Here is a 57671-nt window from a genome sequence, read left to right on the forward strand (position 1 = left end):
CGTCAATTTATAGTATATCAGAAATACCAATAGCAATAACAGTACTAATAGTTTTAGGTTTTATAGGGAGTGTAACTAAAAACTTTAAAGCTTTTATGTATTATCATTATGTATTGATAATTGGCTGTACTTCAATTATTATTTCAACTTTATTATTTCAACAGTCATTAATTTCTCCCTTAGTATGGATGACGATTTCAGGATTAGGTTTGTATAGTTGCTATGTACCATTCAATGGAATTTTCTTTGATAGAATGATAGCCACTTTTAAAATTAAAGGTAACGTTGGCTTTTTAATATACATAGCAGATGCATTTGGTTATTTGGGTAGTATACTCATTTTACTATATAAAAACTTTGGAAAAGGCGATATTTCTTGGCTAAGCTTTTTCATAACAGCTTTATACTTTTTAGCATTTATAGGACTAATAATAACTACTTATTGTTTTCAATTTTTTAGAAAAAAACATAAAAAACCAATACAAATACAAGAATTAATTTATGAACAACAAATATGATTTAATTGTAGTGGGAGGTGGAGTTTTAGGAACTTTCCACGCATATCATGCAGCAAAAAAAGGACTATCGGTAATAATTTTAGAAAAAGATGCAAAACCGAATGGAGCTACAGTACGTAATTTTGGACAAGTAGTTCCTTCAGGAATGAATCAGAAATGGCAAAATTTTGGAAGAGAAAGTTTAGCTATTTATAAAGAAATTCAAAAAGAATTTGATATTACTATTAGGCAAAATGGAACGGTATATCTAGCTTCAAATGAAGAAGAGGTTCAGTTGATAGAAGAACTTCATGAAATTAATAAGCAAAATAACTATACATCTGAACTATTTACAAAACAGCAATGTTTAAATAAGTACGACGGTTTGAGAAGTGATTATTGTAAAGCAGGTTTATTTTTTCCTCAAGAAGTAACGGTAGAACCAAGAACAATGATTTTACAATTGCATTCTTTTTTGAAAGAGCAAGGTATTCAAGTTTGTTACAATACCACAGTAATAAATACAGAAGAAATAAATGGAGAAGTACAAGTGACATCTTCAAATGGAGAAGAGTATAAAGCATCAAAAGTTTTGATATGTAACGGATCAGATTTTAAAACCTTATACCCTTCAATTTATAATGAAAGTGATTTAGTAGTTTCTAAATTACAAATGATGCAGACAAAACCACAAGGTAGTTACAAGTTAAATGGTTCTATTTTAACAGGTTTAACTATTAGACGTTATGAAGCTTTTGAAGAATGTCCATCATGGAATTTAATCAAATCGAAAGAAGATCCAAATAGTTTTGAAAAAAAATATGGAGTGCACATATTATTTAAGCAAGCTACTGACGGATCTATAATATTAGGCGATTCACATGAATATGCAGATGCAAAGAATATTGATAGTTTAGGTTTCGATTTAAAAGAAGAAATAGACAGTTTTATGCTACAAGAAGCAAAGAAAATTATAGAGTTACCAAACTATGAAGTCCAGCATCGTTGGGCAGGATTTTATAGTCAATGTAAAACCAAAGATATTTTTGAACACACTATAGGAGATAATATACATATAGTAACAGGTATAGGAGGGAAAGGCATGACGGGTAGTGCTGGATTTTCAAAAGAAAAAATTAACGAGGTATTTAATTTAGTATATGATAAATAAAGAGATACAAATGGTTGTTTTTGATATGGCAGGAACAACAGTAAATGAACAAAATGTAGTTTATAAAACGCTACATAAAGCGTTAAATGAATATGGAGTTGATGTAGATTTACCTACAGTTTTAAAATTAGGAGCTGGGAAAGAAAAACATCAGGCAATAAAAGATGTATTGAATTTTAGAAAAACAAATCAATTAATAGAATCAGAAACCATTTTTGAAGCTTTCAAAATCTTATTAAATAAAGCTTATAAAGATTTAGAAGTAAAACCAATAAAAGGGGTACAAAGAGTTTTATTAAATCTTAGAGAAGAAGGTATAAAAGTAGTTTTAAATACAGGGTATAATAGAGAAGTAGCTACTTTATTATTGGAAAAACTACAGTGGGATGAAAAGATACATTACGATGCACTTATAACAGCAAGCGACGTAGTAAAAGGGCGTCCTCATCCTGATATGATTTTTAAAGCAATGGAGTTGTTTAATATAACAGATGCTTCTACAGTTTTAAAGGCAGGTGACTCTGCTATAGATATAGCAGAAGGAAAAAATGCAGGCTGTGGAATAACAATAGGTGTATTGTCTGGAGCACAAACTCAAGAACAACTAGAAGAAGAAAAACCAACCTATATTTTAAATTCGTTAACAGCTATTAATGAAGTTTTTTGATAGTTTAAATAATTGTAAAACATTTGTTTATGAAAATTAAAGTTAATGTTAGCTAGATTATTATAAGATTAATATTCATAAAGTAGGGTTTTAAAAGTTTACTAATAGTATATATTTAAATAATAAATTAACTAATAGTAAACTTTTTTTATGAAAACAAATTATTTTTTAAAGCTTTTGGCTTTAACTTTTACACTAACAATTACAAGTTGTCAGGAAAACGGATTGGAAGAGATAACTTCTAAACAAAAAAAATCAAGTAAAAATGTTGCATCAAAATCATCACTAAAAAAGAAGGTTTTGGTTGTAGGCTTTGATGGTATTCAGTTTGAGAAAATTTCAGAAACATCAACACCAAACTTGGATAAGTTAAATATTGTGAAAGCTTATGCTGGTGGAATTGATAATACAGCATCAGAGCAAAAAACAAGTAGTGGACCAGGTTGGACTACTATTTTAACAGGAGTTTGGGTAAACAAACATGGTGTAGCAGATAATAGTACATCAAACAAATCTAAGGTGAAGAGTGTTTTTGAGTTAATTAAAAACTCTAAACCAAATTTAAAAACAGCAAGTGTAGTTACTTGGGCTCCAATTCATGACTTTTTTAGAGATAAATTAAATTTTATCGATTATCATTCTAAGAGTGGAGGAGATGAAAACAGTGTAACAGGAGCTATTCATGCGATTAAAAATGAAGAATCAGATTTCGTTTTTGTTCATTTGGATGATGTAGATGGAGTAGGACATTCATTGGGATTTGGTAATTCATATAACAAAGCAATAACGAAAGCAGATGAGCAATTTGGGAGAATTGTAGCTGAAATTGAAAAAAGAACTGATGAAGATTGGTTAATTATGGTGGTTACCGATCATGGTAGAGGAAGTGGTGGATATAACCATGGAGGACAAACTACTCAAGAGAAAACTATATTTGTGGGAATGAATAAAGTGGGAAATGAAGAGTTTACTTCTTCAGTACCTACAATTCCAAATAAAGACTATCAAGGAATTTATGGTTATGTAGCTCAAACAGCTATAGTACCATCGGTATTAACCCATTTAGGTATTTCAATTCAAAAAGAATGGCAACTAAATAGTACTTCATTAATTGGTAATGTTGGAGTTAGAAAAGTTATGATGCATAACTTAAACACAATTTATTGGAGTTCTAATTCATCAGGGAATGTTGAAATTTATAAAAATAATTCATTCTTAAGTTCTATTTCAGCGTCACAAGGTTTGTATACAGATATTAGTTCTGATGGAAGTGTTAATTATACATTAATGTTAAACGGACAAAGTGGTTCAGTAGCTTTAAATAATTCAAAAATTATAGCGGGGTTGGATTGGAATGATATGATAAATAACAGAGCTTATTTTTTTAGAAGTGATAATAAGTATGTGCGTTACAATAAAACATTGGATAAATCAGATAGTGGATATCCAAAGGAAACAAATAATAGTTCATGGCCAGGACTTGGAGCGTATAAAGAAGCAATTAGCGCAGCTTTTAAATGGCATAATAATAAAGGGTACTTTTTTTTGAATGATGGTAGATATATACGTTATGATATGAATTCAGATTCAGTAGACTCAGGGTATCCAACTACAATTACAAATGGAAATTGGCCAGGTTTAGAACCATATAAAAATAAAATAATAGCAGCACTAAATTGGAATAATAGTAAGGCATACTTCTTTTTAAATGATGGAACCTATATTAGATATAGTATTAGTAATGATAAGGTTGATTCTGGATATCCAAAGCCAATAAATAATAGTACATGGCCAGGATTAGGAGATTATAAGACTAAAATTACTGCAGCTGTAGATTGGAACTCGACATTTTGTTATTTCTTTTTAAATAATAATACTTATATAAAGTATAGCAAAATAACAGATAGTGCAGTTTCAGGATATCCCAAGCCTGTAAATAATAGTACATGGCCAGGTTTAAATAATTAAAAATAAATTTTTAAAATAGGTAGAATTCAAATGAGTTCTGCCTATTTGTTTTCAGAATAAAAGTATAAAACCAGCATGGTACAATCTTTATCAGATTTGTTGATAGGAACATGAGGATTTCTTCCATCAAAATATAGAGAGTCTCCTTCAGAAACTAATACTTCTTCATTATTTATTAAATAAGTACATTCGCCACTAATAATAAATTTAAATTCCCAAGCATCAGTAACAACCTTTTCTCTTTTAGAATTTGGTTTAATGTTTAAAATAACAGCTTCAAAACCTATAGCAGATAAACTTTTACTAAATAAATGATGATAGGTAAAACCTTCTGCTTCTACTTCTTTTTCAATAAGTTGTTGTTGGTCTTTTGAAATGTGAATGTAATTGGCAGTTTGAGAATTTTCTATTCCTCTAAAAAAAGTACTAGCATCAATTTTTAAAGCACTAATTAATTCTAACAAAACAGGCAAAGAAGGAATAGTTCTTCCATTTTCTATTCTTGAAATCAAACCATTAGAAACACCTGCGTTTGAAGCTACTTCACTAATGGTTAATTTTTGTTCTTTTCTGATGGTTTTGATACGTTTACCAATACCTATTAAAAAATTATTCATAGAGTAATTTTGAAAATTAAATGTAAATAAAAACTACGAATATTTAGAGTACTTATTTTAAAAAGTAAAAATATTACTTCAAGCAAATAAAGCGCTAAATCTTTTCAAGAAACTTATGTGAATAAAATAATTATAATAAAATCAATAAATTAGGTTTAAATAGAAAAAATGGCAGTACCTTTGGCAAAAGTTGTAGGCACTTAAGCAAACAACACATAATTTTTTATAATGAATAAAGGTACTGTAAAATTTTTCAACGAGTCAAAAGGATTTGGATTTATCGTTGAAGAAGGAACAAACAAAGAACATTTTGTACACGTTTCTGGATTAATTGATGAAATCCGTGAAAACGACGAAGTAGAATTCGAGTTACAAGAAGGAAGAAAAGGATTAAACGCTGTTAACGTAAGAGTATTATAATATATAGATTACCAGAGTAAACTTTTTAATGAGAAAAGCCTATCATAGTTGATAGGCTTTCTTATTTTTATATTTTAATTGAATTAAATGAAAGACGGAAGAAATAGAAAAGATATAATGATTGGTTTAGAAGTTGAGGTTGTTCAAAAAAATCATCAAAGAACTGGAGAATTAACTGTAGGAATTGTAGGGAGAATATTGACGAAATCGTCAAATCATCCCCATGGAATTAAAGTGCAATTAGAATCAGGAATTGTAGGTAGAGTTAAAAATATAATCGATAATTAAAACTAAATTATTCTTCTTCGTTAATTTGTTTTAATTTTTTTACACCATCAATTAAAAACCACCCAGCAAACAATACTCTAATAAGTACAAAAATATACTTGTTTTCGGTTTTAAAATTTAAAATAACTCGGTAGCTCTCTAAATCTTGAGAAAACCTAGAAAAAGTGTTAACAAGAATAAAAATACCGATAGCTATATATATAATAGGTAATATTTTTTTCATTATTTAATAGGGATTTTAAGAGTGTATTCTTTACGACTTTTATTATTAAGTTTTGTTTCTCTTAACCATGGATTTACCAACTTTAAATCTTTATAAGTCACACCACAAGTCTTAGCAAAACTCGCAATATTTGTTATAGCAGTGTCTACTTTAATTTCATAAGTGTCAGGGAAGGTATAAAGGTCTTCTTTGTCAAATACAAAACCATATTTTTTAGGATTCGACATTACTTCTTTTAAAGCTAAAATTCTAAAAACATATCTACCAGTTTCGGTATTTAAAAGTAAATCGTAATAATCGCTTACTTGTTGTTGCTTCATACGTTGCGATATTCTTCCATTTCCAGCATTGTAAGCTGCTGCTGCAAGTGTCCAAGAACCTAATTTTTTCTTAGCCTTTTTTAAATATTCGGCAGCAACTCTTGTCGATTTTTCTAAGTTATAACGTTCATCAACATTTCTATTAACTTCCAATCCGTATTCACGTCCAGTTGCTGGCATAAAATGCCAATACCCAGCAGCTCCTTTAGAAGAAGGGATGTTAATTAAAGCACTTTCGGCAACGCATAAATATTTAAAATCGTCAGGTAAACCATATTCTTTAAGCAAAGGTTCTATAATAGGAAAAAACTTGTTGGCTCTTTTTATTAATAATAACCCGTTAGATTGCCAGTAAGTATTAACAAGTAATTCGCGGTCCATTCGCTCTTTAATATCTGCTCTTTCTAAGGGAACACGTTCTCCAGCCAATTCCATATACTTTGGAACTTTAACGGCTCTAATTTCATAGCTTTCTGCTACATTTTTAACTTCTGGTTCATTAGATTGACTAATGGTGTTCGTAAATAACACTCCTACAAAAACGACTGTAGTGAGTGATAAGAATCGTATTGATTTATTCATCCTCTTTATTTTTTTGTTGAAGTTACTTTGGTATTAAGCATTCAAAAAGCATTCCTTTTCTAATATTTTAGAAATAGTTTTTGCTTTATTAAGAATCATAATATGGGTTCCATTTTCAACCTCAATATAATTTTCTATGTGTTTTACAGGAAATACTTCATCTTTATTTCCATGAATATGAATTACATTTTTTAAAGGCTCTTCTTGTTGCCAATGTAATACATTGTAAATAGCCCATTGTAAATAGTCTTTATCTCTTATTGATAAGTATAACTTATACAATTCAGCTCTTTTCTTTAAATAATCATTAAAGAAATAATGCTCATAGCTTTCAATATTCGCTATAATGTTTGAAGGGAAAAGCTTATAAGCTCTTGTTATTTGAGCTATTTTTAAGCGTTTGGGTAGTTCTTTGTTGGTTTTTATACTAGATATAAGAATGACTTTTTTACAGTTAATGAGCTTACTCATTTCTTGTACCATAACACCTCCAAAAGATACTCCTACTAATATAGGGTTTTTATGTTGAATATTAGCACACATTCTTTGTGCATATTCTTCAATAGTTTCATTTAGTGATTTTGGTAATATCCAACTTAAATAATGAAGCTCAAAATGTTCGTCTGATAAAGAAAGATACTCAAATATTTTAATGTTTGCGGCTAAACCGGGAACAAAATACACATGAGTTTTTGCCATTAGTTAAAGAATTTTTTATCTAGTAAAATACCTTCAATGTATTCGTGTACGTTAATTAATGCATCTGGAATATCATTCCACAAACGGATTTTTATTTGTTTTCCTTTATAGGTAATAAATGTACTAGGTAAATCGGTAATACGTTCATTGTCGTATACGTCTTTAAAGCTATCAAAATCTCCCTCGTTTAGCATTTTAGTAAGTTTATTAAACTGTTCTTCCGAAAGTTTGAACTCATGTTTTCCTTTTTCATTAACATATTGAATACCGTTGTAAGTTACATTACCATCTTTGTCAATAGATAGTTCATAAACAGGGCAATCGCCAAAACAAGGAGTTTTTCTCATAGATAATAATCTATTTTCATACTCTTCTTTAATATTGTTTAGGCTAACTGTTTTATTTTTTTCAACAGATTTAAAAGAACCAGACTCTTCCAAACGTTGTATCCAAAAGTCAACTTTATCTTTAGGAACAGTAATTAAAGCAATTTTTAAATCCTTTTGATCAAAAATTAAATTGTTCCAAGTAAGTCCGCTATTGTTTACCAATGCTTTCGCATCCTTAACTTTTTGAGGGTCTTTTAGAACAAGAATTAACTCATTATTAATAATTTCAGGCTTTTTAACTTCTTCTTTTACAACGTTTTCTTTTTCTTCTACGTTACTTTTGTTATCCTTTTTTGGAGCGTTACAAGCTAATGCAAAAACTAAAAAAGATAATAGCAGGTATCTCATAATTTTATTTAAAATCAATTAATATCATTTATAGCTTAAAATTAAGCTATTTTTTATCATTAAAAATAAATAAATCAAACTTTTTATCAATTAGCCATACGGGAAGCCATATGAATAAAAGGATACAGTTTATAAGAGTCATTAGAATAGGAGTTTTACGTCGAATAAATATGTCGCATAAAAAGTCTAAAAAGCTAGAGTATGATTCTACACCGAAAAAATGTTTAATACTTTTAGGTTTTATACTTCTAATAATATCAATTCTATTTTTATAGAAAGTAACAATAAAGAAAAGTATTCCTAAGGAAAAAAAGCATTTAAAGAGAAAAGCCCAGTTTTCTAAACTCATTAAGTTTAATTAAGAACACTGTTTTCTACAAAATCGAAACGGACAATACCATCTTCATCAATTTTTGTTAGAGTAACGGTATGTAAAGTATTCACTAACTCAGGATTCCAAGGAGTTTTTACTTTTACGTAGTTTTCAGTAAAACCATGTATGTATCCTTCTTTATTTTCGCTTTCAAATAATACAGTTAACGTATTTCCAATTTGAGTTTCATAAAAAGCTCTACGTTTTTTTACAGATAAACCACGTAGCATTTTACTACGTTTTGCACGAACATTTTTAGGAACAACTCCGTCCATTTCAACAGCTTCTGTATTAGGCCTTTCAGAATATGTGAAAACGTGTAAATAAGAAATATCCATTTCACTTAAATAGTTGTATGTTTCTAAAAATAATTCATCAGTTTCACCAGGGAAACCAACAATTACATCAACACCAATACAAGCATTTGGCATTACTTCTTTAATTTTTGTAACCCTGTCAGTATATACTTTACGTAAGTACCTACGCTTCATTCTCTTTAACAAAGTATCGCTACCAGATTGTAAAGGAATATGGAAATGAGGAACAAAAGTATCTGAGTTTGCAACAAAATCTATCGTTTCATCTTTTAATAGATTTGGTTCAATAGATGAAATACGTAAACGATGAATTCCTTCAACAGTATCTAAAGCTTTAACTAACTCTAAAAAGGTGTGTTCGTGTCTTTTATTACCAAATTCACCTTTACCATAATCACCAATATTAACACCAGTTAAAACAATTTCTTTAATGCCTTTTTCAGAAATTTCTTTGGCGTTTTTCATTACGTTTTCTAAGGTGTCAGAACGAGAAATACCTCTAGCTAAAGGAATAGTACAATAAGTACATTTATAATCGCATCCATCTTGTACTTTTAAGAAAGCACGAGTACGATCGCCAATAGAATAAGCACCAACATAAGAATCAGCTTCTTCAATTTCACAAGAATGAACCTCCCCAATATCGTTTTTGGTTAAGTCATTTATATAACTAGTAACATTAAACTTTTCTGTAGCACCTAATACTAAATCAACACCATCAACAGCAGCTAATTCTTCAGGTTTCAATTGTGCATAACATCCAACACCAATAACAAAAGCATTGTCGTTTTTCTTTAAGGCAGATTTTACAATACTTTTAAAACGTTTGTCGGCATTATCGGTTACCGAACAAGTATTAATTACATACACATCTGCTTTTTCTTCAAATTCAACACGTTCAAAACCTTCATTTACAAAGTTTCTAGCAATGGTAGAAGTTTCCGAAAAATTTAATTTACAACCTAAAGTGTAAAAAGCTACTCTTTTATCTGCATTCATTCTTTTCTCAATCCTTAATAAAAAATAAAAACCTTGTATAAGTCTTTAATTTTTTAGAAGTTCGTATAGTTTATGTTATTAAAACTGTATGTATTCAGTTTTACAATTTGCAAAAATACGATATTATTCATGATTTTTGAAACCGAAAGATTAGTCATTAGAAAATTAGAATTATCTGATTTAGAAGGCTTTTTTAAATTAGAAAGTAATCCGTTAGTATTACAATATGCAACAGGGGAGGTCAAAACGCTTTCTGAATGTGAAATTGAACTTAAAGACTTGATAAAGAAGTATGATGAAGAAGGAAATGATTTTTGGATTTACACTATTGAACGAAGATCAGACAAAGAGTTTATAGGAACAGTTGCATTGGTAAAAGATGAAGAAGGAAATGATGAAATAGGATACCGATTTATACAAGAATATTGGGGGAATGGTTATGCTACAGAGATTTGTGAATCTTTAATTAACTATTGCAAATCAGTAGGAATGAAAAAACTGATAGGTTGTGTGGTAGACGAAAATATTGCTTCAGCTAAAATTTTAAAACGATTTAATTTTAAAGAAGTAGAGAAATTTGTTAGTGATGATATTGGTTTACCAGAAACAAAATATGAATTGATATTATGATAGAAGACTCGTTAACTCCACCTTATTATGCTGTGATTTTTACAACAATTCTAACAAATAATTTAGAAGGTTATAGTGAGATGGCTGAAAGAATGGAGGTTCTTGCAAAACAACAAGAAGGTTATTTAGGGATTGAGTCGGCTAGAGCAGATATAGGTATAACGGTTTCTTATTGGAAAAGCTTGGAAGCTATTACAGTATGGAAAAATAATATTGAACATACAGAAGCTAGAGAAATAGGAAGAGAAAAATGGTATAAAAAATATCAATTACGAATATGTAAAGTAGAACGAGAATATGGATTTGAAAATAAGGATTAATTAGATGTACGCAGCAATATCAAAAATTTTAAAAAAGTTTTTTAAGAAGAGTACCATATTCAAATATGGATTTAATATTTCTCCTATGTATCGTAGATCAACAGGAAAAGTATTAAGTGTGTCAGATGATTTATTAAGTGTACAAGTAAAAATACCTATAAGTTATAAAAATAGAAATTATGTAGGTTCTATTTTTGGAGGAAGTTTATTTTCAGCCACAGATCCAGTATTCATGGTACAATTGATTAATATTTTAGAAGATTCGTATGTGGTTTGGGATAAAAAAGCAGAAATAAAATTTAAGCGACCAGCCAAAGAAAATTCGTATGTAGATTTTACTTTTACTGAAGAAGAAATAGCAGAGATAAAAGAAAGAGTAAAAGAAGAAAAAGAAATAGATTTAATAAAAGAAATTAAAATAACTAATAAAGATGCTTCAACGGTTTATGCAGAAGTGTCTAAAACTATATACATTGCCGATAAAGACTATTATAAAAATAAAAGAAAGAAAAAATAACTTTCTTGTTTTAGGATTCTTTTTACTAGCTTTTTATGCTTGTTCAAAAAAAGAAAGTAAGTTTAGCGATCAACAAGTTTTTCGTTATAACGAACATTCCAATATTACATCATTAGATCCAGCTTTTGCTAAAGATCAACGAAATATTTGGGCGGTCAATCAATTGTATAATGGACTGGTTGAATTGGATGATAGTTTGCATGTAAAACCAGCAATTGCTAAGAGTTGGACAATTTCTGAAGATGGGAAAAACTACGAGTTTACCTTAAGAGATGATGTATATTTTCATAAGCATCAACTATTTGGTAAGGATTCTACGAGAACATTAAAAGCAAAAGATTTTGAATATTCATTTAATAGATTATTAGATAAAAATGTAGTTTCTCCAGGAGGCTGGGTATTGCAAAATGTTGAAAGTTTTCATGCAAAAAACGATTCTGTTTTTACCATAAATTTAAAACAGCCATTTCCACCATTTTTAGGTTTGTTAGCGATGAAATACTGTTCGGTAGTGCCAAAAGAAGCTGTTGAGTATTTTGGAAATAGGTTTAGAGCCAATCCAATAGGAACAGGACCATTTCAATTTAAATTATGGGTGGAAAATACCAAGTTGGTATTACGAAAAAATCCGTTGTATTTTGAAAAAGACACACAAGGAAAGCAATTACCGTATTTAGAAGCTGTAGCTGTTACCTTTTTACCAGATAAGCAAAGTGAGTTTTTACAGTTTATTCAAGGGAATATCGATTTTATGAAGAGTTTAGATGCTTCATATAAAGATGATATTTTAAACACAGATGGAACCTTGAAAGAGAAATATGCCGATAAAATAATCATGCAAACGGGTTCTTACTTAAATACAGAATATTTAGGAGTTTATTTAGATGGAGAAAAAAGTTTGCCAACTCAGTCTAAATTAATAAGACAAGCTATTAATTACGGGTTTGATAGAGAAAAAATGATTACCTATTTGAGAAATGGTATAGGAACACCTGCTACAAGTGGATTTATTCCTAAAGGATTACCATCGTTTAATAATCAAGAAGGATATTTATACCAACCACAAAAGGCAAAGGAATTGGTAGAAGAGTATAAAGCAATAAGTGGAAATAATACTCCACAAATTACCATAACAACTAATAGCAATTATTTAGATTTATGTGAGTTTATTCAAAGAGAGTTGCAAAAAATAGGTTTAGATACTAAGGTTGATGTAATTCCGCCTTCAACATTGCGTCAAGGAAAGGCAAGTGGTAAGTTGCCAATTTTTAGAGCAAGTTGGATAGCAGATTATCCAGATGCGGAAAATTATGTTTCGTTGTTTTATAGTAAAAATTTTACTCCAAACGGACCAAATTATACGCATTTTAAGAACGAGAAATTTGATGAGTTATATGAACAGTCTATTCAAGAGGTAAATATTGATAAACGCTATCAATTGTACCAAAAAATGGATAGTATTATTATAAAAGAAGCTCCAATTGTACCTTTGTATTATGACGAAGTGATTCGTTTTTCACAGAAAAATGTAAAAGGATTGGGGATTAATCCAATAGATTTATTGAACTTAAAAAAGGTAAGTAAGCAATAGAAAAAAGTTCAACAGTAGATTTTTAACCTGTTGAACTTTTTTATTAAATTTTAAAATAGAAGCTAGTTTATTAAAAAACTAAACTTTTAATTTTCTTCTTTATACTTGCTTTTACATCTTTAGGATAGTTTCTGTCTCCATGAAAAACATCAGCCATAGCTTCACTAAAGTGTTGTCCGTATTTAGATAACAATAAGTTTCGAATTGTTTTTTGCTCATAAAACCATTTAGCAAGCCATAAACCAGTTTTAATTTCTGGTAATAATGTATTCTCTAATTTCTCTTCATATAACTTACCAGCTAACTCAAGATTCTTATTAGTTTCAATAATAGCCTCAGCAGCTAACTTACCGCTATATATAGCATTTGAAATACCTTCAGCTGTAATTGGATCAGCAAAACCAGCAGCATCACCTATTAAGAATACATTGTTTTTTACAAAACCATCAGTACGAGGAGCTACAGGTATTTGAAAACCATGCTGAGATTCACTAACGATGTTGTTAATTCCTAAAGTCTGTAAATATTCTTTGTAAAACTTTTTTAAATTAATTTTAGTTCTTCTAGCAGAAGCTACACCTAGGGATAAGTGATTCTTCTTTGGAAAACTCCAAGCATATCCAAAAGGAATAGCATCAATATCAAAACGAACTTCTTTGGATAAACGTTCAAAATCTTCTTCCGATACTTCTACTTCATATTCTAAAGCAGGAATCAATTTACGTGTATCTTCTTTCCACCCGGCTAACTTAGCTGTAGGACTTAAAGCACCATCGGCTGCAATTACAAAATTTGCTGTTAAATTTCCTTGAGAAGTCTCAAGAGTAATCACATTATTATCAAAAGACAAGCCTTTTAGTTTGTGGTTTTCTAATAAAGTAGCACCAAATTCTTTTGCTTTTTTAGTAATTAAATTATCAAAAGAATCACGCATTACCATTGAAATGGTTGGCTTTTCTCTATGGGTTTTAAAATGAAGTTTTTTTCCTAAATAAACATCAACTATATGAAACTCTTTTTCTACTACTTCAGTAATATCAAAAGGTAAATCTTTTCTACCTCTATATACAAAACCACCTCCACAAGTTTTATAGCGAGGTAAAGTCTCTTTTTCAATAATAACTGTTGAAATGCCTTGTTTGGCTAAATGAAATGCTGTTGAAGCTCCCGACGGACCGCTACCAATTACTGCAACATCGTAATGATTCATAGAATTTATATTTGTTTATGGTATTGGTAAAAATACAGTTTTTATTAAACAAAACCATATAAATTACCAGTGTAAACGCGTCATAATAGGGTAGTGGTCAGATAGTTTTATATCGCTGTAAGTTTTATACTGATTTATAGTTGCAGCTTTATCAGTAAAAATAAAATCAATACGCATTGGATATATATAACGGAAAGATTTTCCGAGACCAATTCCAGAAGCGATAAAAGCATCTTTTTTGTTTTTAGAGAGTTTGTTGTAAACCCAAGAATAAGCAGTATTATTAAAATCACCACAAACAATTTTTTTCCCTTTCCAAGAATATTCGTGTTGTAAAATAAGCTCTGTTTGATCTACTTGTTTTTCAAAACCATTGGCTAAACGTTTAAATAAACGCTCTGAGTTTTTCTCACCAAAATTTTCTTTTTTAGGATTTATTTTTAGCGATTCTAAGTGTACATTATAAATACGTATTGTATCTTTTTTCTTAACTACATCAATAAAAATAGTATTATTGGCGCTATTTTTAAAGTTTAAAGAACCAGAGTTTACAATAGGGTATTTAGAATAAATAGCTAATCCAAACTGATTCGTTTTAGATTTTGTTTTAATGTATTTATATGGAAGTTTAATATCTAGTAATTCAGATTGATAAAACTCTTGCATTGCTATTACATCAGGACTCTCATTATTAATAAACTCGTAAATCTGTTGTTCGGTTGTAATATCATCTTCGTGTTTATAATGATTAAACAGGCGTACATTGTAACTCATTACTTTTAAATCATTATTTAAGATGATTTCTTTATTAGAAAACTTAATTAAAGGAGGAGAGGCAAACCATCCTATTAGCAGTATTAATAAGGATAATAAAGCATTTTTATGAAGTTTAAAAAGCCAGTATACAAAAAAGAAAAGATTAAGTATAACTAATAAAGGAACAAATAAACTAAACACTGCAACAGCAGGGATAGTTTTAGGAGATATAAAAGGAAGAGCATACGAGAATAACAAAACAGCCGCTAATACTGAATTGATAAAAAATAAAAGCTTATTTAAAATAGAGTATTTCTTCATTTATTTCTTTCCTTGTTTAAATAAAAATTCTTTTTCTTCTTTTGTTAAGGTATCATAACCAGACTTACTTATTTTATCAAGAATAGAATCTATCTCACGTTGATTATTTGTTTTGTTGCTTGAAAATCTAGAAGTAGAAGTTTTTTTGCCAGATTTATAAACTGTTTTTAAAGGTCTTTCTTTCTTCTTGAATATATTTCTAAAAGATTTAAAAATTTCTAATTCTTTGTTACTAGCGCTACTTACATATAAAAAACCAAAAATAGCACCACCAATATGGGCTAAGTGACCACCAGCATTTCCTGCAGGAATCTGAATAATGTCAATGGCAACCCAAATAAAAGCTAATATCCATAGTTTGACAAAGCCAATTAAAGGGAACTTTATTTCATAATTAGGCATATATGTTGCGATTCCTATAAAAATAGCAGAAATTCCTGCTGAAGCACCTAATAATACACTATTGTTTGCTACACTTTGAAGTCCAGGAAAAAAATTGTAACTACTGATAAAAACAATACCTCCGAAAACTGTACCTAAAAAGTAAAAATTAAGTAATTGTTTAGAGGTGAAATATTGTTTGAATAGGTTTCCTATAAAAAATAGGGCTATTAAGTTTAAAAGAATATGAAGAAATCTTGTATGCAGAAAACCATAAGTAACAATAGTCCAAGGTTTAGATAAAAACTCATCAAAATTTGAAGGTAAAGCAAACCATTCTATAAAGAAATTATTATTAGACTTAAATAAAAAACCAAAGGTATTACTTATAAAAACTAGTAAAAATACAGCTAGATTTACATAAATAAGTTGTTCAACTATACCAGCATTTTTAAATCGATATTTTAGGTTGTCTAATATGTTCATTTATTCTTTTTTAAAATTATAACCCCATGTGAAAACAGCCAACATGATAATTGGGACAAAAATAGAAATAGGGGTAATTAAATTTATAAAGCCCAATATAAAAATAAAAAAACCATACCAAAAAGCTAAACTTTTATAAAACTTAATTTCATTTTGAATTCCTATAGTAATTGGGATTAAGGAACAAAATGAAGAAACTGATATTAGTGAAAAATAGTGATTATTATTAAAAGAAATATTTAGAATACTAGCTATAATTGCTGTTAAAAAAATTATTAAAAAAGCACTACCAGAATTTAAATCATTTCTTTTTAATAAATTTTTTCCATAAGAATCAAATAATAAAATAGCATTGGAGATAGGAGTTATTAGCCAAGAACCTAATACAAAGGCTAAATATAAAAAAGCTAAAACAGGTAGAAGAAAAGTGAATCCAAGATTTTCTATAACTGAACTAGAAAAACGATAAATTAGATAAATTCCAATAATTAGCCCCCATTTAAATTTATCTCCTTTGTTTTGTATCCAAAAAGCATACTTTAGAAAATATCTATAAATAATATTTTTAGCTTTTAAAGATTCTATCATTCCTTCACGAGCGTAATCATCATTAGGGTTTATTTTTAAAGCTTCTTTAAAATGATCGTTAGCTTCAGAATAATTTCCGAGTTCTAATTTAGTCCATCCAGCATTTGCTTGAGTAAAATAATCTTCAGGGTTATCTGATAATGTATTTTTTAAAGTTGAAAAAGCTTCTTCTTTTTGCTTAAGTTTAGTTAAAGATTGAGTTCGTGTATTTAAACAAAATTTATTTTTGGCATCTATATTAAGTCCTTCATTAGAAGATGCTAAAGCTTCGTTGAATAGCTTTAAGTTAATTTGTATGATAGCTTTATAACCAAAATAATCAGCTTCATAAGGATTAAACTGAATAGCTTTAGTTATGTGATTTAGAGCATTTTGGTAGTTTTTTTTAGATAACGAAACTAACATTAATAAATAGTAAGATTCATCATTATCTGGAAAATCTGTTATAATTGAAGAAGATATTTTTTCAAAGGTTATAAAATCATCAATGTAATAATAACAAAGAGCTAAATAAAATTTTGAATAAAAATCATTTGGATTCAAGGACAAACTTTCATTGAAAACTTTTATAGCTTCAGGATATCTATTAAGATTGTATAATTGAATTCCTCTAGAAAAAAGTTGGTCCATTATTTTTTGATATTTAAATAAGATAATATATCATCATAGATGCCTGTTTCATTTGAATATAAAGCATAATTTTTAGCAGAACTAAACCATTCCTTTGTACTAGTTTTTTGCTTTTTAATAGCTTTAATCAAATTTTTCATTGTTAATGGCTCTAATTTGCCTGACCTTAAAGAAGATTGAAGTTTCTCCTCAATAGCAATATCTATACAAGCATTTATATCTGCCCCTGAGAATTCTTTAGAAAGATTAGCTAATTTATCATAGTCAATTTTTTCAATTGGTTTATCTTTAAGTGCTATTTCAAATATCTCTTTTCTTGCTAGGACATCTGGAGGAGTAACAAAAATAATTCTATCAAATCTTCCAGGTCTTCTAAAAGCAGAATCTATATACCATGGAGTATTTGTAGCTCCTAGTACTAAAATTCCTTCATTATTTGATTCAATACCATCCAATTCAGCTAAAAATTGATTAACAACAGTTCTGCTACCATTTTTGGATAAGTCATTTCTTTTTGCTCCTAACGCATCAATTTCATCAATAAAAACAACACAAGGTTTATTACTTCTTGCTAATTCAAATATTTCATGTAGATTTTTCTCACTGTTGCCAGTCCACATGTCCAGAATATCATTGATACCAATATTTATAAAAGTAGCATTTATTTCTCCAGCAGTAGCCCTGGCAATATGTGTTTTACCGCAACCAGGAGGGCCATATAATAAAATACCGCCTCCAATTTTTTTACCATATGCTTTGTATAGTTCTGGGTGTTGTATGGGCTGAATAATTTTTAATGAAATTTCATTCTTAATGTTTTCCATACCCCCAATATCTTTAAAAGTTATTTTGGGTGTTTCAAGAGAATCATCGTTAGTATTCAGTTGTTTTTCTTCAAATAAAGAAGATTTGTTTTTTAGCAAATTATCAAACTCACTATTATTATAATTAGGATTTATGTTTAGTATTGTTTTATATACTTCTTGTGCTGTACCAAGCTCATTTGATTTAATTAAGAGTTTACAGTGTAATTCAAGAATATCGATGTTATTGTCAAATTTATCGAGAATTTCTTCAAGAATAACTAATGAAGCATCATGTTTTCCTAAAGAAAAATATAGTTTAGCTAAGTTTAGTTTGGCATTAATATGAGTGTTATCTATTCTCAAAATTTTTAGATATTGTTCTTCTGCATTATCTAAATCAAATATAGCTTCATAACATTTTCCTAATCTTAGAATTAAAGGAATGTTATTAGGTGATAGTTTTAAAGCCTGCTCTAAATCTTTTATTAATTCGTTGTACATAAGCAATTTATTTTTTTTTGTTCCAATACCATGAAATTATAAAACCGATAAGAGCTCCTCCTACATGAGCAAATCTTCCAACATTATCATTAGGTAAACTAAATGTTCCCAAGAAAAAATCAGAAATAACTAATGAAATAACAAGAACTTTCAATGGAATTGGAATAGGTATTGGAAAGGTAAATATTTTTGAATTCGGGAAGTATACTGCGGCAGCAGCAAGAATTCCGAATAAAGCACCAGATGCACCCAATGCAACTGTATGATATATTGAGGTTATTTTGTTAAATTGATTTTGGGTAATGACTTGAGTTATTCTAATATCATTGGTTTTTCTAGCATCTAAAATATTTAAAATTTCAGCTTTATTTAATCCAGCATTTTGAAAAATCTCAAAAATACTATTGAATTGAAAATAATTTATAAATGTATGTATTAACCCTGCTCCAATTCCAGCTGATAAATACAAAAATAAAAATCGTTTAGAACCAAGAACTTGCTCAACTGAGCTACCAAATATCCATACCCCAAGCATGTTAAAAATGAGGTGTCCCCAGCTTCCATGCATAAAAATACTAGTAAGATATTGCCATATGCCAAATTTTGGATTTAATGGATAATGAAGATCAGTGATATTAGTTAAATCAATCTTTAATAATACTGGAGCAACAAACATTATAAAGTTTATTGTAATAATATGCTTAACTGTATCTGTTAATCTAGGAATCATCATATGATTTACTTATTAAAAATGGTGTCAATTTCATTTAAAGTCAATGTCTTAAATGTAGGTTTACCTAAAGGAGAGGTGTTAGGTTCTTTACATGAAAACAAATCGTTTACTAAATTTTCTTGTTCTTTAACTGATAAAATGGTTCCTGTTTTAATAGCCAATGATTTTGCAAAAGATTTAGCCATAACGTCAAAATGACTAAAACTAGTATCTGGAACTTCTAATTTTATATCATCTAATAATTGCTCTAAAATTAAGGTAATCTGACTTTCTGTTATAGAAGTCGGTATTCCAGCAATAACTACGCTATCTTTTGTGAATTCATCAAACATAAAACCAGCACTTTCTAAATCGGATTTAATAGACTGTAGCATTTCAATATCCGATGTAGAAAAAGAAATACTTACAGGGAATAATAATTGCTGACTACTTGCTTCTTTTACTGTAATGTTTTCTAAGAATTCTTCGTATAAAATACGTTGATGTGCTAAAGACTGATTGATTAAAACAACCCCCGATTTAATAGAACTCAACAAATATTTTCTTTGAATTTGAAAAGTCTTTCCTGTTTCAGTTTCTTGTTGTGATTCAAAAAGCTGTTCTTGCTTTGTAGGAGTTATCGGAGTTGTATCTGTATATAAAGCTTCCCAACTACCAGTATCTTTTTTAAAGTTAGATTGATAACTCATTGAACCACTTCCATTAGAAGGGCTGCTAGAAACACTTGGAGTAGACTTATAACTTGTTTCTGTTTTAAACGGATTAAAAGTTGGGTCTACTGTAATTGGTGGTATAGATGCAGTAGAAGTACTTTTTTTACTATAATCATATGGAGTGTCTAAAGTAGCATCTCTGTCAAAATCCAATACAGGACTCACATTATATTGTCCTAAACTATGTTTAACGGTAGCTCGTAAAATTGCATATAAAGCTTTTTCGTTGTCAAACTTAATTTCTGTTTTTGTTGGATGAATATTAATATCAATACTGTTAGCAGGTACTTCTAAGTATAAGAAATATGAAGGATGCGATCCGTGTTCTAATAAACCTTCAAAAGCGTTTACTACAGCATGATTTAAATAAGAACTTTTAATAAAACGATTGTTTACAAAAAAGAATTGTTCACCTCTTTTTTTCTTTGCAAATTCAGGTTTAGCAACAAATCCTTTGATGGTAATGATGTCCGTTTGTTCAGAAATAGGAACTAACTTTTCATTCATTTTATTTCCAAAAATAGCTACAATTCTCTTACGTAAGTTGCTCTTTTTTAAATGATATATTTCATTGTTGTTATGGTGTAATAAAAATGAAATATCAGGATGTGCTAAGGCTACCCTTTGAAATTCATCAACAATATGACGAGTTTCAATAGCATCAGATTTTAAAAAGTTTCTACGTGCTGGAATATTGTAAAATAAATTTTTAACAGCTAAACTCGTTCCTTTTGAAGTAGAAACAGCATCTTGAGAAGTTATTTTGCTTCCCTCAATTTTTATTTGTGTTCCTAATTCTTCATCTTCTTGTTTGGTTTTTAACTCTACATGAGCAATGGCAGCAATAGAAGCTAATGCCTCACCACGAAACCCTTTTGTATTTAAATTAAATAAATCTTGTGCATCTTTAATTTTAGAAGTAGCATGACGTTCAAAGCTTAAACGAGCATCGGTTGGACTCATTCCTTTCCCGTCATCAATTACTTGAATTAAAGTTTTTCCAGCATCTTTTAATAATAATTTAATAGAAGTTGCACCAGCATCGATAGAGTTTTCTATCAATTCTTTTACTACAGAAGCTGGACGTTGTACTACTTCACCTGCAGCAATTTGATTTGCAACATGATCGGGAAGTAATTGAATAATATCTGACATTAGTTGTTTTTTGATAAAAAGATTGAAAGATCAAAATCGATGATAAATAAAAATATCAATACTAAAATAATGATAATAATCACTATAGTTTTGTTTAAACCTCCATATTCTGAGTTTTTAAATTCGTCTAAAGCTTGATTAAATTTACCTTTTAAGCCTTTTCTTTTACCTACGGTAGATCGAAATTTATCAAATTTATGTTTTACTTCATATGGATTTCCATCACCTTTATAATAGCGAGGTTTGTATTCGAATTTTTTATTTTCTCTTTTAATAAATCCCATAAATAATGCTTCTTTAGAATATTTAGTGTAGCAAAAACCACACCAAATTAAGACGAAAATCAAAGTTACTGAATTAAAGAGAGGTGGTCAAAATTTATAGATAAATTAAAGTTAAAAAGAGCCAATACTTTTACTGTATTGGCTCTTCTTTGTATGGTAAGTTTTTAAAAGAAAGTGTTTTTAAAAACCTAAAGTATTTTGTTTTCTATCTAAATTTTTAATAGCTGCCATTTTAACAGCTGCTACAGCACATTCAATACCTTTGTTTCCAAGTTTTCCTCCAGAACGGTCTATAGATTGTTGTTTAGTATTGTCTGTTAAAACACAGAAAATTACAGGAACATCATATTTAATGTTTAAATCTACAATTCCTTGCGTAACACCATCACAAACAAAATCGAAATGTTTAGTTTCTCCTTGAATCACATTTCCAATAGCAATAATAGCATCGACTTTTTGAGTTTCAATCATTTTTTTACAACCGTAAACTAATTCGAAACTACCCGGTACATCCCAAGAAACAATATTTTCTTTGTCAGCTCCACAGTCTATTAAAGTTTCTATTGCACCTTTGTGCATGTTTCCTGTTATTTCAGGATTCCATTCTGAAACAACAATCCCAAATCGAAAAGATTTCGCATTTGGGATTGAAGCTTTATCGTAATAAGATAAATTTGTTGTTGCCATTATTGAGCGTATTTTGCGCTGTTAATATATTTTTCAATATCTCTACCTTGGTCAGAGTTAGCGTATCTTTCTTTAATGGTTGTATATAATTTTTCAGCTTTACTATACTCTTTTAATTCCATTGCAGTTTGTGCTGCTTTAAATAAGAATAAAGGAGATGTAAATTGGTTGTCTTTTTTATTAGCTGCTTTTTCGTAGTATTCTAAAGCATCTTTAGGTTGGTTAATATCAGCAAAAGCATCACCAATAGCACCTAAAGCAGTTGGTCCTAATAATTCGTCATCAGAACTAAAGTCACTTAAATACTCAATTGCTTTATCATATTTCTTCATTTTTAAATAAGAAATACCAGCATAATAGTTTGCTAAGTTTCCAGCTTTAGTACCGCTGTACATAGAAGCAATGTCAGTAAATCCATATTTACCATCAACACCTCCAACTAAAGATAAGTTGTATAAAGAATCAGCTTTAACACCTGCAGAAGTACTTGCTTTTTCAAATAAAGCTCTTGGATAAGCTAAGTTATTAGAAGCATCTCTTTCTGTAGGTTCAGCAATAAATTTATTGTAAGCTAAATAAACTAAGATTAAAGCTGCAACAGTTACCAATCCGTAAAATAATGGTTTGCTATTTTTTTCAATCCATTGTTCCGATTTATTCGCAGTTTCATCTAAAGTATTAAATACTTCTGCTGTAGTACTTTGCGATTCGTCAAAAACTTCTTCTACTTCTTGTACAACCTTTTCTTTCTTAGGTTTATAACCTCTTTTCTTGTATGTAGCCATAATTGCTTAAAAATTAGTGGCGACAAAAATAGTTTTTTTAATTGGATTTTAAAAGCCGATTTTTCGTAAAATTTTCAATAATTTGCGCTTTCTTTTCCGATAATAACAATCATTACATGTATTTGCAAAAAATATCTTTAGTAAATTTTAAGAATATTGAAACTCAAACTTTTGATTTTCAAAAGAAAATAAATTGTTTTGTAGGTAATAATGGTATTGGAAAAACCAATGTTTTAGATGCAATTTACTATCTCTCATTTGCAAAAAGTTACTTCAATTCTATCGCTGGCCAGAATATTAGGCATGGTCAAGACTTTTTTATGATTGAAGGAGATTATATGTTGAATGATAGAAACGAAAAAATAATTTGCTCTTTAAAAAGAGGGCAAAAAAAAGTATTAAAACGTAACGGAAAAGCATACGATAAGTTTTCTGAACATATTGGTCAATTGCCGTTGGTTATTATTTCTCCGGCTGATAGAGATTTAATTGTAGAAGGTAGTGATACACGTAGAAAATTTATAGACGGTGTAATTTCTCAGCAAGATAAAAAATACTTACAAACTTTAATTTCATACAATAAAACTATAAGTCAGCGAAATGCTTTACTAAAATATTTTGCAGCAAATAGAACCTTTGATGCTTTAAATTTAAAGGTGTATGATGAGCAATTAGTTGAGTATGGTAGCGTTATATATTCTAAGAGAAAAGCTTTTTTAGAAGAATTTGTTCCTATTTTTAATGAAAAACATAAAGTTATTTCAGGAGCCAAAGAAGAAGTGAATTTACGTTACAAAAGCCAGTTGCATGATGTAAGTTTGTCTGATTTGCTTGTTCAGAGTTTAGAGAAAGATAGAATGTTACAGTATACTTCAACGGGAATTCATAAAGACGATTTAAATTTTGAGATAGGAGATCATCCAATTAAAAAGTTTGGTTCTCAAGGACAACAGAAATCATATTTAATAGCGTTAAAATTGGCACAGTTTGAGTTTATTAAAAAGCAATCTAATGTTACACCAATTTTATTGTTAGATGATATTTTCGATAAGTTAGATGAGAATAGGGTAGCGCATATTGTGGGATTGGTAAATAACGATGAATTTGGACAAATATTTATTACCGATACGCATTTTGAACGTACAGAGAATGTGATTAAACAAAGTAATCAAGAATATCAGATTTTTAAATTATAATAAGAAAGTTAAGGAAATAACTTTTATATTAATATTTAATCTAAAATACAAAATAACAGAAGGGTAAAATGACAAAGAGAGAGAGCGATAGCTTTTCAATAAAAGATTTATTAGGTACTTACATTAAAGATAGCAAGTTGAACAAAGGATTTCAAAAAATTCATATTGAAGAAGCTTGGGAAAAATTAATGGGAGCTGGTGTTGCTTCTTATACAACTGAAGTTAAATTGCAAAATGGAACCTTAGTTGTTTGTTTATCATCTTCTGTATTGCGAGAAGAGTTAAGTTACGGAAAGGAGAAAATTGTACGTATGATTAATGAAGAAATGGGAGAGGAGTTAGTTAAAAAACTAATGTTAGTTTAGTTTTATGAATTAGAAGGTGTTAATTGAAGATTTATTTAATTAACATTTTTTTGATTAAGATTATTTGACCAAAATGATAGTAACTATGCTCAATAATTACATTTATATTTCTATGAATAGTTCCGTACTTAGGAGAAAAAAAGACTTTGTCTAGTTCATTATTAGTCAATTTTTCAACTTTTGTAGCAAACCTCTCAGCATTATTACAAAAAGTATCAATTCTATTTTTCCAATCCTTTTTATTATTTATAGGAGGAGAATTGAAGCTGTATTTGTCTCTAATTTCAAGTTTTCCAGTTTCGATGGCTTCTAAGACACCAGCGATATAATAATCTATATGAAATACTAAATCGGCAATAGTGTTTAGATTATTCACTTTTTGAGTAGCAATTTTCCAATCTAAATCAATAATTTGATTTTTAATGTTGGTACCTGTAACCCAATTACCACTGACTAATATTTCTCTTAACCTTATAGATAATTCTTCTCCAAGTTTCATTTTTAATTTTATAAATTATAGGTAAACCAATTTAGAATGAAGTAAATTAAGAATCAAATTAAATAATTAAAATAAAAAACTCGTTACGAGAAGTAACGAGTTTTAATATATTTAAAAGAATTTTCTTTCTTAGAACATTTCTCTACCAGAAAAATGGAAAGCACCTTCGATAGCTGCATTTTCATCAGAATCAGAACCGTGTACTGCATTTTCTCCAATAGAAGTAGCAAACATTTTACGGATAGTTCCTTCAGCTGCTTCAGCAGGGTTTGTAGCTCCAATTAAAGTTCTGAAGTCCTCAACTGCATTATCTTTTTCTAAGATAGCAGAGATAATTGGACCACGAGTCATAAACTCAACTAATTCACCGAAGAATGGACGCTCGCAGTGAATAGCATAAAAAGTTTCAGCATCACGCTTAGTCATTTGAGTTTTTTTCATTGCTACGATTCTAAAACCAGCAGCGTTAATTTTTTCTAAAATTGCACCAGTATGTCCGTTTTCAACAGCATCTGGTTTAATCATTGTAAAAGTTCTATTTGTTGCCATTATTATAAGTTTCTATAAATAAAGTAAATAAAATTTGTAAGTGCGAGCTTCGCACAAATCGGCGCGAAATTACATAATTTTTTTAATTTAATTGTATCTTCGCCACTTATGATTTTAAAACACTTTAAAGAACTACAAGAATTTTTATCAGAACCTAAAAATATTGTGATAATAGGTCATAGAAATCCAGATGGAGATGCAATAGGGTCTACTTTAGGATTGAAGCATTATTTTGATAAAAAAGGACATACAACGCAAGTATTAATGCCTAATGAATATCCAGACTTTTTACACTGGATTCCAGGTTCAGAAACTGTAAAACGTTTCGATCGTCAAAATACTCAAAGTGTAAAGGCTTTAGGAAAGTCAGAAATTATATTTTTACTAGATTTTAATGCATTGCATAGAGTAGGTGATGATATGAAGAATACTTTAGAAAAGTATGAAAATAACTTTGCATTAATAGATCATCATCAACAACCAGATGATTTTGAATATATGTATTCAGACACAACAATGTCATCAACCTGTCAAATGGTATATAATTTTATAGAGATGATGGGAGATGTTGATATGATAGATAAGAATATTGCAACTTGTTTGTATACAGGAATAATGACAGATACTGGTTCCTTCCGATTTAGATCTACTACTAGTACTACGCATCGTATTATAGCTGATTTGATTGATAAAGGTGCTGAAAATGATAAAATCCATAGCAATGTTCACGATGCAAATTCGTATAATAGATTATTATTATTAGGTCAGGCATTGAGTAATATGAAAGTATTGCCAGAATATAAAACGGCTTTTATAACTCTATCAGAGGAAGAAAAGAAACGTTTTAGTTATGAAAAAGGAGATACCGAAGGAGTTGTAAATTATGCTTTATCTTTGAAAGGAATTGTATTTGCTGCTATTTTTATTGAAGATAAAGAACAGGGAATTATAAAAATGTCACTTCGAAGTAAAGGAAAGTTTTCAGTAAATCAATTTGCAAGGAATTACTTTAATGGAGGAGGGCATGATAATGCAGCTGGAGGTAAGAGCCTAGAATCTATGGAAGATACTATTTCTAAGTTTACGGCGTTGTTACCTAAATATAAAAACGAATTAGAAACATCTTATGAAATTTAAAGCAATTTTTTTCCTTTTATTGACTTTAGCAATAGTTTCATGTAAGAATACTGAAGCAAGAAGACCAAAAAAGCAAGGGACAGAAAACTTTTATAAAGAGGTTATCGAAAAGAATAAAAAGTTAAATGCTTTAGAAAAAAAGTATCTTGAAAATTGGATTTCACAAGATACACTTACAAAGTATGAGATATCTCCTCAAGGATTTTGGTATACTTATAAGAAGAAAGATTCAATAAGTACAGTAACACCAGTTTTAGAAGATTTGGTTTTACTATCGTATGATGTAACCGATTTAAACGGTAATACGATATATGAAAAAGAAGAAAAAAATTATAAGGTAGATAAAGAAGATTTTATTCCTGCATTACAAGAAGGAATAAAGTTGATGAAGAAAGGAGAAACTATTACATTTGTGATTCCATCATATAGTGCTTTTGGAGTTACAGGAGATGGAAATAAGATTGCTGTTAACCAGCCAATCATAAGTACAGTAACATTAATCGAAATAAAATCAAATAAATAAAAAATGAAATTAACCAAAATTTTAGCAGTTACAGTTATAGGTTTATCAATTGTTTCTTGTAATAATACTAACAATAGTCAGTTTAAAACTAGTAAATCTTTAGCAAATGAAGTAGATTCAGTAAGTTATGCTATTGGATTAGATATGGCTAGTAAGATTAAAATGAATTTTGAAGATATGAATCAAGATTTGTTTGTACAAGGATTTAAAAATGGGATGGATTCTACTAATCTTTTAATTGAAGCAAAAAGTGTAAGCCCAATCTTAAGAACATTTTTTCAAAGAGTTCAACAAGAAAAAATGATTAAGCAACAACAAGAGTTAGCTAAAAAAGCTGAAATAGAGTTCGGTGATTATAAAAAAGAAGGTGAAAAGTTTATTGCTGAAAATAAAACAAAAGAAGGTGTAAAAACTACAGAAAGTGGTTTACAGTATATTGTTTTAAAAGAAGGAAAAGGAGAATCGCCTAAATTAAGTTCAAGAGTAAAAGTACACTACCATGGAACATTAGCTGATGGAACTGTATTTGATAGTTCTGTAGATAGAGGTCAACCAAGTGAGTTCGGAGTAGGTCAAGTAATTAAAGGATGGACTGAAGGTTTACAGTTAATGAAGCCTGGAGCTAAGTATAAGTTCTTTATACCTCAAGAATTGGCGTATGGAGCTCAACAAAGAGGTGCTAAAATAAAGCCTTTTTCTCCATTAGTTTTTGAAGTAGAGTTACTTGAAGTTAACTAATAAAAAATATAAATAAATGAAAATCAATTAGGTTAGTAGGTGATGCTAACCTAATTGATTGTTTATAAGAGAAACTTAAATTAAAATAAATGAAGTTATTTAAAATTTTAATAGTAGCTGTTTTATTGTTTTCAGCATGTAAGTCAGTAAAATATCCTGATTTAGAAAATGGATTGTATGCCGATATCCAAACAAATCGTGGAGATATTTTAGTAAAGTTACACGAGAAGGAAGTTCCAATGACAGTAGCAAATTTTGTTTCGTTGGCTGAAGGAAGTAACCCAAAAATGACAGATTCATTAAAGGGAAAACCATACTATGATGGAACTAAATTTCATAGAGTAATTAAAGATTTTATGATTCAAGGTGGTGATATTACTGGAACTGGAGCAGGAAATGCAGGGTATAAATTTGATGATGAATTCCCTTTGGATCAAGATGCTAAGTTAATATTTAAGCATGATGGTCCTGGAGTATTATCTATGGCTAATTCTGGACCAGCTTCTAATTCAAGTCAGTTTTTTATAACGCATAAAGAAACACCTTGGTTAAATGGTAAGCATACAGTGTTTGGAATAGTAAAGATTGGACAAAATATTGTAGATACCATTAAACAAAATGATTATATCAGTAAAGTTGAAATTATAAGAGTAGGAAAAGAAGCTAAGAAGTTTGATGCGCCTGTTGTTTTTGAAAGAGAAATAGCAAACATAGATATTAGGAAGGAAGAAAGAAGAAAAGCTTTAGAAGAAAAGAAAAGAAAGTTTTTAGAAGAAAAAGGTTTTTTTAAATCTAAAACTACTGATTCTGGACTTAAAATTTTAGAATTACAAAAAGGAAATGGAAAGAAGGTTAATCCAGCAATTCCAACTACAGTACATTATACATTGTATTTACAAAATGGAAAAAAAATAGATTCTAGTTTAGATAAAGGAAATCCGTTTACTTTTACAATAGATGATCCAAATTTACCATTAATTGCAGGATGGAAAGAAGGTGTGAAAGGGATGAAAGAAGGAGATAAGAAAAGGTTATTTATACCTTATTATTTAGGCTATGGAGAAAGGAGTTTAGGACCTATTCCTTCAAAATCTGATTTAATTTTTGAAATAGAAGTATTAAAAGTAGGTAAATAGTTTTGTTAGATAATATTATTCAAAAAGATAAAGAACTCCTAATTTTTTTAAATAGTTTAGGAAGTGAACAATGGGATGGATTTTGGTTATTTATTACCAATCAATTTTCTTGGATTCCTTTATTTATTGTTATACTTTTTTTAGTATTTAAATACTTGGGATTGAAGAAAGGGCTTTTTACTGTTGTATTTATAGCGTTATTAGTTACTTTTTCTGATCAAATAACCAATGTAATTAGAGGTGTTTTTGAAAGGTTAAGACCTAATAATGATCCTGAGATTAAAGATATGTTGAGAACATTAATAAGTCCTCAAAGTTATAGCTTTACATCTGGTCATGCTACCACATCAACTGTAGTTACAGTTTTTATAATTATGCTATTAAAGGAATATACAGGTTACATTAAGTATTTAGTTTTATTTCCTTTAATTTTTGCTTATAGTAGACTGTATTTAGGAGTACATTTTCCTACAGATATATTATGTGGTTTTATAAATGGTACAATAATAGGTTTATTATCATACCATTTATATCAATTTTTAAATAGAAAAATTTTCAATTAATCTTTTTTGTTATTGTAGTACAAGTATTTTGTACTATGGTAAACAGCATTCGTTAAACTATCCATTTTTTGCAACAAATTTGGATAGTTTTTTTTGATATCTACTTTAGTATTACTCTTATCATTCATATTGTATAAGTGATTGTAATCACTTAAAACAGCTTTAGAGTATAGAAGAGAATCTTTTAACACAGTTATGGCTGGTTCTCCTTTAATTTTTTGGTATAGAAAAGCAAAATTGGCACTACTATTTTTATTCAAAGCATCGCTACCCAAAGTATAATTAGTATAATCAATATTAGCTAAACCAGCAGCAGTAGGTAATAAATCAATTAAGTTAGTGTATTTTTTAATTGTTGTAGGCTTGACATATTTAGGCGCATGTATAAAAAATGGTACATTATGTAAGTTTAATTGATAATCATATAAATCTTTAAACTCATTAACATAACTCATAGAAGTATTATGGTCACCAAAAAATAGAAAAATAGTATTGTCATAATATCCGGATTCTTTTGCACGTTTTAAGAATCTATCTACATTAAAATCTAAATAACGTAATGCGTTTAAACGCTTAATTCCATCAAAACCAGCTTTTTTTAGTAAAGATGGATCTATTTCATTTTCTTTTAACGGTTTATAGCTTTCTTGTTCATCAGGAACTGTAAAAGGCATATGATTTGTAGCGGTTTGAATATAAGCTATAAAAGGTTTGTTTTCTTGATGTAATTCTCTAAGTTCAATATCTGATTCTTTAAAAAGCTCATAATCGTCAATTCCCCAAACATCAGCTCTTTTTTCTGTTCTAAAACTACCTTCTTCAAAAATCTTTAAACCATTTATATTCGATTGAAAAACTCCTCTAATATTTGCCCAGTTAGCGCTACCACCTAAAAAATATAGCTTTTCGTAGTCTTTAAATTGGTCAAAAATGATTCTTTGATTAATTATTCTTGGGTTTCTAGAGGCTGTCCTAATTCCATCTATATCAGGTAAACCAGTAATACTAGCAAATACACTAGCTGCTGTCCCTGATTTATGAATGTAAAAATTAGAAAAACTAACACTTTTGTTTATTAGACTATCCATTTTAGGAGTTGTGTTTATTGGATTCCCATAATAACTCATTGGCACAACACCTAGAGATTCTAACATAACAATTACTATATTAGGTTTACCGATGACAGTATCTTTTTTAGTGTTTATTCTTTTAAATGATAATTCTTTTTTAGGTAAGCTTAATTCTTTAGCTATTGAAGGGTAGTATTTTTTTGCTTTTTCAATATCAAAACCTTCGTTTCTAAACTTAAAACTATCGAAAAAATATAAAACTGGATTTAAAGCAAACTGATTTACAGCAGTATTTTTTGAAAAGAAAGCTTGGCTCCAACGTAAAGGATAATGTGTAAAGCTATTATAAATTCCAAAGGCAAGTAATAAAAAAGGGACAACAATGAAAAAGGCTTTTTTCTTTTTAGAACTAACCTCATCATTGGTTTTAAACATATTGTATATCCAGTTAGAGAATTTATATAGTATATAAGTAAGTATAAAAAAAGCAAATAATCCCTTAAATACAGGATAGCTTTCAAAAAGAACTTGTGTTGATATTTTTAAATTACTTAAAAATCGTAATGAAGCAGCGTCTAAACGAATGTTTAAATAATCGTAATACCCAAAATCAAATAAATGAAATAAAGTAATAATTAAGTAAGTAGTTACTATATAAATGTTACTAAAAACTTTATAAAATCGATGTTTGAAAAAACGATAATTTACAATGAAAAGTAATATTGCTAAAGGTAGAAAACTGATTGAAGCTAATTTAATATCAAATCGCAATCCTAATGAAAATGCTTTATATATTTCTGAAGTATCAGCTTTACTTAAATCTGTAAAAAAATAAAAAAAGATTACTCTAAAAGTAAAGATGTATAAAAGTAAAAAAAAAGTATTTGTGAAAAGGAACTTAATGTAATTCGGAATTCTTTTTAGCATTCTTATATTAATTTATAAACGACAAAGATATTTAAATTTAAAAGCACTTATCATAGTTATTTTAGAATAAATACTTTATGGTCAAAAAAAAAGAACTCTTAAAATCAGAATTCTTTTTGCTTTAATAATAGGTCCCAAAAATCCTATTATTAATTTTTACTCTACTATATAAATATGTAACAAATGTATTGTAGATAAATTGTTCTTAGCGTTAAAGAAAATATAAAGTTTTTAGCGATGGTTCAGTTGGTTATGAAAAAAGAAAAAAGATAGCCCTTTTATGAACTATCTTTTGAATTGATGAGAGGTAGATAATAGTTGTTTAGTTGATAAAGCTATGAATTGCTTTATAGGCATTGTTTTGATAGGTTATGTTAGTTAAATCTGGAAAAATCTCACTTTGATCTACTACCGAACCAGTAAGGACATTTTCTTTGCTAGCATAAAAAACACCATTTTTTAAATTTTCATTATTTATGCCGTCAACAAATCGTTTAGCACCTTTTTCTAAACTATGAGATAAACCTAGTAATGGCATAAAAATAGGCATTCCGATGTATTTAAATAAAATACGTTTAACAAAAGGAAGGTCATTCATCCCATCGGTTCCTCTAGTTCCTCCTGGACTCATGCTAATAAATTTAATTTCTGGGTATTTTCTTGCCATTGCCGACATCCACAAAGTTCCTCCATACTTTATCACTCCATATACTTGCATAGCATCAAAGTTGTTTCCAAAGTAAGAACCGTCAAAAACTTTAATAAACTCATCTACAGATGAAGTTGTTAAGTTAGGGCGCTTCATTCCAGTTTGTTTAATACCTCTTGCTGCTTCCGAGCTAGCATATAAGGCAACATTGTTTAGTTTGTTTTCTTCTAGTAATTCATCCAATAAAACAACATGTCCTAAAAGATTACTAGCAGTAATAGTGGTAACTCCTTCTTTGGTTAGTTTTTCTGGAGTTTTTCCTCCAATACCACCTGCATTCATGATTAGTGCATCTATAGGTTCGTTTAATTGAGAAACGGCCTTTTTAACTGAATCAGGGCTTGATACATCCATTATTAAAATTTCAAAAATAGATCTTCCAGTTATTTTTTCTAAAAATATTTTTGCAGCTTCTGCTTTTGCTTTGTTTCTACAAGCTAAGTATATTTTTTCTGTATCTTTTATTAGTGCTAATTGTCTTGCTGTATCTTTACCAATACCAGTATTGGCACCAGTAATCATTATAATTTTATTTGTTTTCATTATTCGGTATATTTTTTCTTAATTCTTTTAAAGTTTTCTTTGTTTACATTCTCGCCAGTAAGAACATGATGTTCTACTGCTAATAAATAATCTGCGATGTCTCGTTTAAATTTTCCTTTAGCAAACCATCCTAGAAAAGCGGGTTTGGTTCTTATAACCATCGTCATTTTTAATATAGAAGAGTTGTCTGTAACAGGTGTTACTTTGTAAATTCCGTAGCTATATTCGTTGTTTAAAGGAATTCCTCCTGTTTGTGATATTAGTACTTTGAAAGTGTAATTTTTAGCGTCAAAACTTATTTGTTTTTCTTCTAAGAATTTTGTCCCAGCTTCATTAAAATTGCATCTTCTCGAAGCATTTTCTCCACCAGTAATATGGCCTTGGTTATAGTTAGAGCTTACTATTTTTGGGTGAGAGTTGGCTATAGCTCCAAAGTCTTCTCCCACAATTTTCCATACTCTTTCTGCTGAAGCATTTATGTTTCTTTCTACTGAAAAAGAGATTGTTTTTTTGTCAGTTTTTTGAGCAAATACACTTTGACCAGTTATCATTACTAGTACTAGTGATAATGTTTTAAATATTGTTTTCATAAGGTTAATGTTTAATATTTTTCTCTATAAATGTTGAAAAGAATTAGACCAATAATTCCCAAAACGAATTCTAAACCAGTGGCTTTAACTAATCCATCAACAGGGAAGCCGTCTATAAGAATACTAATAGCTCTTCCAATTCCAAGAGAAAGGAATAATGTAAATGATATAAGGGTAGAGGTGAAGGTTAGTTTTCTAATAAATACACCTAGAATAGTTATTAAGGCAACTGCAAGAATTAATGCACTAGATGCTCTAACGTCATTTATTATACTTGTACTTTGAGAGATATCTATCCCTGCACTTGCTTTCATAGCTACAGGAGCAAAAAGAGTAGCTCCCCCTATAAAAGTTAATAATAATCCAGAGATGATTAAAAATAGTTTTAATACTTTCGAATTTTCCATGATATTGTTCTTTTTGTTGTTTAGAACAAAGGTCATGTAAAGGGAGAGTTTTGTTATCTCGTTTTAGTTCAAAGACATCTCATTTTAGTCCAATCGATATTCTGAGGGAGATTTACCATAAATATTGGTAAAATTTCTATTAAAAGTAGCTAAAGAATCGAAGCCAACATCATAAGCAATATCTGAAATGCGGTCATTTTTTGCTTTTAATAAAGTAGCTGCTTTTTCAATTTTCTTCTTAGCTATATATTTTTTAGGGCTATCATTAAATACTGCTTTAAACTTTCTTTTAAAAGAAGAGGTACTTAAATGACAAAGTGCAGCTAATTCATCTAAGGACAGGTTAGCATACAAATTATGATGTATAGTAGATTTAAAACTTACTTCATTAGGTTTGAATAAAGCTGCTAAAAAATCTAAATGAGAAGGGGCTTCTTGAGATTTAGATATTAATAAAATAAATTCTTTAAGCTTAGTTTTTATAATGCTTTCATCAGCCAATTCAGGATTATCTAATAAAATATTAATACTCTCTTTGTAGTTTTCTAGTAAACGATCTACTTGAATTTGTTTTACGTTAAAATCAACAGTATAATTTGAGTTTGAGATGTCAAATTCAAAAAGATCTTTGACAAGAGATGGATAAAGAAAAATACCAATAGACTCAATACCTTCATCACAATTATGAGGTTCTTTACTTGGTTCAAAGAAATAATTTAAGCATTTAGCCAACATTGAAGTTTTTTTATTCAATGTTAAATAATCTTCAGAAGACCTTACATTAACTTCCCCTTTGTTTACAAACATAAAACAAGCTTCATCTTCCATATATTCTTTTAAAGTTCTATTAAAAGAGGGCATGGATAGTTTTATAAATACAACTCTGTCTTTGTAAGTAATTATCTGTTCTTTAAATTCCATTTATAGTAGGAGGATCGTTAATTTGCTTTAAAAGAATTTGCTCAATGCTAAATTAATAAATAGAAAATAAAATTAGCTTTTGTGTGTGAAATTAATGGATAGTTTTGGCCATTGCTTACTCCATTCTTTTTTTTGAATCCTATCATTATAAATCATAAGATTAAATTTTGGAGTTGGAGTAACTATAAGGTTAAAAACATCTTCTAAGCCATGAGGTGCTATGTATTCAATTTTATTTTTTTGAGTTATCCTTATAGCTATTGAAGTAGCAGTTTCTGGCCAAAATGAAATAGCTTCTTCACAGTTCGTATATGAAGTGTGATTATTTCTAATATGCATTCTTGACTGATTTTTTACCGACCAGTTTAATTCGGGGTCTATCATTTTTAATTGATTTTCAATTAATAAATCATACTCTTTAGAAGAGTTGGTTTTATCAAAATGTATAATATCAATATCGTTCAACTTTGTTCGTTGATAGCCATGTTTTTCATCCCAAATTTTATTTCTGATAAATCCAGCACCAATCCAACAATCGTTTAAATTTAAGTCTCTAACAGTTTTTAAAATAGAAATCATCCATGCATCATTTTCTATAATTTGAATTAACTCGTTTTCTAATTTCATTTAAATATTTGTAGAGGTTGATAAAAAAGCCTCTTTTGATATGAAACAAAAGAGGCTTTAAATTTATAATTTTAACCTAAAAAGGTATTTATTTAATTAACTCGTAGCTACGCTTAATAAAGTTTGTTAATTCTTCACCGTGTAACAAGTTTTGAGATAATTTAGCTAAATCAAATGCTTGAGTAGTTAAACGCTTTTGGTCTTCTTCGCTAGCGTTTAAGATATCAGAAATTAATGGGTGATTTGTGTTAACAATTAAATTGTACATTTCTGGTAAATTACCCATTCCCATCATTCCTCCACCTCCAGAAGCTTGCATCTCTTTCATACGACGCATAAATTCTGGTACTGTAATTAAGAATGGAGAACTAGAAGAGTCCATTGATTCCAACTGAACTGTATAACTTGAATTGTTTACAGCTCCTTCGATAACTGGTTTTAATTTCTCTTTTTCTTCATCAGAAAGTTTAGAAATAACTGTATCATCTTTTTTGATTAAGTTATCAATATGATCAGCATCTACACGAGTAAATTGAACTTTTGTATCACCAGAAGTTTCTAATTTTTGCATTAAATGCGATACGATAGGAGAGTCTAATAATAAAACTTCATATCCTTTTGCTTTTGCATCTTGAATATAAGAGTGCTGAGCATCTTTATTAGCTGCATATAAAATTACATGATTTCCATCTTTATCAGTCTGAGCATCTTTTGTTTTTTCGATTAACTCATCAAAAGTGAAAAATGTATCATCTACAGTTGGGTATAAGGCAAACTTTTTAGCTTTATCGAAGAATTTCTCTTCAGATAACATTCCGTATTCGATAATCACTTTAATGTCGTTCCATTTTTTCTCAAAATCCTCACGGTCTTTTTTGAATAATGAACTTAATTTATCAGCTACCTTTTTAGTAATGTAACCAGAAATTTTCTTAACAGCACCATCAGCTTGTAAATAAGAACGAGATACGTTTAATGGAATGTCTGGAGAATCGATAACTCCTTTTAACATTTGTAAGAAATCTGGTACAATCCCCTCTACGTTATCCGTTACAAAAACTTGGTTTTGATATAATTGAATTTTATCCTTTTGCATATCTAAGTTTTGAGATAACTTAGGGAAGAATAAAATTCCAGTTAAATTAAATGGATAATCTACGTTTAAGTGAATGTGGAATAAAGACTCTTCGAATTGCATTGGATACAATTCTCTGTAGAAATTAGTATAATCTTCAGCTTCTAAATCAGCAGGCTTTTTAGTCCAAGCTGGATTTGTATTGTTGATAATGTTATCAACTTCAATTTGTTTATGTGGCTCAGTAGTTTCTTTACCTTCCGCATCAGTTGTAGTTTGAGGCGTAAAATCTGGATCGTTAACTTTCTTTGTTCCAAATTTAATTGGCACTTGGTTAAAACGGTTGTACTTGTTTAATAAACCAGAGATTTTACTTTCTTCCAAAAATTCAGTAGAATCGTCAGCAATATGTAAGATAATTTCTGTACCTCTATCTGCTTTGTCGTGTTCTACTAAAGTAAACTCAGGAGAACCATCACAAGTCCAGTGAGCAGCTGGCTCATCTTTAAAAGACTTTGTAATTAATTCAACTTTATCAGCTACCATAAAAGCTGAATAAAAACCTAAACCAAAGTGACCAATTACACCAGTTTCGTTTTTATCGTCTTTATATTTATCTAAGAACTCTTCAGCTCCTGAAAATGCAATTTGATTAATATATTTTTCAACCTCATCAGCTGTCATACCTAAACCTTGATCTTTAATAGTTAAAGTTTTGGCATCTTTATCAATACTGATTTCAATTTTAGCATCACCTAATTCAGTCTTAGCTTCACCAATTGAAATAAGGTGTTTTAATTTTGTTGTTGCGTCAGTTCCGTTAGAAATTAACTCACGTAAGAAGATTTCGTGATCAGAATACAAGAATTTTTTAATCAGTGGAAATATATTTTCTACCGATACATTAATGTTTCCTTTACTCATAATTATATATTTTGTTTGATATTATTTTCTGATAATTGATTAGTCAAAAAAAATACCAAAACTGTTCTTGTGACAAGATGACATAAAAAACGCCAACTTAAAATGTTGGCGTCTTTTAAATTTATATAATTTCTAATTTTTTAAATGTTTCGTAGCATTTCAGTTGTGTTTTTATTTTTCCATGTTCCACCTGTAAAATCTGGTACTTTAATAGATGAGCTGTTTTGTGCAACAGATAATTCAGATAGGGGAGTTATAGAACTCCATAAAACACTATCATATACGTTGATGTCTAAAGGTAATCCTTTGTTTAAACATTTAATTAGGCGATAAATCATTACAAAATCCATTCCTCCATGTCCTACAGAGTTATCAGAAATTTGAGTTTTTAGTTTATCCCATAAAGGATGATTGTATTTTTCTCGATACTCATTGTATTTCTCTTTATCAAGCCATTTATGTCCCCACCACGCTAATTCATCTTCATTAATATAAAGTTTAGAAGGATAGCCTTCGTGTACAGCTTTTGTTCCTACAACTGTGTTTAGTCTGTCATAAGGTCTACCAGAATGTACATCAAACTGTAGCATGATACTTTTACCTAACTTGGTTTTTATCATGGTAGTATTCATATCTCCACACTTAACGTTTGAAAATTTATTGATTCCAGCACGTTTTGCAGCATCGCTTAAACTTTTTTCTCGAGAACTCATAGATACTACATGGTCATAGGTGTCTCCACGACCAATATCCATATATTGACTTATAGGGCCTAAACCATGAGTGGTGTAAAAATTACCATCTTTATTTAAATGATGTTTAATTCTCCATTGGTCCTCATAATATTTTTCATCGAGTAGGTGTTTACGTAAATCATGTATATAAGCTCCTTCAGCATGTGTTAAATCGCCAAAAACTCCTTGATTAATCATGTTTAAAACCCAAAGTTCTTCTCCATTAAAACAGCAGTTTTCCATCATCATACAATGTTTCTGGGTACGTTCAGCGGTTTCAATTATTTTCCAACAATTTTCAAGAGTATAAGCTATAGGAACTTCACAAGCAACATGTTTGCCTTTTTCCATTCCATAAATAGCCATAGGAGTATGTAATTCCCACGGAGTAGCAATGATTAATAAATCAATATCATCTCTGTCTACTAATTTTTTCCACTCATTAGGATTTCCATAATAAGCTTGTGCAGTTTTATTATGTGTTTTTTGTAAATGTTCGTTTAGTTTATCGGTTTTTTCTTTTCGTAAGTCTGAAACAGCTACAATTTCTGCATCATTATTTTTTACCAACCAATCAAACATTTGTATTAAAACCTGACCTCGATTTCCACAGCCTATAATTCCAACTTTAACCTTATCTATTTTGGGAGCTGTTAAGCCAAAAGCTGTTCCTTTTGCTTTTGAATTGGATAATGAGATTGTTTTTTCTTCAATTTCGTTTTTACAAGAAATAGCTGATGATAGGCCTAAAAATACAGCAGCTTTGGTTGAAAGGGACAAAAAGTCTTTTCTATTCACAATGAGTTGATTAGTGTTAGTTGTAAAAATATCAATAAATTGCTACTTTTACAAGCTGTAAATTTGCTAACAATTTAAAAAATCAACATAAAAATTATGTATAGTTCAAAAATAACGGGGTTAGGGTATTATGTTCCAGAGAATGTAGTTACTAATGAAGATTTAAAACAATGGATGGATACTAGTGACGAGTGGATTCAGGAAAGAACAGGTATCAAAGAACGTCGTTGGATTGACCCAAAAAACTCTGATGATTCTACTTCTGTTATGGGAGCTAAGGCTGCAAAGATAGCCATAGAAAGAGCTGGATTAACAAAAGATGATATCGACTTTATTATTTTTGCTACTTTAAGCCCAGAATTATATTTTCCAGGAGGAGGGGTACAAATTCAAGATTTACTTGATATGCCTACAATTGGAGCATTAGATGTACGTAACCAATGTTCTGGTTTTATATATTCTATGTCTGTTGCAGATCAGTTTATTAAAACTGGGATGTACAAAAATATCTTAGTTATTGGTTCTGAAAACCATTCAGGAGGTTTAGAACGTTCTACACGTGGTAGAGGGGTAACTGTAATTTTTGGTGATGGGGCAGGAGCTGCTGTTCTTTCTCGTTGTGAAGAAGAAGGAAAAGGAATTTTATCTTCTCATTTACACTCTGAAGGTAAACACGCTAGAGAGTTAATGTTAGAAGGACCTTCTACTGGGCGTTGGGTACCAGAAATTTTAGAGAAAAATGATCCAGATGATGTTTCTTATTACCCATATATGAATGGTCAGTTTGTATTTAAGCATGCTGTAGTTCGTTTTTCTGAAGCAATTGTTGAAGGTTTACAAGCAAATGGATTACAAAAAGAAGATATTGATATGTTAATTCCTCACCAAGCCAATTTACGTATTGCACAGTTTATTCAAAAGAAGTTCCAGCTTTCTGATGATAAGGTATATAATAATATCATGAAATATGGTAACACTACTGCTGCTTCTGTTATTATTGCTTTAACTGAAGCTTGGGAAAAAGGTAAAATAAAAGATAATGATTTAGTCGTATTAGCAGCCTTTGGTAGTGGATTTACTTGGGGGTCTGTTGTGATCCGTTGGTAATAAGCTAATAAATATTAACAAAACAAAAAACCGAAGTTTCAAACTTCGGTTTTTTTATTTTAGGTAACATGACTTTTACATAAAGCCGCCACCACCACTTTTTTCGTTGTTATCTCTATTTCTTCTACGTTTAGCTTTGTTTTTTCCTCCACCAAATCTGTAGTTAAATCCTATATAAGTAGTTCTACTTTCCCATTTAAAACGTCCGTTTTGTACAAATGGATTAGTTGAATCAAATTTGAATCGCATAGTATTGAAAATATCATTTACTCTAAAAGTAATATTTCCTTTTCCTTTGAATACGCTATAGTTTGCACCTAAGTTAACCATTGTCATAGGGTCTACATCCCATTGAATATCTTGTCTAGGTCCTCTATACATTGCGAATAATTGTAAACGTAACTTTTTTGAAACTGTGAAACTATTACTAATTCTAGCATTAAAGATATTTGTAGTTACCTCTCTTCTTGGAGCTGTTGGGTTACTTATATCATTTGTTCCAAATTGTTTTTGAGAATAAAAATCCATACTAGCATTTGCTCTCCACCATTTTGCAATTCTATAGTTTGTAGAAAATTCAACACCATAAGCATTTGTATCGTCAAAATTAGCAAATGTTAAGATTTGTCTATTTGGATCACTTGGATCTTCATAAGTAGCTCTATTAATTACATCGTTAATATTTCTATAGAAAGTTCCAAATGTTAATGATCCTCCTTTTATTCTTCTCGTATAATTAACTTCTAAAGAGTTTGTAAACTGAGGTACTAAGTTAGGGTTACCTTGTGATGTTATCAATGGAGTACTCCATTCTCTAATCGGGTTTACTTGACCAATACCAGGTCTGTCAACTCTTCTACTATAACTTAGTTGGAATTGATTTTTCTCGCTTGGATTAAAAGTGAAAAATGCTGATGGATATACTGTAAATATTTTATCAGTAACAGTAGCTGTTGGTTGAGTTACTTGGTTGAAAACTCCTTTAATTTCATAGTTCTCTAAACGAGCACCTAACTGCATGGTAACTTTACCAAATTTATGCCCATAGTTTACATATCCAGAAAAAATATCTCTGTCATAAGTAAATGAAGAATTGTTAAATCCAACTTGAGTAGTTAAGTTCGTGTTATCAGTTTTATTAACTCTATATTCTAATCCTAATTCTAATTTACCATTTTTAGAAACTGGATTTGTATAATCTAAGTTAATTAATGTATTATTTCTTTTGTTATCGATATTATTAATGTAGTCTTGTTGAGAACCTAATAAAAAGTCATTTTCTAGTAAGTTAGGAGACTCATTTTTAGAATAAGTAGCTTCGAATTCTATATTGTGACCTTTCTTTTCAAAATCAAGTTTATAATTAATATTATAAGTTTGATTATGACTATCAGAAGTTTGTCTGTTAGGAGAGTGTACAACTAAGTTACCAGTTCCATCAAAAATTTGAGCACGTCCAGTAGCTTTACTATCAAACCAGTTTTGAGTTGTGTAAAAAGATAATGTATTCTTTTTATTTAAATAGATATCTGCTCCAAATTTAAAAAGATGAGATTGGTTATCATTTTTAAAAATAAAATCTTGATTGTTTACCCCTGGTCTGTTCACATAACCAAAGTTGTAACGATCTCCACCATTGAATCCATAGTTTCCAAAGAAGTTAACTTTCCCTGTTTTATAGTTCATATTGGTAGAAGCATTGTAACGTACGTAGTGTCCAACTTCAAGTCCAGTATTAACAGAACCATTGAATCCCATGTTAGCGTTCTTATTTAATACAATATTGATAATACCACTCATTCCTTCTGGATTATATTTGGCTGAAGGGTTGGTAATTAATTCAACACTTTTAATAGAAGTAGATGGAATTTGTTTTAATAATTGAGAAGCTGGAATATTTGTTGGTTTTCCATCAACTAATACACGTACATTTTCATTTCCACGTAAGCTAATGTTACCAGTTTGACTATCTACACTTACTGATTGCACATTGTTTAATAATTCTGAAGCAGTAGCACCTGCAGAAGTTAAATCTTTACCTACGTTAATTACTTTTCTATCTACTTTTTGAGTAACAGAAGATGTTTCAGCTCTAACCTCAACTTCTTCTAAAGTTGTAGAGTCTTCAGCTAAAGTAATAGTTCCTAAATTAATTTTTCTTCTTTTATTACTAATAACGATTGGCTTACTTATTGTTTTATATCCAATAAACTGAACTTCTACGATATTTTTACCTTCTGGAATGTTATTTATAGAAAAAGTACCATTATCGTTAGTAATTCCTCCTGTTAAAATTTTGTTGGCAGTGTCTTTGATTATTATATTTACGTAAGGAAGTGGTTCTTTAGTTGTTTGGTCGATGACTTTACCAGAAACTGAACCAGGTTTTGGTAATTTACTTTTGGGCATTTGGGCAAATAAATTTACACTAAACACCGTTAAAAGTATAAGTAATATGTTTTTCATTTTGTTTGTTTTTGAATTGTTTAGATGCCTAATAGACTGTTTACTGATTACTTTTGTTACTTCCTTTAACAGAGTTTAACGTATTATTAACAACTATGGACAAAACAACTTTAATTATTGGAGCATCATTAGACCCTAATAAGTATTCGAATATTGCACTTAAAAGGTTAGATGATAAAGAAATAAAGATACACGCTATTGGAGCTAGAGAAGGAAGGGTAAATGATGTCAATATTACAACTGAAAAAATATCGTTTGATAATATTGATACCGTTACAATGTATTTAAACCCTAAACGACAAGAAGAGTATTATGATTATGTATTAGAATTAAATCCTAGAAGGGTAATTTTTAACCCAGGTACAGAAAATTCTGAGTTTTCAAAAATATTAAAAGAAAAAGGGATTAAACCAGAAATAGCTTGTACATTGGTTTTGTTGTCAACCAATCAATATTAATTTAAAACTTCTATTGGAAATGAGTTAGTAGAGTATAGCTTACCAGCTTCTGCTAATTCTACATTTTCAAAAATAGTTTGTGCTTCTGCTTTAAAGTCTTTTAAGTTTGAGTATCTACTAGAATAGTGTCCAATAATTAGTTTTCCTGCATTTGCTTGATTCGCAATGCTAGCAGCTTGTTCGGCAGTTGAGTGTTTTGTTTTATCACACAAATCTTCCCTATCTTTTAAAAAGGTAGCTTCATGGTATAGTAAATCTACATCTTTAATAATAGGAACTATATCTGGTTTGTATGCTGTATCACTACAAAAAGCATAACTTTTTGGTTTTGGAGGATCAATTGTTAATTCAAAATTAGGAATTACTTCTCCTGTAGATAATACAAAGTCTTTACCAGCTTTTATATTGTGAAAATCACAGGTTTCTATTTCATCATATTGTTGAATGTTTTCAATATGTAATTTTCTAGGTTTTGGTTTTTCTTTGAATAAAAAACCATTAGTATACACTCTATGATCTAAAGGAATAGTTTGTACAGTTATTTTATCGTCTTCAAAAATTAATTCACTTTCGTTTGAATCTAATTCATGAAAAACAATATTGTATTTAGTCCAAGATTTTGAAATTTTTAATTGAAGAACAGTAATTTCTTTAATTCCTTTAGGTCCGTAAATATGTAAGTCTTTTTCTCTATTGAGTATTCCAAATGTAGAAATTAAGCCAATTAGTCCAAAAAAGTGATCTCCATGCAAATGAGAGATAAATATGTGATTGATTTTAGAAAAACCAACTTTATATTTTCTCATTTGTCTTTGAGTGCCTTCTCCACAATCAATTAAAAAATGACGGTTGTTTATTTCTAAATACTGAGATGTAGGGTGTGCATTAACTCTTGGGGTAGCAGAGTGGCATCCTAAAATAGTTAAATGCAAACTCATTTATTTTATTACGAAACGTTTTGAAATGATATTCTTATTACTCTGTATAGCATAAATATACATACCCGACTTTAAATCGTTGCGATAAAAAGGATATGAATTACGTCCTTTAGAAATATTTAATTCTTTTCTATATACAGTTTTACCTAATACGTTTCTAACGGTGAAAATAACGGTCTGGTCACTTTTAGCATTAAATGAAATAGTGGTATTATTGGTAAAAGGGTTAGGAGAAGCAACTAACTTATCTACCTGTTTCTCTTGGGAGAAACTAGATAAGGTTACTAAGAATAAAAATAATAAAAGTATTTTTTTTACCATACGTTATTCGATTTTAAGGGATTACTATAGGTTAAAAACCTAAATCACGCTGAATATTTTCCATTTCAATAATATCTTCAGCCTCAACTAATGTAGGGGCTATGTTTAACGATTCTGGAAAATCATCAATATTCACATCTTTTAATACAATTACAAAAGATGTGCCATTTGTTTGATGCACTTGAGCGTATTTCAAAAATAATAAAATATTTTCTTTGGAAACGTTATTTTTTTCTGAAATTTTTATGATAAGGTGTTTTTCCTTAAAGTTAAAATGCTCTTTTTCAAAATTTAATAAGAAATCTTCGAAAGAAGTATCATCAAAATGAACTAACGTATATTCTTTTTTATCTTCAATTTTCATTATTATCTTTTTATTTGTTGTGCTAACAAATATATAACAGCCATACGAGTAGCAACCCCATTTTCTACCTGATTTAAAATAATAGATTGGTCACTATCGGCAACATCACTTGTTAATTCAACACCTCTATTTATAGGTCCTGGGTGCATAATAACAATTTTCTTACCAAGGTTGTCTAGTATTTGTTTGTTAATACCAAATAACTGCGTGTATTCTCTAGTTGAAGGAAAATATTTAATATCCATTCGTTCGTGTTGTACACGTAGTACATTAGCAACATCACACCACTCTAAAGCTTTTTTCAAATTTGTTTCAACCTCAACACCTAAGCTAGTAATATATCTAGGGATTAAAGTTGTTGGACCACAAACTTTTACTTTGGCCCCTTGCAATTGTAAAGCAAAAATATTTGATAAAGCTACACGAGAATGCAAAACATCACCAACAATAACAATTTTCTTACCTTTTAGGTTACTGTTTAAAGCTTCACGCATAGAAAAACTATCTAATAAAGCTTGTGTTGGGTGTTCATGTGTACCATCACCAGCATTAATAATTTTTGCATCTACGTGTTTTGATAAGAAAATACCAGCACCTACATTGGCATGACGCATAACAACAATATCAACTTTCATTGAAAGAATATTGTTAACAGTATCAATTAAGGTTTCTCCTTTTTTTACAGAAGACTGCCCAGCAGAGAAATTAATTACGTCTGCCGATAAACGTTTTTCAGCTAATTCGAATGATAATTTAGTACGAGTACTATTTTCAAAAAATAAGTTAGCAATGGTAATATCTCGTAAAGAAGGAACTTTCTTTATAGGGCGGTTAATAACTTCTTTAAAATGAGAAGCAGTTTCAAAAATAAGCTCTAAATCGGTTTTGTTAAGGTATTTTATACCTAATAAATGTTCAACGCTTAACTGCTTCATTTTAGTTTGTTTTTATAATCATAACTAATCAAGCTTTGATGGCTTGGGTTCAAGGTAAATAGTATCTTCTTTATGAGTTTCTTCCCAGTTAACAACAACTTTTTCTTCATTTATAGCGTCAACTTGTCTTCCTCTATAATTAGGTTGAATAGGAAGGTGACGACTAAAACGGCGATCGATTAACACTAATAACTCAATGTTTTCAGGTCTTCCGTATGACTGAATTGCTGTTAAAGCACTTCGTACACTTCTACCTGAGTATAAAACATCGTCAATAATAACAACTTTTTTGCCTTCAATTAAAAAGTCAATTTGAGTTGCTGTAGCTTCTAAAGGTTCGTCTCTTCTACGAAAATCGTCTCGATAAAAAGTAATGTCTAATAAACCTAATTGAAGATTTTGTATTCCATAATCATCTGTTAACAATTTAGCTAATCGTTTTGCTAAAAAAGTTCCTCTAGGTTGAAGTCCTATTAGCACGGTATTAGAGAAGTCGTTATGGTTTTCGATTAACTGACAAGCTAATCGATGCAGAATGATTTGAATTTCTTTTGATGTAAGTAGTGTTTTTCTGCTCATTTGTTGCTATCAAATTGGTTTGATAGTTCAACGTTCAAAAATAAAGCAAAAAAAAACGTCCACAAAATTAAAGTTAATGAAACATAAAACTATATGAATAAAATTATCTTTACATTTGCCAACTTTTAGAATATACCTGTTGATATTATGATGAAATACATTAAAAGTAAGAAGATTAACATTAAAGATGACACTTTAGCGGGGATTACAGTTTCGTTAGCTATGATACCTGAAGTAGTAGCTTTTGCCTTTGTTGCTCAAATAGATCCTTTAGTTGCACTTTCAGGAGCGTTTATTATTGGTTTAATTACTGCAATTTTTGGAGGTAGACCTGGATTAATATCAGGAGCAGCTGGAGCTGTGGCGGTTATTTTTGTGCATATGATTGCTGAAGGACACAAAAAAGGGATGCTTTTTGATACTCCAATAGATAATATGGGGTATTACTATTTATTAGGAGCTGTTATTTTAATGGGGCTGATACAAGTTGGAGCAGGAGTTTTAAAATTAGGACGCTTTGTACGTTTAATACCTCATCCTGTAATGATGGGGTTTGTAAATGGTTTAGCAATTGTAATTTTTATAGCTCAAGTAAAAATGTTTTCTCATAAAGAATTAAATATTTCACCAGAAGGAGTTAAAGAATATACTAACATATTTATGCAAGGTACAGAGTTATTTACCATGATTGGGTTGGTATTATTAACAATGGCAATTATTTGGGGACTTCCAAAAATTACAAAGAAAGTACCTGCGGCTTTAACTGCAATTATTATAACTACAGCAATTGTTGTTATATCTGGAATGGATGTAAGTACAGTTGGTTCTTACATTAGAGAAGGTGGAGGAGACGGATTATCTGGAAAATTCCCTACACCAAACTTAGAATTATGGCAAAATTTACCATTTAATTTGGATACTTTATTATTTATTCTTCCATATGCTTTCTTAGCAGCATCAGTTGGTTTAATTGAGTCGTTAATGACAATGAATTTAGTTGATGAGTTAACAGATTCTAGAGGAAATGGAAATAAAGAATGTGTTGCTCAAGGAGCTGGAAATATTGTAAGTGGATTGTTTGGAGGAACAGGTGGTTGTGGTATGATTGGACAAACAGTAATTAATATCAACGCTGGCGGTAGAGGAAGATTGTCAGGTGTTATGATGGCATTAACTTTACTTACATTTATTTTATTTGCTGATAAGTATATAGAACAAGTACCTATTGCTGCTTTAGTAGGAGTAATGTTTATGATGGTAATTGAAACATTTGCATGGTCTAGTTTTAGAATTATGAATAAGATTCCAAAATCAGATGCTTTTGTTTTAATAATTGTATCTGCGGTTACTGTAATTTTCGATTTAGCTATTGCAGTATTTGTAGGAGTAATTGTTAGTGCATTAGTATTCTCATGGGAAAATGCAAAGAAAATTAGAGCTAGAAAACGTATGAAAGATGATGGTACTAAAGTTTATGAAATTTGGGGACCTTTGTTTTTTGGAAGTATTACAGCTTTCAATGAAAAGTTTGATATAAAAAACGATCCTGATAGAGTTGAGATTGACTTTGTTGAATCTAGAGTTTCTGATCACTCAGCCATCGAGGCTATTTTCGCTTTAGTTGAAAAATATCAAGCAGCAGGAAAAAAAGTTGTTTTAAAACATTTAAGTGAAGACTGTAAAGTATTATTATATAAGGCAAGTCCAATTTTCTCAGATGTGATAGAGGAAGCTATTGATGACCCTCGTTATCATTTAGCGGCAAATCCTGAAGATTTTCCAAAACCATTATCAGAGTATAAATTTTAAATAAAAAATCCCGCTACATGCGGGATTTTTTTATTTATTATCCTTTGTTTAAAGGACTAATTATTTCTACATCGCTAAAAGCTATAGCACCTCTTACAACACTATCAATAGTACTTTTTAAAGCTTCGATTAGCTGCATTTTTAATTGAGATTTATGATAAATCAAACTAACCTCTCTAGCTGGAGGTGGAGTTTCAAATTCTCTAAGGTGCTCTTTGTCTTTTTCGTTTAAATCCAAAGTATTTAAATAAGGTAATAAAGTCATACCTAATCCATCTTTAGATAATTTAATCAAAGTATCAAAGCTTCCGCTCTCTAGTTGGAAATGATTTTTAGAATTTCTTTTGTCAGTTCTACATAGGTTAATAACACTATCTTTAAAGCAATGTCCGTCTTCTAATAATAAGATATCGTCAACCTCTAAGTCGTTAACTTCAATTTTCTTTTTTTCAAATAAACGATGTTCGTGTGGTATTAACCCTACAAAAGGTTCGTAATATAAAACACGTTCTTTAATAGCTTCGTTTTCTAATGGAGTTGCAGCTAAAGCAGCATCAATATGACCATCCATTAATTTTCTAACAATTTCCTCGGTAGTTAATTCTTCTATGATTAATTGAACTTTAGGATAGTTTCTACTAAATGTTTTTAAAAACATAGGTAGTAAAGTGGGCATTATAGTAGGAATTATTCCAAGTTTGAATTCACCTCCAACATAACCTTTTTGTTGGTGTACAATGTCTAGAATACGATTGCTTTCATCGACAATAACTTTTGCTTGTTCTACTATTTTTTTACCAACTTCAGTTAACTCGATAGGTTTTTTAGAACGGTTAAATATTTTAGCGTCTAATTCTTCTTCCAATTTTTGTATTTGCATACTTAATGTTGGTTGAGTAACGAAACAATGCTCGGCAGCAATTGTAAAGTTTTTATACTCAGCAACAGATAAGGTATATTTTAGTTGTGTTATAGTCATGTATAAAAATTTTCGATAAAGATATTAAAACTATCAATAGAATTTATAGTTTTTTGAATAAAAGTTGGCCTAATTTTGACTCAGAAAAATTAGAAAAACAAAGATAAAAAATGAATACAACAGTTATAGGTTTAGATAAAAATAAAACAGAGGAATTAGTTAAAGAATTAAATAGTTTGTTAGCAAACTTTCAGGTGTATTATCAAAATGTAAGAGGTTTACATTGGAATATTAAGGGAAAAAACTTTTTTGAATTGCATGTGAAATTTGAAGAGTTTTATACTGATGCTCAAGAGAAAGTAGATTTAATAGCTGAAAGAATATTAACATTACAAGGAACACCATTACATACTTTTAGCGATTATACGGAATTGTCAAAAGTAAAAGTAGGTAAGAATATATCTAACGATGTAGAGGCAGTTACTTTAGTGGTAGATTCACTATCGGAGTTGTTAAAAATAGAAAGAACTATATTAGAATTATCTGATGAAGCTGATGATGAAGGAACAAATTCTATGATGAGTGATTTTATAGCAGAGCAAGAAAAAACTTTATGGATGATGAATGCTTGGTTAGGATAAAAAAGAAAAGCGTAACAAAAACAAACAACAAGAAAAGCAACATATTTATGTTGCTTTTTTCTTTTTAAGAAAGGAATGTAACTATTTTTTTTGACCATCGTCTAATTTTTATAAATCAAATACCTAACCTATGAGAAACATAATTAAATACGGAATTGTTGTTCTTTGTTTTATGCTTACAGGCATAATAACAGCTCAAAACTTAGAACAAAAAATAGATGATATTTTAAAGAAAGACTTTAAAAGTAGCAAAGCTGGAGTTGCTGCCCTGGTAGCTAAAGGCGGAAAAGTTATTTATAGAAAAGCATTTGGAAAAGCTAATTTAGAATTGGATGTAGATATGATTCCGGAAAATGTTTTTGAAGTGGGGTCTATAACAAAGCAATTTACTTCGGTTGCTATTTTAATGTTATTAGAAGAAGGTAAACTAAGCTTAGAGGATGATATAACTAAGTTTATTTCTGATTATCCAACTCATGGAAAAAAGATAACAATTCATCATTTATTAACACATACTTCAGGTATTAAGAGTTATACTTCAATGAAAGAGTTTGGAAAAGTAGCTACACTTCATAAAAAACCTTTAGAATTTATAGATTTCTTTAAAAATGAACCAATGAATTTTGAACCAGGGGAGAAGTATAAGTATAATAATTCAGGTTATTTTCTTTTAGGTTATATAATAGAAAAAGCTAGTGGAATGACCTATCAAAAGTTTATCAAGGAAAGAATTTTTGATAAACTAAATATGAACTCATCGTATTATGGAAGTCAAACGGAGTTAATTAAAAATAGAGCGTATGGGTATAATCGAAGAGGTGATGTATTTTCTAATGCGCAATATATAAGCTTAACTTTACCCTATGCAGCAGGATCAATTATGTCTAATGTAGATGATATGCTAAAATGGCAAACGGCTATAACAAATAATACATTGGTAAAAAAAGAGACAATAACTAAGGCTTTTAAAAATTATATTCTAAACAATGGAAAAAAGATAAATTATGGATATGGTTGGAGTTTAGATGAAATCAAAGATATTCCAACAATAGAACATGGAGGTTCTATACCAGGATATAAATCAATGGGAATTTATGTGCCAAGTAAAAACGTATATGTAATAGCATTCTCAAACTGTGGATGTATTTCACCAAGGAACAGCGCTACAGAAATAGCGGCTTTGGTAATAGGTAAACCTAAGTTTGATAAAAAGAACGTGGTTAAATTATCGAATGAAGAATTAAAAAAATGGGTTGGAGCCTATCAATTTGATAATGATGTTGTAAGATATATTACATTAAAAGATAATCAATTGTATAGTAAAAGAGAAGGTAGTAGTAAAGATTTTAAAATTTATCCAACCTCAGCAACTAATTTTTCTTTTGAAGATGGATTTATAGAATATGAATTTTCTGATAAAAGAGGGAAAAAAGAAGCACTTTTCAAGAATAGAATTAATAAAGAAAAAGGAGTATGGGTAAATAAAAAAGCTCCAAAAGAGAAAAAAGAAATAAAAGTAGCAGCTGATATTTTAAAAAAATATAAAGGAGCTTATGAGTTACAACCGAATTTTATAATTACAATAAGAACTAAAAATAACCAAATATTTGCACAAGCAACAGGACAGCCAGAGTTTGAAATATTTGCAGAGACTAATAATAAATTCTTTTTAAAAGTAGTAAAAGCAAGTATAGAATTTCATACTAATGATGAAGGAGTAGTTGATGCATTAACCTTATATCAAGGAGGAAGAGCAATGAAAGCGAAAAAGAAATAGTTAAAACAAGTATTTAAGTAAAATACGAATACTAACAAAGGCAATCAGTAAAGCGGTTGCCTTTTTTAATTGAATAGGACTAAATAGTCTGGTGCTCATTCTACTACCAATTTGACCACCAATAAAAACAGTGATTAATAAAATAGAAGTCAAATGCCAATTGATTGTAAATTCAGGATTTGTATACTGTCCAATTAATCCAGCAATAGAATTTAATAAAATAAAAAAACTAGCAGTGGCGGCAATTTTTTTAGGGCTATCCCAATTAGTTAAATGAAGTAAAGGTGCTAAGAAAATTCCACCGCCAATACCTACCATACCAGAAATAAAACCAATAATACCACCATAACTAGCATTTTTAGAAATACTTAAAGATTTCGACTCAGCTTCAGAAGAAACTATTTTTTTAGAAATCCACATGGTAATCGCAGCAAATAACAAAGTAAACCCTAGAAGTATAAAAAAGAAGGTTTTACTTATGCGTAAATAGCCTCCAATAAAAGCTAAAGGAACGCTAAATAATACTAATGGAAGTACTTTTTTCCAATTGTATTTTTTACTTTGGATGTATAAAAAAACATTTCCACTTACAACCATAATATTACACAATAAAGCCGTAGCTCTAATTTGAGAAAAAGCTAAACCAGTTAGTGCTAAAATGGCTAAATAACTTGAACCTCCACCAAAGCCTACAGATGAGTATAACACAGCAACTGTAAAGAATAACAAAACAATATGCCAGTTTTGTAAAAATGTTAGTATGAGAAAATCCATAGAAAATCGAAAATAATAAAATAGCATTTCTTAAAAGCTTTTTTAGATAAAAACTATTATAAAATTTTAAAAAATTGTAGATTAGTTCGCCAAAAAAATAGCAAATAATGAGTAACTACCATGTAAAAACCTTAGAGGAATATTTTCAAGTTTACAGAAGATCAGTACGAAACCCTGAATTATTTTGGGAAGAAATAGCAGAAGAACACTTCGTTTGGAGAAAAAAATGGGATTCTGTTTTAGAATACGATTTTTCAAAACCAGAAGTAAAATGGTTTGATGGAGCAGAATTAAATATAACAGAAAACTGTATTGACCGTCATTTACAAATTAGAGGAGATAAAACAGCGATTCTTTTTGAACCCAATGACCCCAAAGAAGCAGCTGAACATATTACCTATAAAGAATTATATAAGAGAGTATGTAAGTTTGCTAATGTTTTAAAAGAAAATGGGGTACAAAAAGGAGATAGAGTTTGTATTTATTTACCAATGATTCCAGAGTTAGCTATCTCTGTATTAGCATGTGCTAGAATAGGAGCGGTGCATTCGGTAGTATTTGCAGGTTTTTCATCAACAGCATTATCAACTAGAATAAATGATTGTGAAGCGAAAATGGTAATTACTTCTGATGGATCTTACAGAGGAGCAAAAACAATCGATTTAAAAGGAATTGTAGATGAAGCGTTGAATGATTGTGAGTGTGTTGAAACAGTATTAGTAGCAAAAAGAATTAATACTGACATTCAAATGAAAGAAGGTCGCGATAAATGGCTACAACCATTATTAGAAGAAGCGTCAGATTTTTGTGAACCAGAAATTGTAAAAGCAGAAGATCCTTTATTTATCTTATATACTTCAGGTTCAACAGGAAGCCCAAAGGGAATGTTACATACTACAGCGGGATATATGATATATTCAGCATATACTTTTAAAAATGTATTTAATTATAAAGAAAATGACGTGTATTGGTGTACTGCCGATATTGGTTGGATTACAGGACATAGTTATATAGTTTATGGTCCTTTAGCTAATGGTGCAACTACAGTAATGTTTGAAGGAGTGCCAAGCTACCCAGATTTTGGACGTTTTTGGGAAATAGTAGAAAAACATAAGGTAAATCAGTTTTATACAGCACCAACGGCTATTAGAGCTTTAGCAAAGGAAAAGTTAGAATTTGTTGATAAGTATGATTTATCTTCTCTAAAAGTTTTAGGAACTGTAGGAGAACCTATAAATGAAGAGGCATGGCATTGGTATAATGACAATGTAGGAAAAAAGAAAAGCCCTATTGTAGATACTTGGTGGCAAACAGAAACTGGCGGAATGATGATTTCTCCAATACCTTATGTGACTCCAACAAAACCAACCTATGCAACATTACCATTGCCAGGAGTGCAATTAGCGTTAATGGATGAAAATGGAAAAGAAATAGTAGGAAATCAAGTAGATGGACGCTTGTGTGTAAAATATCCATGGCCATCTATGGCAAGAACTATTTGGGGAAATCATCAGCGTTATAAAGACACCTATTTCTCTGCTTTTGAAAATAAGTATTTTACAGGAGATGGAGCCTTACGTGATGAAGTTGGTTATTATAGAATAACTGGTAGAGTAGATGATGTAATTATTGTGTCAGGACATAATTTAGGAACAGCACCAATAGAAGATGCTATCAATGAGCATCCAGCAGTAGCAGAGAGTGCTATTGTAGGATATCCACATGATGTAAAAGGAAATGCATTGTATGGTTATGTAATATTAAAAGATGTAGGAGAAGGAAGAAATCATGATAATTTACGTAAAGAAATTAATCAGATTATAACTGAGCATATTGGACCTATTGCCAAATTGAATAAAATCCAATTCACGATTGGATTGCCAAAAACACGTTCAGGTAAAATTATGCGAAGAATTTTACGTAAAATAGCGCATAACGAGTTAGATAATTTAGGAGATGTTTCTACCTTGTTGAATCCTGAAGTAGTACAAAGTATTATCGACGAACGCCTATAAAAACTTCAAATAAAATATTTATAGCTACAGTTTAATATAGTATTGAACTGTGGCTTTTTTATTGTTGAAAAAATAGAATAGAAGTTTTAAAGTAAAAGTACCTTAAAAACTAAACAGAGCATAAGTGTAGGGAAAGGGGATGACTATACTCATGGGGGACGCACTAACTTCTTTTAAATGGGTTAGTATGAGGTAGACGGGTTAAAAGTGCTTAAAAAGCTTAAATAAAGCCTTTATCTCTAGCCATTAAGATAAGATCTTTATCGTCAGAGCTATTTACACCAAACATTTGTTTGATTTGACGTTTTCTTTTTTCAATACCAGCAAAAGAAAGCGGGATGATGTCAGGTAAATCTTTCATTTTAGTACCAATAGACAATTCATATAACATTTTTCTGTCCCAATCGTCAATTAGATACTCACTGGTAACTTCGTTTCTAAGAAGTTTAGTAATGGTTTTACTATAGTAAGGAGGATCGTTTAGTACTTCTTGTATAGCAGTTACCAATTCTTGAGGAGTAATGTCATTTTTAACTAAAAAACCATCAGGATTAATGTTTTTAAAAATACTATGAACCCTATAGTTATCGTTAAAAGTAGTAGAAACAATTATCCTAGCGTCAGGCAACATTGCGTTTATTTTTAAACCTAAGTCCTCACCAGATAAAATAGTACCATCGGAAGAAGCGGGTAATCGCATATCTAAAAAAATGATATCTACCTTTTTAGAAATATCAGCATGTTGCTTTATAAGATCATAAGCGGTGTCGCAATTATGAGCAACATGTATTTCAAATGTAATGTGTTCGTTTTGTTGATCAATGTAATTAAAAGCACTTTTGTAGGCTTCAGAAATTAATGGATGATCATCAATAATTAAAGCAGTGTATTTTTTACTATTCATTATTCATTTTATAAGGGGTTGTAATTAATAGGGCAGTACCTTTATCTACTTCCGATAAAAACTGTACTGTACCGTTTAATTTTTCTACTCTCGATTTTATGTTTTTCATTCCAATACCTTTTTTACCTTTTTTGGGGTTAAAGCCAACGCCGTCGTCTTTTAAATTGATAATTAGGTTTTGGTTTTCGTTAGAGAACACTAAAGTAACGTTTTTTGCTTTTGCATGTTTTATAATATTTTGCAAAGCTTCTTGTATAATTCTATAAACATTGGCTTTGGTAACTTCATTAATGTCTTTCCAAGCAATATTTTTATCAAAAGAAAACTTATAATTAAAGTTACCAATGATGCTTTTATCTTTTAATAATTGTTCAATAATACTGGTAAAGTTAATATTAGAACTATCAAAATTATCGCTTAGTCTATGAGAAACTTCTCTAATTTCTTTTTCAATTTCTTGTAATTCGTTTAAAAGAGATTGGTGTTTTTCAAGTGTTTGATCATCACCTTTAAGAGGTAAGAATCCTAAACCAAAACGTGTACCGAAGAGTTTTCCAAGAATACCATCGTGTAATTCTTCTGAAATTCGGTTACGCTCTTTAACTTTTTCTTCTTCAAGTTTTGCTTGTTGTTGTAGTGTTAATACATATACTTCCTCATTAGCTTTTTGCTGTTCAGCTTCTAGGCGAAGTTTTTCGTTTTTTACCTTTTGAACACGTAAAAAATAAAGTAAGCTTAAAATAAGAATACCACCAATACTAGTAACTATTATCCAAATACGTTGTTGATTTAAACGTTTGGTTTCTGCAATATATTCATCGGTTTCAAACTCAATACGGGTAAATTTATTTTGTATTCTACGTTCAGCACTAATCAAACTATCATTAAACTCTATGTAGCGATCTAAATATTTTTTAGAATTTTGTTTGTCTAAATTGGCAAGTTGATTTAAAGTAGTTAAATAATCACCACCGTTTTTTATTTGTTTGGCTAGTGTGTTGGCTTCTTTAGCATATTTTAAGGCATTGATGGTATCTTTAATATATTTATAATAATCAGATATAGATATCTTTGAACTTAAAATATTAGTTTTATCTCCTATGCTATCTCGGATTGTTAAAGCTTTAAAAAAATCTTTTTTAATACTAGTGGTATCTTTCATTAATAGTTTGCAATAAGCTCTATTATTTAAAAGTCTAGCTAAGTTTTGTTTTTGTTTATTAATTTTAAGAGCTTTATTATAATATTCTATGGCTTTATGGTAATCTTTTTTCTTAAAATGTGCCCTACCAATGTTATTTAATAATATTTCGTAATATTTATTTTTGTATTCTGTTTTATTTAAGTAAAAAATAGCTTTAGAATAATAGAATAGAGCTCTATCATATTTTTTAATATCATTTTGTAAAAAACCTAAATGATTGTATGCCCTGTAGAGTCTTTTAAAGTCCTTTAATTCTTTAAATAATTCTATAGCTTTAATATTTAGGACTTCACTACCAGTATAATCTCTATTAAAACCTTTAATCCTAGCCATTCCATATAGTATTTCAGCAGCTTCCTTTTTATAATCTTCTTTTATGAAATTTTCGTAGGCTTTGTTAAAATGAAAATAGGCTTTGTCGAAAATTTCAAGGCGTAGGTAGTATGTAGCATAATTCCAATGGGCGTCACCTGTAGCGTATGTATGCTTGTTTCTTATAGCAGAGTTTAAGGCTTCTTTATTTATTTTAAAAAATGAAGTAGTATCTTTCAAATTGTAATATTCATAAGCAATTGAACTTAGCTCTAACGGAAGAGGTTTGTTTTTGCTTAAAACATATTTATAAGATTTTTTTAAAAGTTGAGACTTGGAAGTACTGTCTAATTTTTTATTCTTTACCTTTTTTAGCCAAATTTTAATACTGTCGTTTTCTAATTGAAGATATTTTTCAGAGGCAGAAAAACACGTTATATTTCCTAAATATAATGAAAGTATAAAAGCAAGTATTGTTTTAAGAGGTTTCAATAGTTGTTGGTTTTAAGCAAATCTAAAAAAAAAGCCCTTAACATTTGTTAAAGGCTTTTGTATTTATAAAAGAATTAATTTCCTTTTCCACCATCACCATCACCGTCAGTTCCATCGTCACCACCTGTATCTTGGTTGTTACCACCACCAGTATTGATACCAGAGTCTCCATTTTGAGTATTTCCACCGTCTCCTGGAAGTCCAGTGTTGGTAGTAGTTAATTCTATGTTATTAGTTTCAGGAACTAAATCGTCTTTTGTTAAGTCTGTACAACTAGTTGTTAAAAGGATTAGCATGCTGATTAGTAAAGTAGTTTTTAAAGTTTTCATAATTTTCAATTTTTAATATTTGACATTAGTTTTCCATGCCGCATATGCAGCTGTTATAGTATCGAATTGGTTATGTTCGATTATTTTAGCCTCGGAAAAATCAAGGCAATAGTCATCTAGCCCAAGAAATTTGGGTAGTTTGTAGAATTAAGTTGATATGGAACATCAACTCGTGAAGACTTATTACTACTAAGGCCTATTGAGTACAACAGACTTCAGGAATTCTACTTTGTCATAATAAAGGAAGCGTTTTGCAATTTTTTAATGAACGCTAGTTGATTCTATCACTAAAATAGTGACATAGATTGTGTAAACGAACACAAT

Annotated in this window: 60 protein-coding genes (1 of these 60 only partly in view); 23 read left to right on the forward strand and 37 right to left on the reverse strand. The window is 29.6% G+C overall.

The window, feature by feature from the left end:
* The 4 genes from ACOQN8_RS13015 to ACOQN8_RS13030 all read left to right on the forward strand — a co-directional run.
* Positions 1-518 carry the 3' end of a DUF5690 family protein gene (locus ACOQN8_RS13015; protein ID WP_420553013.1) on the forward strand. It extends 751 nt beyond the left edge of the window, so the window shows 518 of its 1269 coding nt (coding positions 752-1269); the start codon falls outside the window, past its left edge; its stop codon occupies positions 516-518.
* Positions 502-1668, forward strand: coding sequence for a TIGR03364 family FAD-dependent oxidoreductase (locus ACOQN8_RS13020; protein ID WP_420553014.1), 1167 nt, complete (start codon positions 502-504; stop codon positions 1666-1668). Before ACOQN8_RS13015 ends, ACOQN8_RS13020 begins: the two co-directional genes overlap by 17 nt.
* Positions 1658-2335: a phosphonatase-like hydrolase gene (locus tag ACOQN8_RS13025; RefSeq protein WP_420553015.1), complete on the forward strand. Its 678-nt coding sequence runs from the start codon at positions 1658-1660 to the stop codon at positions 2333-2335. The genes ACOQN8_RS13020 and ACOQN8_RS13025 overlap by 11 nt, the downstream gene beginning before the upstream one ends.
* A 150-nt stretch (positions 2336-2485) precedes the next feature.
* Positions 2486-4303: an alkaline phosphatase family protein gene (locus ACOQN8_RS13030; protein ID WP_420553016.1), complete on the forward strand. Its 1818-nt coding sequence runs from the start codon at positions 2486-2488 to the stop codon at positions 4301-4303.
* Positions 4304-4344: 41 nt separating this feature from the next.
* Here the strand turns inward: ACOQN8_RS13030 and ACOQN8_RS13035 are convergent, their stop codons facing one another.
* On the reverse strand, positions 4345-4920 hold the full coding sequence (locus ACOQN8_RS13035) for a helix-turn-helix domain-containing protein (RefSeq protein WP_150899096.1): 576 nt from the start codon (positions 4918-4920) through the stop codon (positions 4345-4347).
* A gap of 228 nt (positions 4921-5148) precedes the next feature.
* Between ACOQN8_RS13035 and ACOQN8_RS13040 the strand changes: the two genes are divergently transcribed.
* Both ACOQN8_RS13040 and ACOQN8_RS13045 read left to right on the forward strand, forming a co-directional pair.
* Positions 5149-5340, forward strand: coding sequence for a cold-shock protein (locus tag ACOQN8_RS13040; RefSeq protein WP_150899095.1), 192 nt, complete (start codon positions 5149-5151; stop codon positions 5338-5340).
* A gap of 87 nt (positions 5341-5427) precedes the next feature.
* Positions 5428-5628 carry a YwbE family protein gene (locus tag ACOQN8_RS13045; protein WP_420553017.1) on the forward strand — a complete coding sequence of 67 codons (201 nt, stop codon included), beginning with the start codon at positions 5428-5430 and terminating at the stop codon, positions 5626-5628.
* Between the two features lie 7 nt (positions 5629-5635).
* Here ACOQN8_RS13045 and ACOQN8_RS13050 read toward each other — a convergent pair whose 3' ends face one another.
* From ACOQN8_RS13050 to mtaB, 5 genes are all read right to left on the reverse strand, one after another.
* Positions 5636-5851, reverse strand: a complete 216-nt coding sequence (locus tag ACOQN8_RS13050; protein ID WP_420553018.1) for a hypothetical protein — start codon at positions 5849-5851, stop codon at positions 5636-5638.
* Positions 5851-6753: a lytic transglycosylase domain-containing protein gene (locus ACOQN8_RS13055; RefSeq protein WP_150899092.1), complete on the reverse strand. Its 903-nt coding sequence runs from the start codon at positions 6751-6753 to the stop codon at positions 5851-5853. Before ACOQN8_RS13055 ends, ACOQN8_RS13050 begins: the two co-directional genes overlap by 1 nt.
* Before the next feature lie 33 nt (positions 6754-6786).
* A complete protein-coding gene (locus ACOQN8_RS13060) occupies positions 6787-7452 on the reverse strand; it encodes an alpha/beta hydrolase family protein (RefSeq protein WP_150899091.1) in 666 nt (221 codons plus the stop codon).
* The gene (locus ACOQN8_RS13065) at positions 7452-8189 is read right to left on the reverse strand and encodes a DUF6438 domain-containing protein (RefSeq protein ID WP_150899090.1); all 738 of its coding nucleotides are present in this window, start codon (positions 8187-8189) and stop codon (positions 7452-7454) included. Before ACOQN8_RS13065 ends, ACOQN8_RS13060 begins: the two co-directional genes overlap by 1 nt.
* Before the next feature lie 354 nt (positions 8190-8543).
* The gene (gene mtaB / locus ACOQN8_RS13070; RefSeq protein WP_150899089.1) at positions 8544-9878 is read right to left on the reverse strand and encodes a tRNA (N(6)-L-threonylcarbamoyladenosine(37)-C(2))-methylthiotransferase MtaB; all 1335 of its coding nucleotides are present in this window, start codon (positions 9876-9878) and stop codon (positions 8544-8546) included.
* Between the two features lie 129 nt (positions 9879-10007).
* Between mtaB and ACOQN8_RS13075 the strand changes: the two genes are divergently transcribed.
* From ACOQN8_RS13075 to ACOQN8_RS13090, 4 genes are read left to right on the forward strand one after another with little or no spacing between them, the layout of a single operon-like run.
* Positions 10008-10508 (forward strand): GNAT family N-acetyltransferase, encoded by a 501-nt coding sequence (locus tag ACOQN8_RS13075; protein ID WP_299120199.1) that lies wholly within the window; start codon positions 10008-10010, stop codon positions 10506-10508.
* Complete coding sequence (locus tag ACOQN8_RS13080; protein ID WP_420553019.1) at positions 10505-10828, forward strand: antibiotic biosynthesis monooxygenase family protein; 324 nt, start codon at positions 10505-10507, stop codon at positions 10826-10828. The genes ACOQN8_RS13075 and ACOQN8_RS13080 overlap by 4 nt, the downstream gene beginning before the upstream one ends.
* Positions 10829-10832: 4 nt before the next feature.
* Positions 10833-11345: a DUF4442 domain-containing protein gene (locus ACOQN8_RS13085; RefSeq protein WP_420553020.1), complete on the forward strand. Its 513-nt coding sequence runs from the start codon at positions 10833-10835 to the stop codon at positions 11343-11345.
* Positions 11308-12936, forward strand: a complete 1629-nt coding sequence (locus ACOQN8_RS13090; protein ID WP_420553777.1) for an ABC transporter substrate-binding protein — start codon at positions 11308-11310, stop codon at positions 12934-12936. Before ACOQN8_RS13085 ends, ACOQN8_RS13090 begins: the two co-directional genes overlap by 38 nt.
* A gap of 70 nt (positions 12937-13006) precedes the next feature.
* On the opposite strand, the gene ACOQN8_RS13095 is transcribed toward ACOQN8_RS13090, so the two are convergent.
* The 10 genes from ACOQN8_RS13095 to ACOQN8_RS13140 all read right to left on the reverse strand — a co-directional run bounded on the left by ACOQN8_RS13095 (position 13007) and on the right by ACOQN8_RS13140 (position 22972).
* Positions 13007-14146 carry a geranylgeranyl reductase family protein gene (locus tag ACOQN8_RS13095; protein WP_420553021.1) on the reverse strand — a complete coding sequence of 380 codons (1140 nt, stop codon included), beginning with the start codon at positions 14144-14146 and terminating at the stop codon, positions 13007-13009.
* 63 nt (positions 14147-14209) lie between these two features.
* Positions 14210-15223 (reverse strand): endonuclease/exonuclease/phosphatase family protein, encoded by a 1014-nt coding sequence (locus ACOQN8_RS13100; RefSeq protein ID WP_420553022.1) that lies wholly within the window; start codon positions 15221-15223, stop codon positions 14210-14212.
* Positions 15224-16090: a rhomboid family intramembrane serine protease gene (locus ACOQN8_RS13105; RefSeq protein ID WP_420553023.1), complete on the reverse strand. Its 867-nt coding sequence runs from the start codon at positions 16088-16090 to the stop codon at positions 15224-15226.
* Positions 16091-17308, reverse strand: a complete 1218-nt coding sequence (locus tag ACOQN8_RS13110; RefSeq protein WP_420553024.1) for a tetratricopeptide repeat protein — start codon at positions 17306-17308, stop codon at positions 16091-16093. It lies immediately after the preceding gene.
* Entirely contained in the window at positions 17308-18615 is a 1308-nt protein-coding gene (locus ACOQN8_RS13115) for an AAA family ATPase (protein ID WP_420553025.1), read from the reverse strand. Before ACOQN8_RS13115 ends, ACOQN8_RS13110 begins: the two co-directional genes overlap by 1 nt.
* Positions 18616-18622: 7 nt before the next feature.
* Positions 18623-19348, reverse strand: coding sequence for a rhomboid family intramembrane serine protease (locus ACOQN8_RS13120; protein WP_420553026.1), 726 nt, complete (start codon positions 19346-19348; stop codon positions 18623-18625).
* A 5-nt stretch (positions 19349-19353) separates the two neighbouring features.
* The gene (gene mutL, locus ACOQN8_RS13125; RefSeq protein ID WP_420553027.1) at positions 19354-21216 is read right to left on the reverse strand and encodes a DNA mismatch repair endonuclease MutL; all 1863 of its coding nucleotides are present in this window, start codon (positions 21214-21216) and stop codon (positions 19354-19356) included.
* Positions 21216-21500 carry a riboflavin synthase subunit beta gene (locus ACOQN8_RS13130; RefSeq protein ID WP_420553028.1) on the reverse strand — a complete coding sequence of 95 codons (285 nt, stop codon included), beginning with the start codon at positions 21498-21500 and terminating at the stop codon, positions 21216-21218. Before ACOQN8_RS13130 ends, mutL begins: the two co-directional genes overlap by 1 nt.
* 180 nt (positions 21501-21680) lie before the next feature.
* Entirely contained in the window at positions 21681-22187 is a 507-nt protein-coding gene (gene ribH / locus ACOQN8_RS13135; RefSeq protein ID WP_299120225.1) for a 6,7-dimethyl-8-ribityllumazine synthase, read from the reverse strand.
* On the reverse strand, positions 22187-22972 hold the full coding sequence (locus ACOQN8_RS13140) for a tetratricopeptide repeat protein (RefSeq protein WP_420553029.1): 786 nt from the start codon (positions 22970-22972) through the stop codon (positions 22187-22189). Before ACOQN8_RS13140 ends, ribH begins: the two co-directional genes overlap by 1 nt.
* A 116-nt stretch (positions 22973-23088) precedes the next feature.
* On the opposite strand from ACOQN8_RS13140, the gene recF reads away from it, so the two are divergent.
* Positions 23089-24168, forward strand: coding sequence for a DNA replication/repair protein RecF (gene recF / locus ACOQN8_RS13145; RefSeq protein ID WP_235273932.1), 1080 nt, complete (start codon positions 23089-23091; stop codon positions 24166-24168).
* Positions 24169-24236: 68 nt separating this feature from the next.
* Entirely contained in the window at positions 24237-24533 is a 297-nt protein-coding gene (locus tag ACOQN8_RS13150; protein WP_272148781.1) for a DciA family protein, read from the forward strand.
* A gap of 31 nt (positions 24534-24564) precedes the next feature.
* On the opposite strand, the gene ACOQN8_RS13155 is transcribed toward ACOQN8_RS13150, so the two are convergent.
* A complete protein-coding gene (locus ACOQN8_RS13155) occupies positions 24565-25032 on the reverse strand; it encodes a DUF1572 domain-containing protein (RefSeq protein WP_420553030.1) in 468 nt (155 codons plus the stop codon).
* Between the two features lie 129 nt (positions 25033-25161).
* Positions 25162-25581, reverse strand: coding sequence for a nucleoside-diphosphate kinase (locus ACOQN8_RS13160; protein WP_420553031.1), 420 nt, complete (start codon positions 25579-25581; stop codon positions 25162-25164).
* A gap of 108 nt (positions 25582-25689) precedes the next feature.
* Here ACOQN8_RS13160 and ACOQN8_RS13165 point away from each other — a divergent pair, with 108 nt between their 5' ends.
* The 5 genes from ACOQN8_RS13165 (at position 25690) to ACOQN8_RS13185 (ending at position 29678) form a co-directional block, all read left to right on the forward strand.
* Positions 25690-26718 (forward strand): DHH family phosphoesterase, encoded by a 1029-nt coding sequence (locus ACOQN8_RS13165; RefSeq protein WP_272148784.1) that lies wholly within the window; start codon positions 25690-25692, stop codon positions 26716-26718.
* Positions 26708-27241 carry a gliding motility-associated peptidyl-prolyl isomerase GldI gene (gene gldI, locus ACOQN8_RS13170; protein WP_420553032.1) on the forward strand — a complete coding sequence of 178 codons (534 nt, stop codon included), beginning with the start codon at positions 26708-26710 and terminating at the stop codon, positions 27239-27241. Before ACOQN8_RS13165 ends, gldI begins: the two co-directional genes overlap by 11 nt.
* Before the next feature lie 3 nt (positions 27242-27244).
* Entirely contained in the window at positions 27245-27979 is a 735-nt protein-coding gene (locus ACOQN8_RS13175; RefSeq protein ID WP_420553033.1) for a BamJ family beta-barrel-assembly machinery protein, read from the forward strand.
* Between the two features lie 89 nt (positions 27980-28068).
* A complete protein-coding gene (locus tag ACOQN8_RS13180; protein ID WP_420553034.1) occupies positions 28069-29115 on the forward strand; it encodes a peptidylprolyl isomerase in 1047 nt (348 codons plus the stop codon).
* Between the two features lie 2 nt (positions 29116-29117).
* Positions 29118-29678 carry a phosphatase PAP2 family protein gene (locus ACOQN8_RS13185; RefSeq protein WP_420553035.1) on the forward strand — a complete coding sequence of 187 codons (561 nt, stop codon included), beginning with the start codon at positions 29118-29120 and terminating at the stop codon, positions 29676-29678.
* Here ACOQN8_RS13185 and ACOQN8_RS13190 read toward each other — a convergent pair.
* The 8 genes from ACOQN8_RS13190 to ACOQN8_RS13225 form a co-directional block, all read right to left on the reverse strand.
* Positions 29675-31675, reverse strand: coding sequence for an LTA synthase family protein (locus tag ACOQN8_RS13190; RefSeq protein WP_420553036.1), 2001 nt, complete (start codon positions 31673-31675; stop codon positions 29675-29677). The genes ACOQN8_RS13185 and ACOQN8_RS13190 overlap by 4 nt on opposite strands.
* Before the next feature lie 322 nt (positions 31676-31997).
* Complete coding sequence (locus ACOQN8_RS13195) at positions 31998-32927, reverse strand: SDR family NAD(P)-dependent oxidoreductase (protein WP_420553037.1); 930 nt, start codon at positions 32925-32927, stop codon at positions 31998-32000.
* Positions 32927-33517, reverse strand: a complete 591-nt coding sequence (locus tag ACOQN8_RS13200) for an SRPBCC family protein (protein ID WP_420553038.1) — start codon at positions 33515-33517, stop codon at positions 32927-32929. Before ACOQN8_RS13200 ends, ACOQN8_RS13195 begins: the two co-directional genes overlap by 1 nt.
* Before the next feature lie 11 nt (positions 33518-33528).
* Entirely contained in the window at positions 33529-33924 is a 396-nt protein-coding gene (locus tag ACOQN8_RS13205; protein ID WP_299120266.1) for a DUF4345 domain-containing protein, read from the reverse strand.
* 84 nt (positions 33925-34008) lie between these two features.
* Positions 34009-34845, reverse strand: coding sequence for a helix-turn-helix domain-containing protein (locus ACOQN8_RS13210; RefSeq protein ID WP_299120268.1), 837 nt, complete (start codon positions 34843-34845; stop codon positions 34009-34011).
* A gap of 72 nt (positions 34846-34917) precedes the next feature.
* The gene (locus ACOQN8_RS13215) at positions 34918-35472 is read right to left on the reverse strand and encodes a nucleotidyltransferase family protein (RefSeq protein ID WP_420553039.1); all 555 of its coding nucleotides are present in this window, start codon (positions 35470-35472) and stop codon (positions 34918-34920) included.
* Between the two features lie 88 nt (positions 35473-35560).
* The gene (gene htpG / locus ACOQN8_RS13220) at positions 35561-37471 is read right to left on the reverse strand and encodes a molecular chaperone HtpG (RefSeq protein ID WP_420553040.1); all 1911 of its coding nucleotides are present in this window, start codon (positions 37469-37471) and stop codon (positions 35561-35563) included.
* A 140-nt stretch (positions 37472-37611) separates the two neighbouring features.
* Positions 37612-39003 carry a Gfo/Idh/MocA family protein gene (locus ACOQN8_RS13225; RefSeq protein ID WP_420553041.1) on the reverse strand — a complete coding sequence of 464 codons (1392 nt, stop codon included), beginning with the start codon at positions 39001-39003 and terminating at the stop codon, positions 37612-37614.
* A gap of 96 nt (positions 39004-39099) precedes the next feature.
* Here ACOQN8_RS13225 and ACOQN8_RS13230 point away from each other — a divergent pair, with 96 nt between their 5' ends.
* Positions 39100-40110 carry a 3-oxoacyl-ACP synthase III family protein gene (locus ACOQN8_RS13230; protein WP_150899061.1) on the forward strand — a complete coding sequence of 337 codons (1011 nt, stop codon included), beginning with the start codon at positions 39100-39102 and terminating at the stop codon, positions 40108-40110.
* A gap of 75 nt (positions 40111-40185) precedes the next feature.
* On the opposite strand, the gene ACOQN8_RS13235 is transcribed toward ACOQN8_RS13230, so the two are convergent.
* A complete protein-coding gene (locus ACOQN8_RS13235; protein WP_420553042.1) occupies positions 40186-42576 on the reverse strand; it encodes a TonB-dependent receptor domain-containing protein in 2391 nt (796 codons plus the stop codon).
* Between the two features lie 95 nt (positions 42577-42671).
* Between ACOQN8_RS13235 and ACOQN8_RS13240 the strand changes: the two genes are divergently transcribed.
* Positions 42672-43034, forward strand: a complete 363-nt coding sequence (locus tag ACOQN8_RS13240; protein ID WP_420553043.1) for a CoA-binding protein — start codon at positions 42672-42674, stop codon at positions 43032-43034.
* Here the strand turns inward: ACOQN8_RS13240 and ACOQN8_RS13245 are convergent.
* From ACOQN8_RS13245 to pyrR, 5 genes are read right to left on the reverse strand one after another with little or no spacing between them, the layout of a single operon-like run.
* Positions 43031-43972: a ribonuclease Z gene (locus tag ACOQN8_RS13245; protein WP_420553044.1), complete on the reverse strand. Its 942-nt coding sequence runs from the start codon at positions 43970-43972 to the stop codon at positions 43031-43033. The genes ACOQN8_RS13240 and ACOQN8_RS13245 overlap by 4 nt on opposite strands.
* A complete protein-coding gene (locus ACOQN8_RS13250) occupies positions 43973-44293 on the reverse strand; it encodes a T9SS type A sorting domain-containing protein (protein WP_150899056.1) in 321 nt (106 codons plus the stop codon).
* A 31-nt stretch (positions 44294-44324) separates the two neighbouring features.
* Positions 44325-44657 carry a hypothetical protein gene (locus ACOQN8_RS13255; protein WP_272148803.1) on the reverse strand — a complete coding sequence of 111 codons (333 nt, stop codon included), beginning with the start codon at positions 44655-44657 and terminating at the stop codon, positions 44325-44327.
* A 2-nt stretch (positions 44658-44659) separates the two neighbouring features.
* Positions 44660-45592, reverse strand: a complete 933-nt coding sequence (locus tag ACOQN8_RS13260) for an aspartate carbamoyltransferase catalytic subunit (protein WP_272148804.1) — start codon at positions 45590-45592, stop codon at positions 44660-44662.
* 24 nt (positions 45593-45616) lie between these two features.
* Positions 45617-46171 (reverse strand): bifunctional pyr operon transcriptional regulator/uracil phosphoribosyltransferase PyrR, encoded by a 555-nt coding sequence (gene pyrR, locus ACOQN8_RS13265; RefSeq protein ID WP_150899053.1) that lies wholly within the window; start codon positions 46169-46171, stop codon positions 45617-45619.
* Between the two features lie 147 nt (positions 46172-46318).
* Between pyrR and ACOQN8_RS13270 the strand changes: the two genes are divergently transcribed.
* Complete coding sequence (locus ACOQN8_RS13270; protein ID WP_150899052.1) at positions 46319-47980, forward strand: SulP family inorganic anion transporter; 1662 nt, start codon at positions 46319-46321, stop codon at positions 47978-47980.
* A gap of 37 nt (positions 47981-48017) precedes the next feature.
* Here the strand turns inward: ACOQN8_RS13270 and ACOQN8_RS13275 are convergent, their stop codons facing one another.
* A complete protein-coding gene (locus ACOQN8_RS13275) occupies positions 48018-48959 on the reverse strand; it encodes a hydrogen peroxide-inducible genes activator (RefSeq protein WP_150899051.1) in 942 nt (313 codons plus the stop codon).
* A gap of 110 nt (positions 48960-49069) precedes the next feature.
* Between ACOQN8_RS13275 and ACOQN8_RS13280 the strand changes: the two genes are divergently transcribed.
* A complete protein-coding gene (locus ACOQN8_RS13280; RefSeq protein WP_150899050.1) occupies positions 49070-49540 on the forward strand; it encodes a Dps family protein in 471 nt (156 codons plus the stop codon).
* A gap of 130 nt (positions 49541-49670) precedes the next feature.
* Positions 49671-51317, forward strand: coding sequence for a serine hydrolase (locus ACOQN8_RS13285; protein WP_420553045.1), 1647 nt, complete (start codon positions 49671-49673; stop codon positions 51315-51317).
* Here ACOQN8_RS13285 and ACOQN8_RS13290 read toward each other — a convergent pair whose 3' ends face one another.
* Complete coding sequence (locus tag ACOQN8_RS13290) at positions 51318-52091, reverse strand: sulfite exporter TauE/SafE family protein (protein WP_420553046.1); 774 nt, start codon at positions 52089-52091, stop codon at positions 51318-51320.
* Between the two features lie 107 nt (positions 52092-52198).
* Here ACOQN8_RS13290 and acs point away from each other — a divergent pair, with 107 nt between their 5' ends.
* Positions 52199-54106: an acetate--CoA ligase gene (acs, locus tag ACOQN8_RS13295; RefSeq protein ID WP_420553047.1), complete on the forward strand. Its 1908-nt coding sequence runs from the start codon at positions 52199-52201 to the stop codon at positions 54104-54106.
* 220 nt (positions 54107-54326) lie between these two features.
* Here acs and ACOQN8_RS13300 read toward each other — a convergent pair whose 3' ends face one another.
* From ACOQN8_RS13300 to ACOQN8_RS13310, 3 genes are all read right to left on the reverse strand, one after another.
* Positions 54327-55010, reverse strand: coding sequence for a response regulator (locus tag ACOQN8_RS13300; RefSeq protein ID WP_420553048.1), 684 nt, complete (start codon positions 55008-55010; stop codon positions 54327-54329).
* On the reverse strand, positions 55003-57018 hold the full coding sequence (locus ACOQN8_RS13305) for a tetratricopeptide repeat-containing sensor histidine kinase (protein ID WP_420553049.1): 2016 nt from the start codon (positions 57016-57018) through the stop codon (positions 55003-55005). The genes ACOQN8_RS13300 and ACOQN8_RS13305 overlap by 8 nt, the downstream gene beginning before the upstream one ends.
* Before the next feature lie 74 nt (positions 57019-57092).
* Entirely contained in the window at positions 57093-57347 is a 255-nt protein-coding gene (locus tag ACOQN8_RS13310) for a hypothetical protein (protein WP_420553050.1), read from the reverse strand.
* Positions 57348-57671 lie beyond the last annotated feature (324 nt).

The organism is Tenacibaculum aiptasiae (assembly GCF_965221665.1).
Classification (GTDB): Bacteria; Bacteroidota; Bacteroidia; order Flavobacteriales; family Flavobacteriaceae; genus Polaribacter; species Polaribacter aiptasiae.

Bases quoted from the DNA above. Each gene is read 5' to 3' on its own strand.
- ACOQN8_RS13020 (WP_420553014.1), top strand. From the start codon at position 502: ATGAACAACAAATATGATTTAATTGTAGTGGGAGGTGGAGTTTTAGGA.
- ACOQN8_RS13025 (WP_420553015.1), top strand. From the start codon at position 1,658: ATGATAAATAAAGAGATACAAATGGTTGTTTTTGATATGGCAGGAACA.
- ACOQN8_RS13030 (WP_420553016.1), top strand. From the start codon at position 2,486: ATGAAAACAAATTATTTTTTAAAGCTTTTGGCTTTAACTTTTACACTA.
- ACOQN8_RS13035 (WP_150899096.1), bottom strand. From the start codon at position 4,920: ATGAATAATTTTTTAATAGGTATTGGTAAACGTATCAAAACCATCAGA.
- ACOQN8_RS13040 (WP_150899095.1), top strand. From the start codon at position 5,149: ATGAATAAAGGTACTGTAAAATTTTTCAACGAGTCAAAAGGATTTGGA.
- ACOQN8_RS13045 (WP_420553017.1), top strand. From the start codon at position 5,428: ATGAAAGACGGAAGAAATAGAAAAGATATAATGATTGGTTTAGAAGTT.
- ACOQN8_RS13050 (WP_420553018.1), bottom strand. From the start codon at position 5,851: ATGAAAAAAATATTACCTATTATATATATAGCTATCGGTATTTTTATT.
- ACOQN8_RS13055 (WP_150899092.1), bottom strand. From the start codon at position 6,753: ATGAATAAATCAATACGATTCTTATCACTCACTACAGTCGTTTTTGTA.
- ACOQN8_RS13060 (WP_150899091.1), bottom strand. From the start codon at position 7,452: ATGGCAAAAACTCATGTGTATTTTGTTCCCGGTTTAGCCGCAAACATT.
- ACOQN8_RS13065 (WP_150899090.1), bottom strand. From the start codon at position 8,189: ATGAGATACCTGCTATTATCTTTTTTAGTTTTTGCATTAGCTTGTAAC.
- mtaB (WP_150899089.1), bottom strand. From the start codon at position 9,878: ATGAATGCAGATAAAAGAGTAGCTTTTTACACTTTAGGTTGTAAATTA.
- ACOQN8_RS13075 (WP_299120199.1), top strand. From the start codon at position 10,008: ATGATTTTTGAAACCGAAAGATTAGTCATTAGAAAATTAGAATTATCT.
- ACOQN8_RS13080 (WP_420553019.1), top strand. From the start codon at position 10,505: ATGATAGAAGACTCGTTAACTCCACCTTATTATGCTGTGATTTTTACA.
- ACOQN8_RS13085 (WP_420553020.1), top strand. From the start codon at position 10,833: ATGTACGCAGCAATATCAAAAATTTTAAAAAAGTTTTTTAAGAAGAGT.
- ACOQN8_RS13095 (WP_420553021.1), bottom strand. From the start codon at position 14,146: ATGAATCATTACGATGTTGCAGTAATTGGTAGCGGTCCGTCGGGAGCT.
- ACOQN8_RS13100 (WP_420553022.1), bottom strand. From the start codon at position 15,223: ATGAAGAAATACTCTATTTTAAATAAGCTTTTATTTTTTATCAATTCA.
- ACOQN8_RS13105 (WP_420553023.1), bottom strand. From the start codon at position 16,090: ATGAACATATTAGACAACCTAAAATATCGATTTAAAAATGCTGGTATA.
- ACOQN8_RS13110 (WP_420553024.1), bottom strand. From the start codon at position 17,308: ATGGACCAACTTTTTTCTAGAGGAATTCAATTATACAATCTTAATAGA.
- ACOQN8_RS13115 (WP_420553025.1), bottom strand. From the start codon at position 18,615: ATGTACAACGAATTAATAAAAGATTTAGAGCAGGCTTTAAAACTATCA.
- ACOQN8_RS13120 (WP_420553026.1), bottom strand. From the start codon at position 19,348: ATGATGATTCCTAGATTAACAGATACAGTTAAGCATATTATTACAATA.
- mutL (WP_420553027.1), bottom strand. From the start codon at position 21,216: ATGTCAGATATTATTCAATTACTTCCCGATCATGTTGCAAATCAAATT.
- ACOQN8_RS13130 (WP_420553028.1), bottom strand. From the start codon at position 21,500: ATGGGATTTATTAAAAGAGAAAATAAAAAATTCGAATACAAACCTCGC.
- ribH (WP_299120225.1), bottom strand. From the start codon at position 22,187: ATGGCAACAACAAATTTATCTTATTACGATAAAGCTTCAATCCCAAAT.
- ACOQN8_RS13140 (WP_420553029.1), bottom strand. From the start codon at position 22,972: ATGGCTACATACAAGAAAAGAGGTTATAAACCTAAGAAAGAAAAGGTT.
- recF (WP_235273932.1), top strand. From the start codon at position 23,089: ATGTATTTGCAAAAAATATCTTTAGTAAATTTTAAGAATATTGAAACT.
- ACOQN8_RS13150 (WP_272148781.1), top strand. From the start codon at position 24,237: ATGACAAAGAGAGAGAGCGATAGCTTTTCAATAAAAGATTTATTAGGT.
- ACOQN8_RS13155 (WP_420553030.1), bottom strand. From the start codon at position 25,032: ATGAAACTTGGAGAAGAATTATCTATAAGGTTAAGAGAAATATTAGTC.
- ACOQN8_RS13160 (WP_420553031.1), bottom strand. From the start codon at position 25,581: ATGGCAACAAATAGAACTTTTACAATGATTAAACCAGATGCTGTTGAA.
- ACOQN8_RS13165 (WP_272148784.1), top strand. From the start codon at position 25,690: ATGATTTTAAAACACTTTAAAGAACTACAAGAATTTTTATCAGAACCT.
- gldI (WP_420553032.1), top strand. From the start codon at position 26,708: ATGAAATTTAAAGCAATTTTTTTCCTTTTATTGACTTTAGCAATAGTT.
- ACOQN8_RS13175 (WP_420553033.1), top strand. From the start codon at position 27,245: ATGAAATTAACCAAAATTTTAGCAGTTACAGTTATAGGTTTATCAATT.
- ACOQN8_RS13180 (WP_420553034.1), top strand. From the start codon at position 28,069: ATGAAGTTATTTAAAATTTTAATAGTAGCTGTTTTATTGTTTTCAGCA.
- ACOQN8_RS13190 (WP_420553036.1), bottom strand. From the start codon at position 31,675: ATGCTAAAAAGAATTCCGAATTACATTAAGTTCCTTTTCACAAATACT.
- ACOQN8_RS13195 (WP_420553037.1), bottom strand. From the start codon at position 32,927: ATGAAAACAAATAAAATTATAATGATTACTGGTGCCAATACTGGTATT.
- ACOQN8_RS13200 (WP_420553038.1), bottom strand. From the start codon at position 33,517: ATGAAAACAATATTTAAAACATTATCACTAGTACTAGTAATGATAACT.
- ACOQN8_RS13205 (WP_299120266.1), bottom strand. From the start codon at position 33,924: ATGGAAAATTCGAAAGTATTAAAACTATTTTTAATCATCTCTGGATTA.
- ACOQN8_RS13210 (WP_299120268.1), bottom strand. From the start codon at position 34,845: ATGGAATTTAAAGAACAGATAATTACTTACAAAGACAGAGTTGTATTT.
- ACOQN8_RS13215 (WP_420553039.1), bottom strand. From the start codon at position 35,472: ATGAAATTAGAAAACGAGTTAATTCAAATTATAGAAAATGATGCATGG.
- htpG (WP_420553040.1), bottom strand. From the start codon at position 37,471: ATGAGTAAAGGAAACATTAATGTATCGGTAGAAAATATATTTCCACTG.
- ACOQN8_RS13230 (WP_150899061.1), top strand. From the start codon at position 39,100: ATGTATAGTTCAAAAATAACGGGGTTAGGGTATTATGTTCCAGAGAAT.
- ACOQN8_RS13235 (WP_420553042.1), bottom strand. From the start codon at position 42,576: ATGAAAAACATATTACTTATACTTTTAACGGTGTTTAGTGTAAATTTA.
- ACOQN8_RS13240 (WP_420553043.1), top strand. From the start codon at position 42,672: ATGGACAAAACAACTTTAATTATTGGAGCATCATTAGACCCTAATAAG.
- ACOQN8_RS13245 (WP_420553044.1), bottom strand. From the start codon at position 43,972: ATGAGTTTGCATTTAACTATTTTAGGATGCCACTCTGCTACCCCAAGA.
- ACOQN8_RS13250 (WP_150899056.1), bottom strand. From the start codon at position 44,293: ATGGTAAAAAAAATACTTTTATTATTTTTATTCTTAGTAACCTTATCT.
- ACOQN8_RS13255 (WP_272148803.1), bottom strand. From the start codon at position 44,657: ATGAAAATTGAAGATAAAAAAGAATATACGTTAGTTCATTTTGATGAT.
- ACOQN8_RS13260 (WP_272148804.1), bottom strand. From the start codon at position 45,592: ATGAAGCAGTTAAGCGTTGAACATTTATTAGGTATAAAATACCTTAAC.
- pyrR (WP_150899053.1), bottom strand. From the start codon at position 46,171: ATGAGCAGAAAAACACTACTTACATCAAAAGAAATTCAAATCATTCTG.
- ACOQN8_RS13270 (WP_150899052.1), top strand. From the start codon at position 46,319: ATGATGAAATACATTAAAAGTAAGAAGATTAACATTAAAGATGACACT.
- ACOQN8_RS13275 (WP_150899051.1), bottom strand. From the start codon at position 48,959: ATGACTATAACACAACTAAAATATACCTTATCTGTTGCTGAGTATAAA.
- ACOQN8_RS13280 (WP_150899050.1), top strand. From the start codon at position 49,070: ATGAATACAACAGTTATAGGTTTAGATAAAAATAAAACAGAGGAATTA.
- ACOQN8_RS13285 (WP_420553045.1), top strand. From the start codon at position 49,671: ATGAGAAACATAATTAAATACGGAATTGTTGTTCTTTGTTTTATGCTT.
- ACOQN8_RS13290 (WP_420553046.1), bottom strand. From the start codon at position 52,091: ATGGATTTTCTCATACTAACATTTTTACAAAACTGGCATATTGTTTTG.
- acs (WP_420553047.1), top strand. From the start codon at position 52,199: ATGAGTAACTACCATGTAAAAACCTTAGAGGAATATTTTCAAGTTTAC.
- ACOQN8_RS13300 (WP_420553048.1), bottom strand. From the start codon at position 55,010: ATGAATAGTAAAAAATACACTGCTTTAATTATTGATGATCATCCATTA.
- ACOQN8_RS13310 (WP_420553050.1), bottom strand. From the start codon at position 57,347: ATGAAAACTTTAAAAACTACTTTACTAATCAGCATGCTAATCCTTTTA.